The sequence below is a fragment of the Bacillus sp. AFS037270 genome, from assembly GCF_002585305.1.
This window is the reverse complement of the sequence record NZ_NUNF01000081.1, coordinates 1-57,671: the sequence shown is the minus strand read 5'-3', so window position 1 is coordinate 57,671 and position 57,671 is coordinate 1. Positions and strand designations below refer to the sequence as shown.

60 protein-coding genes and 1 other annotated feature are annotated in these 57,671 nt (G+C 37.8%); of the genes, 20 read left to right on the top strand and 40 right to left on the bottom strand.

Going from position 1 to position 57,671, the window contains the following annotated elements; all coding sequences use genetic code 11:
* Window positions 1–25: 25 nt before the first annotated feature.
* Window positions 26–379 carry a DUF1360 domain-containing protein gene (locus COD92_RS28115; RefSeq protein WP_098528379.1) on the bottom strand — a complete coding sequence of 118 codons (354 nt, stop codon included), beginning with the start codon at window positions 377–379 and terminating at the stop codon, window positions 26–28.
* A 143-nt stretch (window positions 380–522) separates the two neighbouring features.
* Here COD92_RS28115 and COD92_RS28110 point away from each other — a divergent pair, with 143 nt between their 5' ends.
* Complete coding sequence (locus COD92_RS28110) at window positions 523–1,038, top strand: CotY/CotZ family spore coat protein (protein ID WP_098528378.1); 516 nt, start codon at window positions 523–525, stop codon at window positions 1,036–1,038.
* A 128-nt stretch (window positions 1,039–1,166) separates the two neighbouring features.
* Here COD92_RS28110 and COD92_RS28105 read toward each other — a convergent pair whose 3' ends face one another.
* From COD92_RS28105 to COD92_RS28095, 3 genes are all read right to left on the bottom strand, one after another.
* Window positions 1,167–1,736, bottom strand: coding sequence for a CotO family spore coat protein (locus tag COD92_RS28105; protein WP_098996712.1), 570 nt, complete (start codon window positions 1,734–1,736; stop codon window positions 1,167–1,169).
* Window positions 1,737–2,084: 348 nt separating this feature from the next.
* Window positions 2,085–2,849 (bottom strand): enoyl-ACP reductase FabI, encoded by a 765-nt coding sequence (gene fabI, locus COD92_RS28100; RefSeq protein WP_098528376.1) that lies wholly within the window; start codon window positions 2,847–2,849, stop codon window positions 2,085–2,087.
* A gap of 108 nt (window positions 2,850–2,957) precedes the next feature.
* Window positions 2,958–4,817: a monovalent cation:proton antiporter family protein gene (locus COD92_RS28095; RefSeq protein WP_098528375.1), complete on the bottom strand. Its 1,860-nt coding sequence runs from the start codon at window positions 4,815–4,817 to the stop codon at window positions 2,958–2,960.
* 91 nt (window positions 4,818–4,908) lie between these two features.
* On the opposite strand from COD92_RS28095, the gene prpE reads away from it, so the two are divergent.
* Window positions 4,909–5,649, top strand: coding sequence for a bis(5'-nucleosyl)-tetraphosphatase PrpE (gene prpE, locus COD92_RS28090; RefSeq protein WP_098996711.1), 741 nt, complete (start codon window positions 4,909–4,911; stop codon window positions 5,647–5,649).
* 151 nt (window positions 5,650–5,800) lie between these two features.
* Here prpE and COD92_RS28085 read toward each other — a convergent pair whose 3' ends face one another.
* The 4 genes from COD92_RS28085 to COD92_RS28070 all read right to left on the bottom strand — a co-directional run bounded on the left by COD92_RS28085 (window position 5,801) and on the right by COD92_RS28070 (window position 8,632).
* Window positions 5,801–6,706 carry an RluA family pseudouridine synthase gene (locus COD92_RS28085; protein WP_098996710.1) on the bottom strand — a complete coding sequence of 302 codons (906 nt, stop codon included), beginning with the start codon at window positions 6,704–6,706 and terminating at the stop codon, window positions 5,801–5,803.
* Between the two features lie 17 nt (window positions 6,707–6,723).
* Window positions 6,724–7,518 carry an NAD kinase gene (locus COD92_RS28080; RefSeq protein ID WP_098528372.1) on the bottom strand — a complete coding sequence of 265 codons (795 nt, stop codon included), beginning with the start codon at window positions 7,516–7,518 and terminating at the stop codon, window positions 6,724–6,726.
* A gap of 39 nt (window positions 7,519–7,557) precedes the next feature.
* Window positions 7,558–8,196 carry a GTP diphosphokinase gene (gene yjbM, locus COD92_RS28075; protein ID WP_098528371.1) on the bottom strand — a complete coding sequence of 213 codons (639 nt, stop codon included), beginning with the start codon at window positions 8,194–8,196 and terminating at the stop codon, window positions 7,558–7,560.
* A 67-nt stretch (window positions 8,197–8,263) separates the two neighbouring features.
* Window positions 8,264–8,632: a UPF0738 family protein gene (locus tag COD92_RS28070; protein ID WP_098996709.1), complete on the bottom strand. Its 369-nt coding sequence runs from the start codon at window positions 8,630–8,632 to the stop codon at window positions 8,264–8,266.
* 157 nt (window positions 8,633–8,789) lie between these two features.
* Here COD92_RS28070 and COD92_RS28065 point away from each other — a divergent pair, with 157 nt between their 5' ends.
* The 3 genes from COD92_RS28065 to COD92_RS28055 all read left to right on the top strand — a co-directional run bounded on the left by COD92_RS28065 (window position 8,790) and on the right by COD92_RS28055 (window position 10,783).
* The gene (locus tag COD92_RS28065; protein ID WP_098528369.1) at window positions 8,790–9,380 is read left to right on the top strand and encodes a CYTH domain-containing protein; all 591 of its coding nucleotides are present in this window, start codon (window positions 8,790–8,792) and stop codon (window positions 9,378–9,380) included.
* 130 nt (window positions 9,381–9,510) lie between these two features.
* Window positions 9,511–9,921, top strand: a complete 411-nt coding sequence (locus COD92_RS28060) for a globin domain-containing protein (RefSeq protein WP_098528368.1) — start codon at window positions 9,511–9,513, stop codon at window positions 9,919–9,921.
* A complete protein-coding gene (locus COD92_RS28055) occupies window positions 9,905–10,783 on the top strand; it encodes a ClpXP adapter SpxH family protein (protein ID WP_255286575.1) in 879 nt (292 codons plus the stop codon). Before COD92_RS28060 ends, COD92_RS28055 begins: the two co-directional genes overlap by 17 nt.
* 605 nt (window positions 10,784–11,388) lie before the next feature.
* Here COD92_RS28055 and pepF read toward each other — a convergent pair.
* The 5 genes from pepF to spxA all read right to left on the bottom strand — a co-directional run bounded on the left by pepF (window position 11,389) and on the right by spxA (window position 17,586).
* On the bottom strand, window positions 11,389–13,209 hold the full coding sequence (gene pepF / locus COD92_RS28050; RefSeq protein ID WP_098996708.1) for an oligoendopeptidase F: 1,821 nt from the start codon (window positions 13,207–13,209) through the stop codon (window positions 11,389–11,391).
* A 146-nt stretch (window positions 13,210–13,355) separates the two neighbouring features.
* Window positions 13,356–14,549: a competence protein CoiA gene (locus COD92_RS28045; protein ID WP_176550484.1), complete on the bottom strand. Its 1,194-nt coding sequence runs from the start codon at window positions 14,547–14,549 to the stop codon at window positions 13,356–13,358.
* A 107-nt stretch (window positions 14,550–14,656) separates the two neighbouring features.
* A complete protein-coding gene (gene cls / locus COD92_RS28040; RefSeq protein WP_098528569.1) occupies window positions 14,657–16,168 on the bottom strand; it encodes a cardiolipin synthase in 1,512 nt (503 codons plus the stop codon).
* Between the two features lie 76 nt (window positions 16,169–16,244).
* The gene (gene mecA, locus COD92_RS28035) at window positions 16,245–16,916 is read right to left on the bottom strand and encodes an adaptor protein MecA (RefSeq protein ID WP_098528364.1); all 672 of its coding nucleotides are present in this window, start codon (window positions 16,914–16,916) and stop codon (window positions 16,245–16,247) included.
* A 274-nt stretch (window positions 16,917–17,190) separates the two neighbouring features.
* Complete coding sequence (spxA, locus tag COD92_RS28030) at window positions 17,191–17,586, bottom strand: transcriptional regulator SpxA (RefSeq protein ID WP_098528363.1); 396 nt, start codon at window positions 17,584–17,586, stop codon at window positions 17,191–17,193.
* A 562-nt stretch (window positions 17,587–18,148) separates the two neighbouring features.
* Between spxA and COD92_RS28025 the strand changes: the two genes are divergently transcribed.
* The gene (locus tag COD92_RS28025; protein WP_098528362.1) at window positions 18,149–18,334 is read left to right on the top strand and encodes a hypothetical protein; all 186 of its coding nucleotides are present in this window, start codon (window positions 18,149–18,151) and stop codon (window positions 18,332–18,334) included.
* Between the two features lie 227 nt (window positions 18,335–18,561).
* Here COD92_RS28025 and COD92_RS28020 read toward each other — a convergent pair whose 3' ends face one another.
* The 5 genes from COD92_RS28020 to COD92_RS28000 form a co-directional block, all read right to left on the bottom strand.
* Complete coding sequence (locus tag COD92_RS28020) at window positions 18,562–19,503, bottom strand: ABC transporter ATP-binding protein (protein ID WP_098528361.1); 942 nt, start codon at window positions 19,501–19,503, stop codon at window positions 18,562–18,564.
* Window positions 19,504–20,574, bottom strand: coding sequence for an ABC transporter ATP-binding protein (locus tag COD92_RS28015; RefSeq protein ID WP_098996706.1), 1,071 nt, complete (start codon window positions 20,572–20,574; stop codon window positions 19,504–19,506).
* A 17-nt stretch (window positions 20,575–20,591) separates the two neighbouring features.
* Window positions 20,592–21,620: an oligopeptide ABC transporter permease gene (opp3C, locus tag COD92_RS28010; RefSeq protein WP_098528359.1), complete on the bottom strand. Its 1,029-nt coding sequence runs from the start codon at window positions 21,618–21,620 to the stop codon at window positions 20,592–20,594.
* Entirely contained in the window at window positions 21,617–22,549 is a 933-nt protein-coding gene (opp3b, locus tag COD92_RS28005) for an oligopeptide ABC transporter permease (protein ID WP_098528358.1), read from the bottom strand. The genes opp3C and opp3b overlap by 4 nt, the downstream gene beginning before the upstream one ends.
* Window positions 22,550–22,664: 115 nt before the next feature.
* Window positions 22,665–24,350 carry a peptide ABC transporter substrate-binding protein gene (locus COD92_RS28000; RefSeq protein WP_098996705.1) on the bottom strand — a complete coding sequence of 562 codons (1,686 nt, stop codon included), beginning with the start codon at window positions 24,348–24,350 and terminating at the stop codon, window positions 22,665–22,667.
* A gap of 223 nt (window positions 24,351–24,573) precedes the next feature.
* On the opposite strand from COD92_RS28000, the gene COD92_RS27995 reads away from it, so the two are divergent.
* Window positions 24,574–24,930: a hypothetical protein gene (locus COD92_RS27995; RefSeq protein ID WP_098528356.1), complete on the top strand. Its 357-nt coding sequence runs from the start codon at window positions 24,574–24,576 to the stop codon at window positions 24,928–24,930.
* Window positions 24,931–24,985: 55 nt separating this feature from the next.
* Window positions 24,986–25,238, top strand: a binding site (T-box leader).
* A gap of 53 nt (window positions 25,239–25,291) precedes the next feature.
* Window positions 25,292–26,281: a tryptophan--tRNA ligase gene (gene trpS / locus COD92_RS27990; protein ID WP_098528355.1), complete on the top strand. Its 990-nt coding sequence runs from the start codon at window positions 25,292–25,294 to the stop codon at window positions 26,279–26,281.
* Between the two features lie 66 nt (window positions 26,282–26,347).
* On the opposite strand, the gene COD92_RS27985 is transcribed toward trpS, so the two are convergent.
* The 4 genes from COD92_RS27985 to COD92_RS27970 all read right to left on the bottom strand — a co-directional run bounded on the left by COD92_RS27985 (window position 26,348) and on the right by COD92_RS27970 (window position 30,446).
* Window positions 26,348–27,094: a YjbA family protein gene (locus COD92_RS27985; RefSeq protein WP_098528354.1), complete on the bottom strand. Its 747-nt coding sequence runs from the start codon at window positions 27,092–27,094 to the stop codon at window positions 26,348–26,350.
* Window positions 27,095–27,303: 209 nt separating this feature from the next.
* Window positions 27,304–28,089, bottom strand: coding sequence for a DUF2268 domain-containing putative Zn-dependent protease (locus tag COD92_RS27980; protein WP_098996704.1), 786 nt, complete (start codon window positions 28,087–28,089; stop codon window positions 27,304–27,306).
* A 132-nt stretch (window positions 28,090–28,221) separates the two neighbouring features.
* Window positions 28,222–29,460, bottom strand: coding sequence for a beta-ketoacyl-ACP synthase II (gene fabF / locus COD92_RS27975; protein ID WP_098996703.1), 1,239 nt, complete (start codon window positions 29,458–29,460; stop codon window positions 28,222–28,224).
* Window positions 29,461–29,513: 53 nt separating this feature from the next.
* Entirely contained in the window at window positions 29,514–30,446 is a 933-nt protein-coding gene (locus COD92_RS27970) for a beta-ketoacyl-ACP synthase III (RefSeq protein WP_098996702.1), read from the bottom strand.
* 202 nt (window positions 30,447–30,648) lie between these two features.
* On the opposite strand from COD92_RS27970, the gene COD92_RS27965 reads away from it, so the two are divergent.
* Window positions 30,649–30,921, top strand: a complete 273-nt coding sequence (locus COD92_RS27965) for a hypothetical protein (protein WP_098996701.1) — start codon at window positions 30,649–30,651, stop codon at window positions 30,919–30,921.
* A 19-nt stretch (window positions 30,922–30,940) separates the two neighbouring features.
* Here the strand turns inward: COD92_RS27965 and COD92_RS27960 are convergent, their stop codons facing one another.
* From COD92_RS27960 to COD92_RS27945, 4 genes are all read right to left on the bottom strand, one after another.
* Entirely contained in the window at window positions 30,941–31,141 is a 201-nt protein-coding gene (locus tag COD92_RS27960; RefSeq protein ID WP_255286574.1) for a ComZ family protein, read from the bottom strand.
* A gap of 22 nt (window positions 31,142–31,163) precedes the next feature.
* A complete protein-coding gene (locus tag COD92_RS27955; protein WP_098528349.1) occupies window positions 31,164–32,111 on the bottom strand; it encodes a BMP family ABC transporter substrate-binding protein in 948 nt (315 codons plus the stop codon).
* A 169-nt stretch (window positions 32,112–32,280) separates the two neighbouring features.
* A complete protein-coding gene (locus tag COD92_RS27950; RefSeq protein ID WP_098528348.1) occupies window positions 32,281–33,102 on the bottom strand; it encodes a hypothetical protein in 822 nt (273 codons plus the stop codon).
* Between the two features lie 80 nt (window positions 33,103–33,182).
* Entirely contained in the window at window positions 33,183–33,905 is a 723-nt protein-coding gene (locus COD92_RS27945) for an alpha/beta fold hydrolase (protein ID WP_098528347.1), read from the bottom strand.
* Window positions 33,906–34,088: 183 nt separating this feature from the next.
* On the opposite strand from COD92_RS27945, the gene COD92_RS27940 reads away from it, so the two are divergent.
* Window positions 34,089–34,274: a YjzD family protein gene (locus tag COD92_RS27940; protein WP_098528346.1), complete on the top strand. Its 186-nt coding sequence runs from the start codon at window positions 34,089–34,091 to the stop codon at window positions 34,272–34,274.
* Window positions 34,275–34,322: 48 nt separating this feature from the next.
* On the opposite strand, the gene clpB is transcribed toward COD92_RS27940, so the two are convergent.
* Complete coding sequence (gene clpB / locus COD92_RS27935) at window positions 34,323–36,923, bottom strand: ATP-dependent chaperone ClpB (RefSeq protein WP_098996700.1); 2,601 nt, start codon at window positions 36,921–36,923, stop codon at window positions 34,323–34,325.
* A gap of 120 nt (window positions 36,924–37,043) precedes the next feature.
* On the bottom strand, window positions 37,044–37,223 hold the full coding sequence (locus tag COD92_RS27930) for a YjzC family protein (RefSeq protein WP_098528344.1): 180 nt from the start codon (window positions 37,221–37,223) through the stop codon (window positions 37,044–37,046).
* Window positions 37,224–37,494: 271 nt separating this feature from the next.
* On the opposite strand from COD92_RS27930, the gene COD92_RS27925 reads away from it, so the two are divergent.
* Window positions 37,495–38,187, top strand: a complete 693-nt coding sequence (locus COD92_RS27925; RefSeq protein WP_098528343.1) for a Crp/Fnr family transcriptional regulator — start codon at window positions 37,495–37,497, stop codon at window positions 38,185–38,187.
* Between the two features lie 42 nt (window positions 38,188–38,229).
* Here COD92_RS27925 and COD92_RS27920 read toward each other — a convergent pair whose 3' ends face one another.
* The 3 genes from COD92_RS27920 to COD92_RS27910 form a co-directional block, all read right to left on the bottom strand.
* Window positions 38,230–38,958, bottom strand: coding sequence for a YwiC-like family protein (locus tag COD92_RS27920; RefSeq protein ID WP_098996699.1), 729 nt, complete (start codon window positions 38,956–38,958; stop codon window positions 38,230–38,232).
* Window positions 38,959–39,276: 318 nt separating this feature from the next.
* Window positions 39,277–39,813 carry a molybdopterin-guanine dinucleotide biosynthesis protein B gene (gene mobB / locus COD92_RS27915; protein ID WP_098996698.1) on the bottom strand — a complete coding sequence of 179 codons (537 nt, stop codon included), beginning with the start codon at window positions 39,811–39,813 and terminating at the stop codon, window positions 39,277–39,279.
* Window positions 39,801–41,066 (bottom strand): molybdopterin molybdotransferase MoeA, encoded by a 1,266-nt coding sequence (locus COD92_RS27910; RefSeq protein WP_098528340.1) that lies wholly within the window; start codon window positions 41,064–41,066, stop codon window positions 39,801–39,803. The genes mobB and COD92_RS27910 overlap by 13 nt, the downstream gene beginning before the upstream one ends.
* 230 nt (window positions 41,067–41,296) lie before the next feature.
* Between COD92_RS27910 and ric the strand changes: the two genes are divergently transcribed.
* Entirely contained in the window at window positions 41,297–41,992 is a 696-nt protein-coding gene (gene ric, locus COD92_RS27905) for an iron-sulfur cluster repair di-iron protein (RefSeq protein WP_098996697.1), read from the top strand.
* Window positions 41,993–42,060: 68 nt separating this feature from the next.
* Here the strand turns inward: ric and moaA are convergent, their stop codons facing one another.
* Window positions 42,061–43,077, bottom strand: coding sequence for a GTP 3',8-cyclase MoaA (gene moaA / locus COD92_RS27900; RefSeq protein ID WP_098996696.1), 1,017 nt, complete (start codon window positions 43,075–43,077; stop codon window positions 42,061–42,063).
* Window positions 43,078–43,396: 319 nt separating this feature from the next.
* On the opposite strand from moaA, the gene COD92_RS27895 reads away from it, so the two are divergent.
* Window positions 43,397–44,095, top strand: a complete 699-nt coding sequence (locus COD92_RS27895) for a Crp/Fnr family transcriptional regulator (protein WP_098528337.1) — start codon at window positions 43,397–43,399, stop codon at window positions 44,093–44,095.
* Between the two features lie 49 nt (window positions 44,096–44,144).
* Here the strand turns inward: COD92_RS27895 and COD92_RS27890 are convergent, their stop codons facing one another.
* From COD92_RS27890 to COD92_RS27875, 3 genes are all read right to left on the bottom strand, one after another.
* Window positions 44,145–45,272, bottom strand: a complete 1,128-nt coding sequence (locus tag COD92_RS27890; protein ID WP_098996695.1) for a TIGR04053 family radical SAM/SPASM domain-containing protein — start codon at window positions 45,270–45,272, stop codon at window positions 44,145–44,147.
* A 648-nt stretch (window positions 45,273–45,920) separates the two neighbouring features.
* Window positions 45,921–46,259 carry a DsrE family protein gene (locus COD92_RS27880; protein WP_098528335.1) on the bottom strand — a complete coding sequence of 113 codons (339 nt, stop codon included), beginning with the start codon at window positions 46,257–46,259 and terminating at the stop codon, window positions 45,921–45,923.
* A gap of 10 nt (window positions 46,260–46,269) precedes the next feature.
* Entirely contained in the window at window positions 46,270–46,578 is a 309-nt protein-coding gene (locus tag COD92_RS27875; protein WP_098528334.1) for a metal-sulfur cluster assembly factor, read from the bottom strand.
* A gap of 307 nt (window positions 46,579–46,885) precedes the next feature.
* Here COD92_RS27875 and COD92_RS27870 point away from each other — a divergent pair, with 307 nt between their 5' ends.
* The 3 genes from COD92_RS27870 to COD92_RS27865 all read left to right on the top strand — a co-directional run bounded on the left by COD92_RS27870 (window position 46,886) and on the right by COD92_RS27865 (window position 48,163).
* Window positions 46,886–47,695 carry a Cof-type HAD-IIB family hydrolase gene (locus COD92_RS27870; protein ID WP_098528333.1) on the top strand — a complete coding sequence of 270 codons (810 nt, stop codon included), beginning with the start codon at window positions 46,886–46,888 and terminating at the stop codon, window positions 47,693–47,695.
* Between the two features lie 128 nt (window positions 47,696–47,823).
* Entirely contained in the window at window positions 47,824–47,976 is a 153-nt protein-coding gene (locus COD92_RS32345; RefSeq protein WP_176541100.1) for a hypothetical protein, read from the top strand.
* Between the two features lies 1 nt (window position 47,977).
* Window positions 47,978–48,163 (top strand): DUF3813 domain-containing protein, encoded by a 186-nt coding sequence (locus tag COD92_RS27865; protein ID WP_098528332.1) that lies wholly within the window; start codon window positions 47,978–47,980, stop codon window positions 48,161–48,163.
* 199 nt (window positions 48,164–48,362) lie between these two features.
* On the opposite strand, the gene COD92_RS27860 is transcribed toward COD92_RS27865, so the two are convergent.
* Window positions 48,363–49,205 carry a YitT family protein gene (locus COD92_RS27860; RefSeq protein WP_098528331.1) on the bottom strand — a complete coding sequence of 281 codons (843 nt, stop codon included), beginning with the start codon at window positions 49,203–49,205 and terminating at the stop codon, window positions 48,363–48,365.
* A 119-nt stretch (window positions 49,206–49,324) separates the two neighbouring features.
* On the opposite strand from COD92_RS27860, the gene COD92_RS27855 reads away from it, so the two are divergent.
* A complete protein-coding gene (locus COD92_RS27855; RefSeq protein WP_098996693.1) occupies window positions 49,325–50,173 on the top strand; it encodes a DegV family protein in 849 nt (282 codons plus the stop codon).
* Window positions 50,174–50,399: 226 nt separating this feature from the next.
* On the opposite strand, the gene COD92_RS27850 is transcribed toward COD92_RS27855, so the two are convergent.
* Together COD92_RS27850 and COD92_RS27845 are read right to left on the bottom strand one after the other, a co-directional pair.
* On the bottom strand, window positions 50,400–50,531 hold the full coding sequence (locus COD92_RS27850) for a DUF3941 domain-containing protein (RefSeq protein WP_081810752.1): 132 nt from the start codon (window positions 50,529–50,531) through the stop codon (window positions 50,400–50,402).
* Between the two features lie 72 nt (window positions 50,532–50,603).
* Window positions 50,604–51,467 (bottom strand): CvfB family protein, encoded by an 864-nt coding sequence (locus COD92_RS27845; RefSeq protein ID WP_098528329.1) that lies wholly within the window; start codon window positions 51,465–51,467, stop codon window positions 50,604–50,606.
* Window positions 51,468–51,625: 158 nt separating this feature from the next.
* Between COD92_RS27845 and COD92_RS27840 the strand changes: the two genes are divergently transcribed.
* Both COD92_RS27840 and COD92_RS27835 read left to right on the top strand, forming a co-directional pair.
* On the top strand, window positions 51,626–52,117 hold the full coding sequence (locus COD92_RS27840) for a YajQ family cyclic di-GMP-binding protein (RefSeq protein ID WP_098528328.1): 492 nt from the start codon (window positions 51,626–51,628) through the stop codon (window positions 52,115–52,117).
* Between the two features lie 150 nt (window positions 52,118–52,267).
* Window positions 52,268–53,140, top strand: a complete 873-nt coding sequence (locus COD92_RS27835; protein ID WP_098528327.1) for an SDR family oxidoreductase — start codon at window positions 52,268–52,270, stop codon at window positions 53,138–53,140.
* 197 nt (window positions 53,141–53,337) lie between these two features.
* Here COD92_RS27835 and COD92_RS27830 read toward each other — a convergent pair whose 3' ends face one another.
* Both COD92_RS27830 and asnB read right to left on the bottom strand, forming a co-directional pair.
* Window positions 53,338–54,843 (bottom strand): alpha-amylase family glycosyl hydrolase, encoded by a 1,506-nt coding sequence (locus tag COD92_RS27830; RefSeq protein ID WP_176550482.1) that lies wholly within the window; start codon window positions 54,841–54,843, stop codon window positions 53,338–53,340.
* A 127-nt stretch (window positions 54,844–54,970) separates the two neighbouring features.
* Window positions 54,971–56,818, bottom strand: a complete 1,848-nt coding sequence (asnB, locus tag COD92_RS27825) for an asparagine synthase (glutamine-hydrolyzing) (RefSeq protein ID WP_098996691.1) — start codon at window positions 56,816–56,818, stop codon at window positions 54,971–54,973.
* Between the two features lie 238 nt (window positions 56,819–57,056).
* On the opposite strand from asnB, the gene COD92_RS27820 reads away from it, so the two are divergent.
* Window positions 57,057–57,620, top strand: a complete 564-nt coding sequence (locus COD92_RS27820; RefSeq protein WP_098532453.1) for a DUF2777 domain-containing protein — start codon at window positions 57,057–57,059, stop codon at window positions 57,618–57,620.
* Window positions 57,621–57,671: the final 51 nt, after the last annotated feature.

Genomic DNA, 57,671 nt, shown 5'->3' with positions numbered 1-57,671 from the left:
AATGAATCTTGTCTCCACGAAAGCATTATTTTTCGATAAAAAGCTGGACACATAATTCCATCAGGGAAGCAAAACCGGCCACTGCTAAAACCAAGATTATTGGTCTAGAAAATTCTGGACAGATATAATGAAAACCGACTATAAAGGCAGCTGACCATACTCCTGTACACCAATAACAACTAAGCAGTTCCCCTATAAACTTCTTAATTCCTGCCTTTTTTGGAACATAATAAATTTCAACTTCCCCTTCATGTTCCTCCCTTACTTCGTCAAAAAAAGGTTCGCGAATAAACTCAAAGATTCGATCGAAAACAAGCAATCTCGTCAGCCGAAAGCTTGCCAGCGATAATAGAAGCAACGTTAAATAGGTTATATTCATACCGGCTACTATCCTTTCTGAGATTAAATAGATGATTGACCAGCCTAATTTTGACAAACAAGGCGTTTGTCCGTTTCCCAAAAGCGCTCACATAAATATGTTAGTACTGTAAGATATATCACGGAATAAGGAGGAAAAAATTAATGGGTTGTGGAAATAATAACAACTTTCACGGTGAAAACTGTGTTTGCGAAGTAGTTCGTGCGATTAAGGATATTCAAGATAATGCAGTTGAAGCAGTTGAACAAGAATGTACTGAGTGTACTAGCTGCTTTACCGAACCACTAGGATCGATGGTGTCACCTACAAGGAGAGACCCGGTTGATACGCGTGTATTTGTTCTAAGTACTGCTGATGGTACGCCATTTCATGCATTCTTAACAGAGGAATGTGATGCATGTGTATCTATCTTCTTCCGCGTTGAGGACGTATTTGATAACTGCTGTGCCACTCTTCGTGTGTTAGTACCAGGCCATCGGGATAGCAACGGACAGTTTGTTCCGGTTAATCTCGTTTCAGGAGAAAAATGCTGCATTGACCTTAAAAAGGTTTGTAAAGTTGACAGATTCCGCGCGAGCAGAGATTGCATCACCGTTGACTTAAGCTGCTTCTGTGCAGTGCAATGTATCGCTGATGTTAACCTTGGACTTTGCAATTAAGGAAGCGAACAGCAGTATTAAAGCTGACCAATTACTTGGAGCTGAGGCTACTATTAATCAGGTTTAAGATGATTAACAGAAATTGAACAAATGAGCCAGTCGTAAAACGGCTGGCTTTTTTATTTTCTTTATCTCTGTATTCCAATCATAATGACGTTAGTTAACTGTTCTAATGGAATGGTTTTCGAGGTTTGATTGTGGAAACGTATGGTTACATCTTGGTCTGTGTATTCTGTTAAATAACCTTGAAAGTTTCCTCGCGCAGTATAAAAGACGCATGGTACAGGGGGCAGAACTTTTGGAAAGTTAATTAGATAGTCTAAACGCTCAAGCAGTTCCATCTCTTTAAATGGTTTGACCCTTTTTAAGAAAGACCTTTGTTTCCCCTTTGGTTTTGCTGTGGATTGAACCTCAAGCTGCTTCGAGTTATCCTGATTTTCAAGAACCAGTTCCTCTTTTGCAAGGGGGATTGTTTTTTTAGTTTCTTGTAGCACTGACGGCTCATCCTCGTATGGTGCCAGGTCCTCTTTTGCTAAGGGGATTGTTTTCTTAGTTTCTTGCAGCACTGGCTGTTCATCCTCGAGCGGTGCCGGTTCCTGCCGATTCGTAAAAACATCTTGCATATTTAAATTTGAAGGCGGCCTTACAAACGCCTGGTGGATAAATAACATGGGTCCCTGGCTCTTCTTCGTTGACAAGCAATTCACCTCCTTGTTACGAAATCACACACATTATATATATGCAATATGCCTATCTTGGTTCACAAGAAAAGCGGAAGCGCCCTGTTCAGCGGCGTATGGCCTCCTCGAAAAAGCTATCGCTTTTCCTTCGTGCGATGCTTAAGCTGCCAAAGCCTTCCTTATGGAGCGCTCCAACTGAGATAAAGGAAACACGAAGAGCCTAAAGCGATTCGATGTTGACTTATCGTAGGGCGGAGTGCGAACGACCCTAGCTCTAGAGTGCTGGAGCTGGACAATTCTCTAAGATCTGATATAAATTTTGATGTCAAATAAAAAAGCCTGCTAAAGAGCTAGCAGGCTGGTTTTTTAAAGGATATGGTAGCCAGAATCTACATGGATGTTTTCACCAGTAATTCCCCGTGAAAGATCACTGAATAAGAAAAGGGCTGTGTCACCGACTTCTTCTGGAGTAGTCGTTCTCCGTAATGGAGCTTTTGCTTCGATTTCATTTAAAATCGAATTGAATTCCCCAATTGCCTTTGCTGATAATGTTCGGATCGGACCGGCAGAAATGGAATTAACACGAATGCCGTCTTTTCCTAAATCAGAAGCCAAGTAGCGGACACTTGCATCCAAAGAGGCTTTCGCAACACCCATAACATTATAGTTTGGTATAGCTCGCTCTCCGCCTAAGTATGTTAGAGTTACAATACTTCCTCCTTCAGTCATTAGTTCGCGTGCTACTTTCGCCACTGCTGTCAATGAATATGAACTGATATTTTGTGCAAGCAGGAATCCATCTCTTGATGTGCTTACAAACTCACCTTTTAAATCCTCAGTCTTTGCAAACGCAATACAGTGTGCCAAACCGTGAATGGTCCCCACAGCTTCCTTAATTTCAGCAAAACAGCTTGCAATTGCTTCATCACTTGTTACATCACATGGAAGCACAAGAGTTCCCTCTGCCTCTAGAGAGTTAGCTAAATCACGAACACTGCTCTCAATTCTTTCACCCGCATATGTAAAAATTAATCTTGCTCCTGCATTGTGAAGTGAACGGGCAATTCCCCAAGCAATACTGCGTTTATTAGCTACACCCATAACAACAAAAGTTTTTCCAGATAAATTCATATTGGAATAGTCCCCCTACTATAATTACATGATATTAGTACTTGGTACTAATTTTACACTACTTCCCCTTAAATGAAAAGGTTCGGATACTATTCTTTCCCAAACTCTTTAGCATGTCTCACAGAATTCCAATTCCCGCTTCAATTCAACAACATACTCCTTTGACCCGGTAACAATTAAACGATCATCGATTTGCAATTCCGTATCACCATGAGGGACAATCGAATCCTTTCCTCTAAAAATACGAACAAAGATCACATCGCCTGTAAAAGGAAATTTCCGCAAATGCATTCCATCAAAGTGTGTGTTTAACATCTTGATTTCATATAACCCTGTCTCTTGATTAGTCAAGATATTAATAACTGTTGGAGATTCAATTAATGCCCGAAGCAGTGTTTTGGTTGACATAAATGAAGAGAATACCTCAATATTTTGCTCCCGTAAATTTTGTTCTAGTTCTATGCTTTCAATCCGGGCTATGACCCTGGAAACACCTTTTTCCTTCGCTTCAATGGACAAACTTGCGTTTAAATTCTCATCACCAGTAGAAATGACTACAATTTCTGATTGAAAAACATTTGTTTTGGAAATAGAATCGATGGAGTAATCAGTGATTTCAACAATTTCAAAGAGTGAATTAGCAATTTGCTTATCTGATTTCTCCATTTTCGTATGATAAAGAACCGGATCATACAGGCCTGATTTTAATTCTTGCGATAAAGATAGGGTTACCTGGTTAGCACCTAAAAATGCCACACTAACCTTTTTGCTTATCGCAGCCTCCAACGGAAAGAGCTTTTTGAATACCATTGGTGTAAAAATCGATGTAATCACAGCCACCAATATCAAGGTACCACTCATTTGGGGAGTTATTACTTCCATCCTTTCACCAATGGTTGCAGCAGCAATCACAAGTGAAAGAGTGGAGGTAAGCAAAAAGCCTGAAGAAATAACGGTTTTCGTATCATACCAAATCTTTAATAGATAAACTGGCACCAGCTTTGATAACAGCAGTCCAATCAATAAAAGCGGTATAAGTAAAAGAAGCTTCTTTTCACTAAAGAGTGACCAAACATCAAGGTTAACCCCAACCATCACAAAAAAGATAGGGATTAAAAAGCCATAGCCAAAGGAATCCAGTTTATGGACGAGTTCCTGGTTGGGTGATAGTAATGAAACTAAAACACCGGCTAGGAAGGCGCCAAGGATATTCTCCGCACCGACCGTCTCCGATAACCCCACTAATACAATAATCAACGTAAATACCGCCCTTGTGCCAATTTGCACAGTTCCCGTTGATAATGTTTCAATAAAGGTACGAGTTTTAAATTTCTTACCAATAAAATAAAGAACAATACCTGCTCCAAATAATATCAAGAGCAGCCACGTATTCCCATGGCCAGCCTCATATATTGAAACAAATACAGCTAATAAAATCATGGTTACTAAATCGGCTATTACCGCAACAAGCAAGATGATTTGCCCGATGACCGTTTTCATCAAATGGGCCTCTTTCAAGGTAGGCACTACTACTCCTAGGGAAATGGTTGAGATAATTAACGTCATCAAAAAGGCATTATCAATAAATCCTGCTAGAACAAATAGATAGGATAGAATTAGAGAAAAAATAAAAATTCCAGCAAAAATCGCCGTTGCTGCAACAAAAGTATTGGGCTCCTTTTTTCCATTCGCAAGTGCATCCCGTTTTTTGCTGCCGCTAAAGGCGGTAAAATCAATTTCCAGCCCGCTTAAGAACATAAGGAAAATGAAGCCAAGTGTCGAAAGGGTGGACAGCCAGGCATCCTGATGGACAATATCAAAGCCGCTTTTCCCAATAATGAGACCCATAATAATTTCTGCAACCACAACCGGGATAAAATTCAATTTAAATCGATGCAGAATAATTGGCGTTAAAAACGCTGTCGTCACAACAACAAGCAGCGAAAGTACAGAAATGTGTTGTTCCATTATTTAAACCGCCTTTCAAAACTAGGTTTCTTTCTTATAAAAGCAACCGAATAAACTAAAGATAAATAAAACTAACAGGGGGTGCAATCCTATGAAAATTGATATTATCGGAGACATTCATGGTTGTTTTGGCGAATTGAAAGAATTAACTTTAAAGCTTGGCTACAGTTGGGAAACAGGGTTACCAGTCCATTCCTCAGGGAGGACTCTTGGATTTGTTGGTGACTTAACGGACAGAGGGCCTGCATCCATTAAGGTGATTGAAGTCGTTTGGCAGCTAGTAGTTCATCACCAAAAAGCACATTACACACCAGGCAATCATTGCAATAAGCTGTATCGCTTTTTTCTCGGAAATAAAGTTCAGGTGACACACGGGCTAGAAACGACGGTAGCTGAATATGAATCATTATATAAACAAGATCAACAATCCATTCGTAAAAAATTTATCGAGCTGTATGAAAAAGCCCCACTCTACTTAGTATTGGACAATGGAAAGCTAGTTATAGCACATGCCGGGATAAAACAGGAATATATCGGCCAAACACATGGAAAAGTAAAAGAATTTGTCCTTTATGGTGATATTACTGGTAAAAAAAATCCGGATGGAACACCAGTTAGGTTGGATTGGGCAAAAAACTATCATGGCGATGCCTGTATTGTTTATGGACATACTCCGGTCAATGAGCCGCGTATTATTAATAACACGTATAACATTGATACAGGAGCTGTGTTTGGCGGTAAATTGACGGCATTACGTTATCCCGAAATGGAATTGGTTTCTGTTCCCTCTACTATGCCACATGTTCAGGAAAAATTTAAACAATTTGATTAGAAAAGCGGAAGCGCCTTGAACAGGGGCGACAGGCATAAGACGAGCCGGCGAGAAGGATGTTTTTTAGCCTTCTTGACGGATTGGCTTATGACCCCGAGCCCCTAGGCGCTGGAGCTGGACAATTCTCAAAGCTTGTTTAAAAGGCTGACCACTATTCAAGCAGGTCAGCCTCTAAAATACTATTCATATCCTCTGGGGGTGAAGCCGAAAAGGACATCTCTTTTTTATAAAAGGGATGAAGGAACTGAATTTTTTTACAATGAAGGGCTTGCCGTTTGATTAAGGAAGTATCTCCTCCGTATAAATCATCTCCGAGCAGAGGATGTCCTAAGAACGACATATGAACCCTTATCTGATGTGTACGCCCTGTTTCAAGTCTAAGCTCAAGATGAGTAAATGTAGAGTAGCTCTTAATTACCTTATAATGGGTACAAGCATATTGACCATCAGCCCGTACTTCCCGTTCAATAATGCTATCCTGTTTGCGGCCAATCGGTTCAATTATAGTTCCATTATCAGCAGCGAGTAAACCACCCGCAAAAGCTTCATATGTCCTTTTCACCAATCCATTTTGCTGCATTTTACTAAATAAATGATGAACATGACGGTGCTTGGCGATTAATACTATTCCTGAAGTGTCACGGTCTAGCCTTGTGACAATATGGGAAGTAGCCTGAATCCCCACTCGCTTGTAATATCCTACAAGAGCATTAGCAAGGCTGCCATTCGGATGTTCGCGAGATGGGATCGTGTTCATCATCGCCGGTTTGTTTACCACAAGTAAAAATTCATCTTCATACAATATGGTTAACGGGATATTCTCCGCCATAACTCCCTCACTCGGAATTTCAGCAGGAAAAATCACAGACAACGAATCACCTTCGATTAGCTTATATCTTACATTCACTTCCTCATTATTAACAAGAATAAAGCCGCCCCTAAATTTAATATCCGTTAAAGCAATTCGGGAGATTTCTTCTTGTTTTAAGAACACTTTAATTGGTAAACCGGCACTGGACTCATCAATAATCCAGTTCAATTTAAATCGTGCTTCCATCAATAAGGTCCTCCGGCTTAATCAGATATAAATGAATCATGGACCCTTTTCCAAAATGGAAACGGTCTAAAGCGGGCAAAACGAATTTTTTCTTCCGGTACCCTATATTGGATCGATTTTACGTCCTTATGAAGTAATGTCAGGTGATCAATGGTTACCTGAAAATCAGATTTTTTTACTGGCTTAAGCATACAGGTATGGTGTGCTGGCAAAATTAGCGGAGAGCCAACCGTCCGAAACACCCTGTTATTAATGGAGGCCATTTCTGCAACTTGTAAGGCTGAAATCGACGGATGAATGATGGCCCCGCCAAGAGCTTTATTATACGCTGTACTGCCTGATGGAGTAGAAATGCAAAGGCCATCACCACGGAACCGTTCAAAATGCTGTCCTCGAATTTCTACATCCATCACAAGTGTACCCTCGACACTTTTCACCGTGGATTCATTAAGTGCTAAGTAACGGGATTCTTTTCCTGCATGTGTGTAGCGGATAATGACTTCAAGAAGCGGGTACTCTACGACTTGATATGGGGTTTTTGCGATGGCAATTACCAGTTTTTCAATTTCATCTGGTATCCAATCTGCGTAAAATCCAAGGTGCCCCGTATGTATTCCGACGAATGCTGTTTTACTTAGCCGGCTGCTATAGCGGTGGAACGCATAGAGAAGTGTCCCGTCACCGCCAATGGAAACAACAATATCAGGTTGGTCTTCATCGTAAACAAGATCAAAGTCAAGTAAATATGTCCTCATTTTACTCATTAAAATATTGGACTTTTGATCCCCTTTTGATGTAATCGCAAATTTCATCTTATTTTCTCCTTACAAATCGGCTTTCACAGGCGGATGTTAGTTTTTTTCTTCTTGTGTCAATTCCTTTTTTCGGGTAAAAAATGCTTGTGCTTCCTGTATTTCACCACGTATTAAAGACATTTCCTCGTCTAAACGAAATGCCGCTTCTGCAGCTCTTAGTAATCTCATTTTGATATCTGTAGGAAATACTCCTTTATATTTATAGTTAAGTGAATGTTCGATGGTCGCCCAGAAATTCATCGCTAACGTCCTAATTTGGATTTCAGCAAGAATTTTCTTTTCCCCATGAATAGTTTGGACGGGATATTGAATGACAACATGGTATGAGCGATATCCACTAGTTTTTTCGTGAGAAATATAATCTCTTTCTTCCACTATTTCAAAATCGTTGCGGATCCTTAATAAATTAACCACAGTATGAATATCATCGACAAACTGACACATAATCCGCATGCCGGCTATATCCTGCATCTCCTCTTCCAAGCTTTCAAGCGGAATCCCTTTTTGGTTCGCTTTATCAAGAATACTTGCAATTGGTTTGACTCTGCCTGTTACAAATTCAATCGGTGAATGAGAGGAATCTAACTCATATTGCCCTCTCATCCCTTTTAATTTTACTTTCAATTCAGAAACTGCCTGTTTATATGGTGCTAAAAATTGATCCCAATGCTTCATGAATTCACCTCAAAGAAAAACAAATTGTTTAGATGAGCGAAACTTTTTTGCTCTTCAGCGAAAAAGCTCAAACAGTTAGGAAAAATCCCTCCACTTTCGTTACAAACTCATCACCATAGTTACTATTGCCTTTAATATTGCTCAGGATATATTCTAATTCATCATGAAAGTTTATGAGTTCAATTTGTTCCTGATTAGATTTAACAAGTACAGGTAGTTTTAGTTCATTTGCTGTTTTTAAATAAGACCAGAGCTCTTCCTCTAAAACAATATATGTATAGTCTTCTTGATCATCCAAAAGGTAAATAAATGCACTATTATCTGAATCAACAAGTATTTGTTCACTAGGAATTAACCCGGTAATAGATTCATCAGTTTCTAAAATTAGTTTATGATCGGTTACTATTGCTGTTTGAATGATTATTTTCTTCTTCATGATTAAACCTCCATCTTTCACTTTCCTATTTTAGCATAATCGGACCATTTCTCCCAAGGATTGCTTTTTTTAAAATGCAACAAGAATCGGAAACTAGACAGCATCCAAAGTTCATCGGTATGATGAAATTATCTTAATGGCGAAAGGAAGACAAAAGATGTCACAAAATATTGAAATTGAGTTTAAAAACATGCTCACAAAAGCAGAATATGAAAGAATTTTACTTTCGTTTAACATTGGGGAAAAGCATATTTTTACTCAGGAGAACCTGTACTTTGATACGCCTGATTTTGCTTTAAAAAAAGCAGATAGCGCATTAAGGATTCGAAAAAAAGGCACGGACTATGTGATGACTCTCAAACAGCCAAGAGAGATTGGGCTGCTTGAAACCAATCAAAAATTAACTTATGAGGAAACAACTGCGGCTATTAATGATGGCAGACTACCTGGTGGACAAATAAAACAATTAATACAAGAAAATAACATCCCTTTTGCCAAAATTGAATATTTTGGTTCACTCATTACCAATCGAGCAGAGATTTCCTATGAAAATGGACTGCTCGTACTTGATCACAGTATCTATCTTGAACACGAAGATTATGAAATGGAATATGAAGTAGAAGATTATCAAGAAGGCCTTAAAAATTTTCATGCACTTCTAAACCGATTTAAGATCCCAGAACGACAAACCGAAAATAAAGTCCGCCGTTTTTATCATCAAAAATATAAACAAACTAAAACTAATTAGCAGCAGCCACTTTTATTACATAAAAAAAGTTTCTATCTTAAAAATCAGTCCTTTTCAAGGCAATTCATTTGAGATATGAAATGGGCATTGTTAAAATATGAATACAATATCGATGAAAGGAGTTGTCAACATGATTGATAAAAAGCTTACACCATTCGAAGTAATTGGTGAAAATACACTACACCGTCTTGTCGACACTTTCTATAGCCTTGTTGCACAACATCCTGACCTTGCGCCCATATTTCCGAATCAATTCTCTGAGATTGCCCGGAAACAAAAGCAATTTTTAACTCAATATTTAGGAGGTCCTCCTCTCTATACAGAAGAACATGGTCACCCGATGATGCGTGCACGTCATTTGCCATTTCCCGTTACACCAACCCGTGCAAGGGCTTGGTTATCATGTATGAAGAAAGCGATGGATATAATCGGATTAGAAGGGCCGGTAAGAGAGGAATTTTACGCGCGGCTGCATCTTACTGCCCAACATATGATTAACACGCCAGATGAAGGCGAGATTACGGGTGAAAATTGTGAATAATTCTTCGTCACCTGTTCCCAAGAACCCTTTCAATGGGAATGAGAAAAAACCAATCGAAATATATATGTTTATTGACCCGTTATGTCCCGAGTGCTGGGCATTAGAGCCGATTATCAAAAAACTTCGAATTGAATATGGCCGGTACTTTTCCATTAAACATGTATTAAGTGGACGATTAGCTAATTTAAATTTGAGTAAAAAGAAGAACTATGAGAATATTGCTCAAGTTTGGGAAAAAACAGCCAGCAGGTCGGGAATGTCTTGCGATGGCAGTCTTTGGTTAGAGAATCCGATTGATAATCCTTATATAGTCTCCATAGCGATTAAAGCGGCTGAATTACAAGGAAGACGCGCGGGCTTACGTTTCTTTCGCAGAATTCAGGAAATGTTATTTTTAGAAAAACAAAACCCTTCAAACTTAGAAGTATTAAAGGAATGTGCGGATAGTTCTGGCTTAGATGTCGAGGAATTCATGAAAGATATTCATTCCGACAGCGCGGCCAAAGCATTTCAATGTGATTTGAAAATTACTTCAGAGATGGATGTAACTGAAATTCCAACCCTCGTATTTTTTAATGAAAATATTGAGGATGAAGGGATTAAAATTGCCGGTTCTTACCCCTATGAGGTTTATGTACAAATATTAGAAGAGATGCTTTCTGAAAGACCGGAGAAATCACCACCGCCGCCACTAGAATCTTTTCTTAAGTTTTTTAAGTTTGTTGCTTCTAAGGAAATTGCCGTTGTTTATAATATGTCGATTTCGCAAATTGAACGGGAAATGAAGAAGCTTTTGTTAAAGCAGGTAGTCGAGCAAATACCAGCTAAATATGGTACATTTTGGCGATATATTGATGAATAAACAAGTGTCAATCACGAGACGATTGACACTTGTCTTTTTTTATAATTAGATTTTTTGACAGAAACGAAAATGCCTTACAGCATTTCCGACTGTAAGGCATTTTTCTATTAATACGAACAAAGGGGATGGGAGAAATTTTTCACGGTCAAACAAAAGGGGTATATGTTTGTTGTGATCAACTTCACGTATAAAATATACCATGCGGCATAATCCTATGACAATAAGTTTGTGCCTTGTTTCACAATATTGTCATAAAGTAATAAATTCATGATTTGGACAATAGAAATAGAATAAGTAAACAAAAAGGTAGGTGGCATTTTAATGGGCAAATTACCTTTTATCATTATGATTCTTTTTATTACAATTGCCTTTTTTCTTAATCTCCTTGCATTGATTCACATCTTCCCTATGCTGCTGAGTGCGCCCATCATGTTTATATCTATACTTATTTTTATTGTTTATCTAAATGATCGGAGACGTTTTAGAGGTTTTTAAAGGGATGGAGCCCAAACGGCCCCATCCCGATAGAAAAGTACATAATCTATGATAATTGTCCAGCGCTAAAGCGACAAGTGTACTTCGCTAAACGGGCGCCTCCGATGTTCTTATGATAACAGTTTTTCTAATTCATTTAATTTTTCTTCAAATACCTTACAAGCATCCGCAATTGGAGCAGCACTGGTCATATCTACTCCTGCTTTTTTAAGAACTTCAATCGGATAATCAGAACTTCCTGCACTGAGGAATTCCTCAATATAACGCTTCACAGCAGGCTCGCCTTCTTCGAGAATTTGTTTGCTTAATGCTGTAGCAGCACTAAATCCTGTGGCATATTGGTATACATAATAGTTGTAATAAAAATGCGGAATTCTTGCCCATTCCAGACCGATTTCCTCATCAATAACAATATCCTCTTCACCGAAATACTTCTTATTTAACGCATAATAAGCTTCAGTTAAGGAATCCGCCGTCAATGCCTCATTATTTTGTGCCTTCTGATGAATTAAGTGTTCAAATTCAGCAAACATGGTCTGACGGAACACAGTCCCCCTAAAGCCCTCCAAATAATGATTCAATAGGTAAATTCTTTTTTGTTCATCATCAATCGTTTTTAATAAATAGTCATTGAGCAGTGCCTCATTACAAGTGGAAGCTACTTCCGCCACAAAAATTGAGTAATTACCATATGCATACGGCTGGTTTTTGCGAGTATAGTAACTATGCACGGAGTGGCCAAATTCATGAGCAAGCGTAAATAAATTATTTACATTATCCTGCCAGTTCATTAAGATGAACGGATGCGTGCCATAGGCACCGGATGAATAGGCACCACTGCGTTTGCCTTTGTTCTCATGAACATCCACCCAGCGGTTTTCGAATCCTTCTGTTAGAATATTTGAATATTCATCTCCTAATGGTGCTAGACCCTTTACCACTAAATCTTTTGCATCCTCATACTTGATTTCCATTTTTACATCTTTCACTAACGGTGTATACAAATCATACATATGAAGCTCCTCAAGTCCAAGTACCTTCTTACGGAGCTTTATATAGCGATGTAACAAGTGTAGATTTTCCGTCACCGTATTCACTAGGTTATCATAAACACTCTCAGGAATGTTATTAGCTGATAATGCAGCATGTCTTGCGGAATCATATTTCCGAATTCTTGCATTGAAATTATCCTTTTTTACATTCCCGCTTAGCGTACTAGCAAAAGTATTTTTAAAAGCTCCGTAAGTCTTATAAACGGCTGCAAAAGCGTCACGTCTTACACGCTGATCTGCGCTTTCCAAGAAGCGGCTGTAACGTCCATGAGTTACTTCGACCTCTTCGCCGTTTTCATCTTGAATGGTTGGAAATTCTAAGTCCGCATTGTTCAACATACCAAATGTATTACTAGAGGCATCCATTACTTCACTAGCCTCAGCGAGTAACGCCTCCTGTTCTGCACTTAGTACATGTGGTCTTTGTAAATTGATTTCTGCGATTGCATGTTCATATAATTTTAATTCTGCCTTTTCATTTAAGAAACTATTTACTTTCTCTTCATCAATTGATAGAATTTCCGGAACAATAAATGCTAGCTGGCTTGCTGCTTGGGAATAGAGATTCTTCATCCTGTCATCTAACCCCTGGTAAAAGGAGTTTGTTGTATCTTGGTCATAGCGCATATGGGAATATGTATAGAGCTTACCGATTCGTTCTAACAATTTGTCTTGAAACTGTAAAGCTTGATAGAGCGTTTCAGCACTTTCTCCTAATTTTCCTTCGTATTGCTTTATCTCAGGTATCTCACTCTTAATTTCTTGAAACTCTTTTTCCCAATCCTGATCACTTGCAAAGATATCTTCTAATTTCCACGTGTCCTCAACAAGAATTTCACTTCTTGCTGGCAGCTGCTTTACTTTTGTTTCATTCGCCATTATTTATCCTCCATTCATTTTACTTGGAAATACTTACTATTAACTTATTCTCCTTATTTTGCTTTTATCCTTTAAAAACAAATCGAAATACCCTCCTACTATATTATGCCCATATGGGGATTATTAGTATTAATTTCCCACTTCTATCATCTTGATAGCACATTTTCATATTGGGCTAAGAAATCTTGTTTTGCTTCTTCTCTTTCACGGTTCGAATGAGGGATTAGGATTTTCTTTTGCACTTCAAATATCGTGTCACCCTTCTGCTTTAGGAAATTTAATTTCTCAAGAAGTTGTAGATATTCAATTATTGCAGTAAACGGAGTTACATTTTTCACTTGTGGCAGATGACGAACTATTATCTGCTTTTTTTGGATTCTCTTTTGATAGGAAGTGTTAATTTCTTTCAGCGTGATTAGATCTAGGGGATTCTTGTGGGCTAAAACATCGACAAACAAATAGGTTTGCCAAATAAACGGAGGTGTTTGAATAAGGACAGAATGGGCAACTGGCAGACCAATTTCAGGAGGAATCAGGAAGATATTTAATCCTTGGTTATAAATCTCCTGCAAAAATGGCTTATGCTCGGTCCTTGGATGAAGGGCCCAGTTAAACATATATCTTTCCACTTCCCTATTCCAACTTGCCTGGGAAATGGGATGGTCATTCTGTGGTTCTAGTATAGAATCTAGCTCAATGGTTTGAATTGGTAGTGATGAAAGATGTGCGAAAGAATTTTTTATGGAGAAGGGAGTAATGGATTCCACTAATTGAAAGAGTTGTTTATCGGGGCAATAAGCAGGGATATAAAGTCTCCCGGATGATGCAGTTCTTAAAAATGAATATTGGAAGTTTGACAATGTAATAAGATCTTTTCGTTTCTGATGAAGTTGGCTGCTAGATATGACCCATAACGGGGTGTAACCATTTTCTAAATAAGTATTAGTTCTTTTCATGAAAACTTTATCAGTTAATGTAGAACATTGATACTCTAACGCATACCTTTGGCCATTATATTTAAACATAATATCTGGCCGCTGCTGGATGTTTCGATCATAATACTCAAGAACTGATGCTATATTTTGTTTGATAAGCCACTGAAAAAGCTGCCTCTTCCCCTCAAGATGCTCATAAGTTTCATTTTCGTAAAGTTCACGGCATCGACTACTTTGTTTATGTGCAAAGTGAAAGATTCTTTGATCCCCCAGTCTCAACAAAACTGTTTCCCTACAGACTGGACAAACAAATTCCTCCTTATCGCGCAGCGACATAAGTGTTTCCTTCTTGTAATCAAACCCTAGGCAAATCTTTTTCCCAGTTTTGGTTAATGCAGTTAACAAATCGTTCCCCTCCTTTATATCTATCAATTCGACTATCCCCTATCATAATCCTTTTAATTATTAAAAAACTCGCCGTTTTTCCGACGAGTTTCTACATGTTCATATAATTAAAGTAGTGGTGATAATAACCTAGCGGTTGATTCTAAAATTCTAAAACCAATATGCCTTTGTTGAAAGGTTTCCAACTCGAGCTGTCTAGCATACTTTAAATCATTGGTGTATTCTTCCACAAGCTCTTCCGTACTATTAGTTCGGAATAAAAACGCATTCACTTCAAAATTCAAGTGAAAGCTTCTCATATCCATATTAGAGGTTCCAATCGAAGCGAGTTCGTTATCGACAATTATAATTTTACTATGCATAAATCCGCGTTGGTATTCATACACCTTTACCCCAGCTTCAAGCAGTTCCGGAAAATAGGACCTTGATGCATGAAAGACGATTCGTTTATCTGGCCGATTTGGCACGAGGAGTCTCACATCGACACCGCTCAGGGCTGCCACTTTAATCGCTGAGAATATATCTTCATCTGGGATAAAATAAGGGGATGCAATCCAAACAGATTTTTCAGCTGATGCAATCATGGAGAAAAAGATATTTTTAATGACGCTCCATTCATTATCAGGCCCACCTGCAATAAGCTGTACACCACCATGACGTTTATTATCTAATTGAGGTGAAAGGTATTCCGCAGTTAGAAAGCTATGATTGGTCATATAATACCAGTCTTGTAAAAAAATTAATTGGAGCGTACGGACTGCTTCACCCTTCAGCATTAAATGGGTATCACGCCAAAAACCAATTTCTTCGTTTCTCCCTAAATATTCATCCCCTATGTTCAACCCGCCGACAAACCCAATGGTCCCATCAATGACAATAATCTTTCGGTGATTACGGAAGTTAAATTTATTATTTAAAAAAGGCAATTTTACAGGCCCAAACGAAACGGCCTCAATACCCGCATTTCTCAAATCATTAATGTAGTTTTTAGAAAGCTGCCAGGATCCGACCGCATCAAAAAGAAAACGAATTTTAACCCCTTCACTTGCCTTTTGAATTAATATTTCTTTAATTTCCTGACCGATCAGATCGTGACGAACAATATAATATTCAAGGTGAATATGATGTCTTGCCCTTTTTAGTTGTTCGGTAATATGGCTAAAGGTTTCCTCTCCATTTGTTAAAACTTTTGTAGAAGTATCAAAGGAAATGGGACTATTCCCCAGTTTCTGAGCCAACTTAAATAATTTCCCCTGATGCTCTCCCATTAAACTGAGTTTCTCCTGACTTCTTAGATCGTCCTCTCCCTCCACTGTTAGAAAAGCTTGCTTATCAAGGAAATATTTCTTCCTGAACATCCTTTCCTTTCGATAATTGCGCCCGAACAATAAATAAAAAATAAAGCCGATTAACGGAAAACTCCCTAAAACCACTAGCCAGGTAAGGGTTTGTGTAGGATGACGATTCTCAAAGAAAATGACAAAGCCTATAAAAATAACAGACAGTGTAATTAAAACACTCAAAAATCCGAAGATACCGCTTTCCAGTTGGTCTTTAAAATAAAATAATAGTCCGGATAAAACTGCTAAAAATAAGACCACCCTAACCGTGTTTTTCAGTGCACTCACCTGCCAAAATTTTCAAGTATATCTAATGATAAAAAGACCGATTTCAAATGTGAAATCGGTATAATTATTAACTAAAATATTTTCGTATTTCCGCGAAAACGTCTTTCGGCATAATCTCTTTACCGTATTCTTGAATCCGATGAATGGTAAGCTGTGTTTCATAACCATATTCCAGTAAAATACTGAGAATATCATCTATTTCATCTTCTTCATATACATCTTCAGGAAATTCAGTATATAAATAATATTTTCCTTCAAAGTGATAAAGCTTTGTATCTAAATTATCTAAACCTTCTCGATTTGATAAGCTAATAATATCCTCAAAATCCTTAAAGGCAAGTAGGAATTCCAAAGTTTCTTCCTCTAGCATTAATTCATCTTCATCTGAATGATGATGACTAAAATGCTGATCTAAGATCTCTTCAATTTTGTCATCCACAGGAATGTCCTTTATTTTGTCATTAGGGATAGGGAGCTCAAACTTTTGTCCGTCTTTTGAAAGTTGGGCCTTGGTAACAAGAACCTCTAACCCTTTATCAAGTGCTTGGACTTGGATCCATAGTGGGCCTTCAACAACAAAATCTTCCTCACCATGAACTTCATCCATCATTTCCCAAAAGAGTTCCTCACTGCGCTCTCGATTGTACCAGATTTCTTCGCGATCAAAGCCTCTCTCCTCAATATCACCGTAGGAAATGTAGAATTTCACAGTATATTCATCAATTCGCTCAATCTCCATCATAACCTCTCCCTTCCGTTTCCGTATTGAAGGGACAAATACCCCCAAGCAGATAATACTATTATGATTGACATCTAAAAAAGGAAATACTCTTGTACTTTCATTTTATGACAAAAGTACTTATATGGGAAATAAAAAAAAAATAAAATCTTAAAAACCGTTAGTTAGCCTAATGATTAATATAAGATATTCCCTTAATCATAGCAAAATGAATGATAATATTCAAATTAAATGCGTATAGACAAAAAAGACCTTCTGAAGAAGGTCTTTTTATTTAATTAACCATTTTTTGCGCTTCACGCAACTGAAAAGTTCTAACCCTTCTAGGCAAAAAGCGTCTGATTTCGTCCTCATTATAACCAACTTGTAGACGCTTTTCATCAATAATGATTGGGCGGCGTAACAAACCAGGATTTTCTTTTATTAATTTAAATAAATCCTGTAATGGCATTGCATCTAAGTTTACATCTAACTTTTGAAATGTTTTTGATCTTGTAGAGATGATTTCATCAGTACCATCTTCAGTCATTCGTAAAATTTCCTTAATCTCCTCCATGGATAACGGCTCAGAGAAGATATTTCTTTCAGTGTATGGAATTTCATGTTCTTCTAACCATGATTTTGCTTTCCTGCATGATGTACAACTTGGTGAAGTGTATAGTGTAACCATCCGTTCTTCACACTCCTCTTTAATTTACATACTTGTAATCTTATATAGTCATGTACCCATTTTTATTGTGAAAGAAACCCTTTTTCGTAATTAAAATAATTATAAATAAGTAATTTCTATCATAAATTATACACCACTGTCTCAAAAAAAGGTATCCCTTTTTAAAAAAATAATATCGACAGAAGCTTATTTCAATCTATTTGGTTACATGATATTAGACGAATAATGTTCTAAAAGGTTTCATATTTTTTTCATTATAAAGCTTGTACATTAAAATAAAAATTACTTCCAACATTAAAATCTTCTTATTCAGCTCCTTTCTATATGGGTAATTTCCATACGGAATGGAGCATGCTTTTTACTGTCTTAATTTTATAAGTCTAATCTTAATTTACTCTTAACTTCAATTCTCAATTAAATGACACTAAATGAAAACGCATTCATTCATAGATGAATTTCTATAATTTTTACTTTCAATAAATTACGAGTTCTTTTACAATAAAATAAGGGAAGGTATATAATCAGATCGTTTTCTCTAATTAGCTTAATGGAGGGATTCATGATGGGTGCTTACATAACAGATTTGATGATCGTTGCTTTATTAATTATTGGCATTACTGCTTTAATGGGTGTTATAACCAATGGTATTGGGGAAAAAATATTCGGTGGTAAGCGTAGAACTGAATTTACTGATGAAAGCGCGAAATACCGGACCGGATGGAAAATGGTTGGCGGTAAAAAAAACTAAATTAGAAAAGTGCAAGCCCCGTTTAGCACACGACAGGACTGGAGCCCTTCGACTGAAATAAAGTCAACACGAAGAGCTACAGCTTTTTCGTGTTGACTTATCGTAGGGAGATGGGTAAAGTACACTTGTCGCTGGACGCTGAAGTTGGACAATTTTCAAAGCAAATTTTATTCTTTCTTACCTTCAGATAAAAAAACGATCTCAATTAAAATTGAGATCGTTTTTTCTTATTTCTTAGAATTTGCTTGGTTTCGTTTGAATTCCTTTTCAGAACAAAGGACAAAGTGTCCAGGAGTTACTTCCCTAAATTCAATTGATTCATTGTCAGCATAATTATGGCTTGCTGGATCATAGGTTTTCCGCTTTCTTGTCCGCTCGCTGATTGGATCTGGAGCGGGAATAGCAGATAGTAATGACTGCGTATATGGGTGAAGTGGATTCTTATAGAGCTCATCTGCAGGTGCAAGCTCTACCATCTTACCGAAATACATTACACCAATCCTGTCACTGATATATTTAACCATTGACAAATCATGCGCAATAAACAAATAGGTTAACCCTTTTTCTTTTTGAAGCTTTTTCATTAAGTTAACTACCTGTGCTTGAATTGAAACGTCTAATGCAGAAATTGGTTCATCCGCAATAATAAATTCAGGCTCAACAGCTAGCGCCCTGGCAATTCCAATCCGTTGTCGCTGCCCTCCGCTAAATTCATGTGGATAGCGATTGGCGTGTTCTCTATTTAAACCAACTGTTTCCAGCAGCTCATATACACGGTTCATCCGCTCTTCTCGTGTTTTTGCTAAACCATGAATATCGATTCCCTCTGCAATTACATCTGCAATTTTTAGCCTTGGATTTAGTGATGCATATGGATCCTGAAAAATCATTTGCATTTTACGGTTAAACTCTTTTAATTGCTTCTTTGATTTTTTCCCATGGACATTAACACCATCATATAAAACGTCTCCACCTGTGGCATCATATAAACGAATAATCGTTCTGCCGGTAGTGGATTTACCGCAGCCCGACTCCCCTACAAGACCCAATACTTCGCCTTTGTAAATATCAAAGCTGACATTATCAACTGCCCTTACTTCATTTGGTTTACCTGGATTAAAATATTGCTGTAAGTTTTTAATCTCAAGTAACTTCTCTGTTTGTGCCATTTACTTTCCCTCCTTTGAACCAGGGAATTTAGCTGCCCCAACTGTGCCTTTATATTGATTTTGACGTCGCTTAACAGCTTCAGGCGGCTCGACCTTAGGTGCATCCGGGTGCAATAACCATGTTGCTGCATAGTGTGTATCCGATACTTTGAAGAATGGAGGCTCCTGCTCCAAATCAATTTTCATTACATATGGGTTACGAGGTGCAAATGCATCACCTTTTGGTGGATCCAATAGATCTGGTGGTGTGCCTGGGATTGAAAATAATTCCTCATCGTCTGTATCCATATCCGGCATTGAACTAATTAGTCCCCATGTGTAAGGATGCTGCGGGTTATAGAAAATTTCGTCCGCTGTACCAATTTCCACAATTTTTCCACCATACATTACTGCTACACGGTCGGCAACATTCGCAACAACGCCAAGGTCATGAGTAATAAAAATGATGGATGTATCAATTTTCTTTTGAAGATCTTTCATTAACTCTAAAATCTGTGCTTGAATCGTAACATCAAGTGCTGTTGTAGGTTCGTCCGCAATAAGAACCTTAGGATTACATGCCAAAGCAATCGCAATAACAACCCTTTGTCTCATCCCACCTGAGAATTGATGCGGGTATTGATCTACACGAATTTCCGGTTTTGGGATACCAACTAACTTTAATAAATCCACAGCTCTTTCTCTTGCAGCTTGTCTGCTCATGTTTTGATGCTTAATAAGCGGCTCCATGATTTGGTTGCCAATTTTCATTGTTGGATTTAGAGAAGTCATTGGATCCTGGAAAATCATTGAAATATCTTTCCCACGGATTTTTTGCATATCTTTATCTTTTAATTTGGTTAAATCCTTGCCATCAAAAAGAATCTGACCGCCTTTAATTTCTGAATTATGTTCAGGAAGTAAACGCATGATTGATTTGGTTGTGACTGATTTTCCAGAACCAGATTCACCTACAATAGCTAAGGTTTCACCATTATATAAATCAAAACTTACGCCACGGATTGCCTTAACTTCACCCGAAAACGTATGAAACGATATATTTAAATCCTTTACTTCTAAAATTTTATCCATTTACATCCACCTGCCTTCTAATCACGCATTTTTGGATCCAACGCATCACGTAATCCGTCCGCTACAAGGTTGAAGCATACCATGATTAACGCAATCATAATGGAAGGAATAATCATTTGATACGGAAAAGCAATCATTGATTTAAATCCTGCATTGACCAATGTTCCTAAAGATGCATGAGGTTCTTGTAATCCCAGCCCAATAAAACTTAAAAATGCTTCAAAGAAAATAGCATTTGGGATAGAAAACATCGTATTAATAATAATGACACCAAACATATTCGGAATCATGTGTTTAAAAATAATAGACGAATTTGAAGCACCTAAAGTTTTGGCAGCCAGTACAAATTCTTGTCCTTTGAATTTTAATACTTGTGCACGTACCACACGAGCCATACTAGTCCATCCAGTAATGGTTAAAGCGATAATAATTGGGATAATACCCGGTTTTAACACGAGAATCATCAAAACAACGATAATCAGGTTCGGAATACCAACAATAACCTCAATAATCCTCTGCATTACACTATCTGTACGACCACCCAAATATCCCGAAATAGCTCCGTATGCAACCCCAATTGCCATATCAATTAACGCAGCCATAAAGGCGATAAATAATGATACTTGGGTACCCTTCCAAACACGAGCAAATTGATCACGGCCTAGATTATCAGTTCCAAACCAATAATAGGCATCGACTTTACGGATTTCATATGCGTTATATTCGGTACCATCTCTTCTAGTTAAAGTACCGTCAAACGGAAGCCAGTGAACATTTTCTAAGCCTTGAATACGCGGTGGTAAATTATTATGTTTAGTATTTTGCGTATCATAGTCATATGGCGTAATCATTGGACCGACGAAGGCCATGATAATCATAATAAGCAGGATTATCATGCTGACAACAGCACCTTTATTTTTCCGGACCCTTAGCCATGAATCCTGCCAGAAATTCAAACTTGGTTTTGCAATTTTTTCACTTTTTGATGGATCAATATGGGCAGGAGCAAACATATCCTTTGAAATTGCTATATCTTTGTTGCTCATTTAGTTTTCCCCCCCGAAACACGAATACGTGGGTCGATGATTCCATAAAGAATATCAACTATCAAAATAACTACGATAAATAAAACAGCAAATAAAATGTTAGTTCCCATAATAACCGGATAATCATTCATATTAATTGATTTAACGAACTGCTCCCCAATTCCTGGTATACCAAAAATTTGCTCAATAACTAGTGATCCAGTCATTAAGCTAACCGCTAGTGGTCCCAAGACAGTTACAACAGGTATTAAAGCATTTCTCATAGCATGCTTAAAGCTAATTTGCCAGCGGCTTGCACCTTTAGCTCTTGCCAATGTGATATAATCAGACCCTAAAACCTCAACCATTTCAGTACGCATAAAACGGGCTGCAATTGAAATCGGGAACATGGCAAGTGCAATAGTAGGAAGGATCGTATATTCCGGTCCTTTCCATAACATTACAGGGAGCCATCCTAATTTAACTGAAATATAATATTGCATTAAACCAGCAAAAATAAATGATGGTATCGATTTACCAACAACAGCGATAAAAGTAGAACCGTAGTCAATCCATGTGTTTTGTTTTAGAGCCGCTATTACTCCTAATAAGATACCTAAAATTGAACCTACAATCATAGCTTGCAAACCTAATTGAGCTGAAGGTCCTAGACGATTTGCAATAAGTTCCGTGACAGGGGTATTATCAAATTGGAAGGAAACTCCCAAATCCCCTTTTACCAGGTTCACCATGTAGTTAAAATATTGAACAGGCACAGGGTCGTTCAAGCCATATTTATCCAGCAAAATATTACGCTGAACTTCAGTAAGCTTTTCGAAGTTATTAAATGGGCTACCAGGAATCAGCTTCATGAGGAAAAAGGTAAGCGATGTTACGATAAAAAGTGTAATAATCATATAGCCAACACGTTTAAGTATATATTTGACCATGCCTACACCTCCTAATTATTTAAATTTTCGACGTTTTACGACAATTCTTACACAGGTAAAAAGAGAGTATATTCTTAAAATATACTCTCTTTTCTATTTGATTAGTTATAGTTACTTATTTTGTGATTTTAATCCACTGGTAACTATAGTCAGGACCAAATGCATGGTGTGCAAAGCCTTTAACTTTTGGATTGATCAAGATATTAACAGAACGTTGGTAAAGTGGTGCAATTGCTGCATCGTCCTCTAACAAGATTTTCTCAGCATCTTGAAGTGCCTTCCAGCGGTCTTGTGGCTTAGAAACTAGATCTTCGTTAGCTGCTTTGATTAATTTATCAAATTCAGGGTTGCTATAGCTCATGTGGTTTTGGCCGCCGCCAGTAACCCATAGATCCATGTATGTCATTGGGTCAGCATAGTCTGGTCCCCAACCACCCATTAATAAATCATAATCTTCAGCATCTTCACGAGCAATACGGATTTTGAAAGGTACAGCTTCGATTGTAATCTTTAATCCTGGTAAGTTCTTTTCTAATTGGTCTTTGATAAAGGCATCAGTAACTTTTGAAGTTTCTGTGTCTTGACCAACATAAGTAAAGTTTACTTCTTTCAGACCAGTTTCAGCAAGTCCCTTTTTCCAAAGTTCTGCAGCTTTTTCTTTATCAGACTTTAGGTAAGTACCAGCAGTTTCACGGAAATCTTTACCATCTAAGAAAGAGAAACCTTTTGGAACTAGGAAGTCAGCAGCGATTGAACCGTTTGCTAATACATCATCAACTAAAGCCTTTTTATCAACAGAAAGGGCAATAGCTTTACGGATGTTAACATTTTTCAACGCTGGATTCTTTTCGTTCATTTTTAACCACCAAATAGATGGCTCTTGGTAACGAAGCAAATCATCTGCTCCTTCAAATTGTGAAAGGATAGCAGCTTGTGCAAGCTTTGGTGTAATATCAGCTTCGCCAGCAGTATATGCGTTTGCAGAAGCTTGTGGATCTTTAGAAACGTTGAAGTTGATCTTTTCTAGAGTAACTTCTTTTGCATCCCAATAATCTGCGTTCTTTTCTAATACCCACTCAGTACCTGTTGGGCCATCCCACTTAGTCATTTTAAATGGACCATTGTAAAGTAGGTGAGCAGCATCTTTAGCATAATCAGCGCCTTGTGCTGTAACATACTTTTCATTTTGTGGATAGAATAATGGGAATGTTAAGTATGATTCGATGTATGGAAGAGCTCTTACTAGTGTGATTTCTAAAGTATTATCGTCTAATGCTTTAATACCTAGGTCTTCAGTCTTAGCTTTTCCTGCAACGATTTCAGATGCATTTTTGATTTTACCTTCCATGAAGTAGGCACCATATGGAGCAGCTACTTTAGGATCGATTGCACGTCTCCATGCAAATACGAAGTCATTTGCGGTAACTGGGTCACCGTTTGACCATTTTACATCTTTTTTCAATTTGATAGTGATAACCGTTTTATCATCATTATATGTTGGCATGCCATCAGCAACACCAGGAATAACTTTTTGATCTGGATCTAAACGATATAGACCTTCGTTTGTAGCATTAAGCGTTGTAAAGCTTAATGTGTCTTGAGACATTACACTGTCCATAGAAGGAATTTCAGCGGATTCCAAAACATTAAGTTCTTGTTTATCTGCTAATTGCTCTGTGCCACCAGTGCTTTTGCCATCTGACGAACTTGTGTCTTTTTTATCACCGCCAGAACATGCTGCTAAGAACATGCTAAGTACTAGTGATAGTACTAAAAGTAGTGAAAGTTTTGATTTCTTCACTAGTAGACCTCCCTTTTCTATTATTCTGAAAAATTACTACATTCTCTATTATACATATTTTCAACAAATTGTACATTACTTTTTGAAAATTAAATTACATTTTCCAAACTTTCATTACGTAATGATTACAATTGTCTATGAAATAATTTAGACTTATATAGTAATTTTTTGTATACTTTGCATTAGTTATACCTGTTAAATCAATCTTTTTGGAGGTAATCTCTTGAAATTTAACCTTAAAAAAAATCTTATAATTTTTTCATTTACGCAGTTAGCGATTGTCATGATCTCATTTATTCACCACCGTAATATTACCTTAAATAGCTATATCGATATATCTTTTTTCATTACTGCAGGGTACATTTTGTTATCTTTACTGCTCTTCACCATCCATAGCGGATTTTATGATGTCATGTCAAAATCCTTTAATCATGTGTTATCACGAGGCAAAGTAAAAAGGAGATTCGAGGACATTCCAGGTCTATCGGAATTAATCACAATAAATGAAAAGCCCCTCTTTCTTCATGGACTGATTACTGGTCTGTTGATGGCAGCCGCTCTAATTGCCTATTATGCTTAACTAACTTGAAATCAATGTTTGCTTTCAGCTATAATGTGACTAACCGAATAAAATTTCAAAAGCATTGATAAAGAGTAGTACGTATTTCCCTTCGATTCAGAGAGTTTGTGGCCGGTGAAAACAAACGCGAAAAATACGGAATGGACTTTTGAGCCTCTGCCTGAACCTTTTCCCTTTGTGATAAAATCAGTAGGAGCAGACGTTAACCTTGCGTTAAGAGGAATTCAAAATATCGATATAGATGTTTTGAAACTGAGTGACTCATTTTGAGTAATTTAGGGTGGTACCGCGAACCATTCGTCCCTATAGTTTTTTGGGGATGAATGGTTTTTTTTATATATTTTTAGGAGGAAGAAACACAATGAAAACAATCTTTTCAGGTATTCAACCAAGTGGAACCATAACACTTGGGAACTATATTGGAGCTATGAAACAATTCGTAGAATTACAACACGAATACAATTGTTTCTTTTGTATTGTGGACCAGCACGCCATTACAGTACCCCAGGATCCACAAACACTTAGGAAAAATATCCGTAGTTTAGCTGCCTTATATCTTGCTGTTGGAATTGATCCGGAAAAGGCAACTTTATTTGTTCAATCTGAGGTCCCTGCTCACGCACAAGCTGGATGGATCATGCAATGTATTTCCTATATTGGAGAACTTGAGCGGATGACGCAATTCAAGGATAAATCATCAGGTAAAGAAGCCGTTTCTGCAAGTTTGTTAACTTATCCGCCGTTGATGGCAGCTGATATCCTCTTATATAACACAGATCTTGTTCCTGTTGGCGAGGACCAAAAACAGCATATGGAGTTAACAAGAGATTTGGCTGAGAGATTTAATAAAAAATATAATGATATTCTAACCATTCCTGAAATCAGCTTACCTAAGGTCGGTGCCCGTATTATGTCACTTCAAGAACCGACTAAAAAGATGAGTAAGTCCGACCCTAATAAAAAGGCGTTTATTACTCCTTTAGATGAGCCAAATCAAATTGTGAAGAAAATTAAGAGTGCTGTTACGGACTCGGAAGGAATTGTTAAGTTTGACGTGGTGAATAAACCTGGCGTTTCTAACCTGTTATCGATTTATTCCATCCTTGGCGGAAAAACAATTGGTGAGCTTGAGGACATGTACACTGGAAAAGGCTACGGAGATTTCAAAGGTGATTTGGCAGAGGTAGTGGTTGATTTTCTAAAACCTATCCAAGAGAGATACTACAATTTGTTAGAATCAAGTGAGCTAGATGATATTTTAGATCGCGGAGCTGAAAAAGCCAACCAGGTTGCCAGCAGAACATTAAAGAAGATGGAAAATGCAATGGGGCTTGGCAGGAAGAAAAGATAAATATTAAAAAACTAAAAGCCTGACGGGCAAAAGGTATGCAGGACATACCTTTTGCAGTCAGGCTATTTAATTTACCTTTGGACCATGTTCCATCTCCCAAAGTTTTTCAAAGAAGGGCTGCCCTTTTATTAAATTTTCACAGAATGTTTCATGGCGTTTTGACCAGCCATACTTTGTTTCTTCAAATAACTGTTCCCAAGCTTCTTCAAAATTCATTTCTTGAATGGTAGAATATTGCTCCGGACACCACTCAGTGTACCAATACCTTACTTCTGCTTGATTGTTAGAAGTTAAAAGTTGATCAAGCGCCATAAATAATAGTTGTTTTAACTGTCGTTCTTTTCTTGTTAACCCTCTCATCAAATCCGGTTCTGGTGATAGTATATGAAAGTCCTTTGTTTTAGGCTGGGCGTAAAAATGATATGTTTTCGCTTCATGCTGGCTTATCATTTCGTAAACGAGCTGTTCCTGTCTAGGTATTAATCTGCTTTTTCTAATTGGAATATTGTAGCCAATTGTATCAACTGCTAATATTCCCGTCCCGTCCGTAACTACAAAGCAATAGTCCATTTGAATTCTTTCGTGGTTTTTTCTTAAGTATGCTTTTTGATAAATATCATCGAGAAGTTGTTGAGGTAACTCAGATAGATCATTCTCAATATAATCAAATAGAAGCGGCTCAACTTTAAGTAGCGGCACTTGATCTAACAGCTCTACTCCGTCATCCTTCCGCCATTCATGAAAGTGGCAAACATTATATCCGTTTTCTTCACCTTCAAACCAATTTACCCAAACATCATGAAGATACAACATGTACATCCCCTCACTTCAAGAAACTATTTGTCAATCAGTATGGTCAGACCTCAGTTAAATTATTCCTATATATATATTTTGATCCAATTCCTTTTTAAAAAAAGTCATATCCATAAAAAACTACCACTTGTCATGGTAGATTTTATCTTTTAGATTTTGGATTGGGTTGAGGGAATTCATCGATCTCAAGGAAATCATTGAAATATTAACTAAAATAGATCCATACCTTTTAGATAACTTTCTGCAGGTGTAGTGAAAGATAACTTTGTGGAATAATGGTTCTTTTTGTAATAATTTTCAATAAGATAAAATCCTACTGCATAGCCTAATAGTTTGGGGACCCTTCCACCACCATATAGCAGTTCATCGTGTTCTCTCTCCTTTTTCTTTATTCCTAGCTGAATTTTAAGATATCGATTCCAAAATTTTTTTATCTCTTTTTCTGAATACATACCGCACCAGGCGGCTAAATATTCACTCCCGCAATTTTTTAATACAGTATATTCTGCTAACCCTTCAATTATTAGAGAATCTAGTAACGTGTAGTCCCCTATATTCTTATCTAACAAGCGCATCCTGCAAACATGATGATATTCATGAACAAAGAGTGCTTCTACGTCTTTCGGATTATCAAAATTCGATAGAAATAGAAACATCTTATCAGGGAAGGACACGCCCGCTTTCCCTTTTTCTTCCTTTCTAAAAAAACCGCCCGCCTGTGCAATCGGAAAGAGGAAGATAGGGATATCCGGACCATTCCATCTTTTTTTATATTTAGCGGAAATTTTTTCTACTTTATCCCATGACTGCTGTTTGAGCATCTCAAGTTGATTATTTTTAGTGGATCGAGACGGCTGGTACATTCCAAAATGCATTAATTCGCGATATATTTCTCTTTCTGTTTGTCCTTTGAAATAAGGAAGAAGCCTTTCACAAATTTTTAATGGATTATCAAAATTCTCCTCAAGCCATTGATCAGTCCTAATGGTTCCCATTCCGTCACCCCATTAACGTATTTACGTCTTCTGGTCATTTTATGAAAATTTTTTTAATACGTTCGACGAATTATAGGGAGTATCATCTAAAACAAAAAACAGGCCAAACTTAGCGTCTGGCCTGTTTTTTTCTTATTCGTATTTTTTAAAGACTATTGTAGCATTGTGACCACCGAAGCCAAGTGAATTGCTCATCGCTGCTTTGATTTCTTTCGAGCGTGCTGTATTTACTACATAATCCAAATCACATTCTGGGTCAGGTGTCTCATAGTTGATTGTTGGTGGAAGGATACTATCTCTCATCGCCAATACAGTAAAAATTGCTTCTACTCCACCTGCAGCACCAAGAAGGTGGCCTGTCATGGACTTTGTCGAACTGATTGCAAATTTATAGGCGTGATCACCGAATACTTCTTTTACTGCAAGTGTTTCATACTTATCATTATAATCCGTACTTGTTCCATGAGCATTAACATAATCAATATGCTCTGGTGCTAAACCAGCGTCATTTATCGCCATTTTCATTGCCCGGGCACCACCTTCACCGCCTGGTGCTGGAGCAGTAATATGATAGGCATCTCCAGTTGCTCCGTATCCGACAATTTCCGCATAAATTTTTGCTCCGCGTGCTAGGGCATGCTCTAATTCTTCTAATACCACGATGCCCGCACCTTCACCGATGACAAATCCATCGCGATTTTTATCAAATGGTCTGCTGGCGGTTTTAGGATCTGGATTGGTTGATAGCGCAGTATTCGCACAAAATCCTGCAACTGACATTTTCGTAATCGGCGCCTCTGCTCCGCCTGTTACCATCGCATCAGCATCTCCGCGCTGAATTACCTTAAAGGCGTCACCAATGGAGTTAGTTCCTGTTGCACAAGCTGTTACTGTACATGAATTGAAGCCTCTGGCACCAAGTATAATAGAAACTTGACCTGTTGCCATATCCGGAATCAGCATTGGAACAAAGAATGGACTGACTCGTTTATAACCTCTTTTTTGGAATATCTCGAATTGGTTTTCGAATGTTTCCATCCCGCCGATACCTGAACCAATCCATACCCCCACTCTATGTGAGTTTTCTTCATTTATCGTTAAATTGGCATCCTGAACCGCCATTAATGCCGCGGCAACAGCAAACTGTGTAAACCGGTCCATTTTACGTGCGTCTTTTTTATCCATAAAAGCTTCCGGATTAAAGTCTTTTACTTCGGCAGCGACCTTTGCCGGATATTCATCAGCATTTACTCTTGTCATCGGTCCGACACCGGACTTTCCTTCTAGAATCCCTTTCCATGTGGTCCCAACATCGTTTCCAAGCGGTGTGACTGCACCAATTCCTGTAACAACGACCCTTCTCTTTTCCATTTAGACATCTCCTTTTTCAATCTATTTATCCATAAATACTAATCTTACGTCCGTTATTTTCCCCAGCGCATCGCAATGGCGCCCCAAGTTAAGCCACCACCAAAGCCAACCATAACAATTAGGTCATCATCTTTGACTCTACCTGCTTCAATATCCTCTATCAATGAAATAGGAATGGATGCGGCTGAAGTATTTCCATATTTATTTACCGTCTTTGACATCTTTTCGATTGGTAATTCCAATCGTTGTCTTGATGCCTCCATAATCCGAATGTTGGCTTGATGCGGGATTAAGAAATCGACATCTTCTTTTGTTAACCCCGCTTTTTCAAGTACATTTACACAACTTTCTCCCATTTGTCTAACAGCAAATTTAAAGACCTCTCGGCCATTCATGATAATGTATTCGTCTTGATATAGGTGTTTTGACCCAGTTCCGTCAGCACCTAATTCAAAAGATAAAATCCCACGATTTTCAGAAACAGGTCCAATAATGGCTGCTCCGGCACCATCGCCAAATAATACAGCAGTATTCCGATCATTCCAGTCAGTTATCTTTGAAAGCTTTTCAACACCTACAACTAATACATATTTGTAAGCCTGGGACTCAATAAATTGTTTACCTGTTATAATACCGTACATAAATCCAGCACATGCAGCACTAATATCCATTGCTGCAGCTTTTGTTGCGCCTAATCTTTCTTGGATTCGACAAGCAACAGATGGAAATGGAGAATCAGGTGTTACAGTCGCTACTAATATTAAATCAATATCCTTCGGAGTTATACCGGCATCTTGGATTGCTTTTTGAGCAGCAGCAAATGCCATATCAGATGTGGTTTCATCATCGGCAGCTATTCTTCTTTCTTCAATCCCTGTCATGGTTCTTATCCATTGATCAGAGGTATCCATCATCTTTTCTAAATCATGATTGGTGAGAATTTTTTCAGGTAAATATCTGCCCATTCCAACAATACCAGCTCTCATTATTCCATCTCCTTTAATTTTTGATCAGACCCTATCTATTTTTAGGATTAATATCAATTATTATGACTTGGTACTAATTTTATCAAACTCCTCCACTTTTAAGCAACTGTTTCTTCCTAATTATAATCCGCTAATGTGCATACCTTTTATTTGTTGACACATATTCTACATTAAAAGGTATTTTTAGGGAGGAAGGAAAGGTATGGCAGATTTTGAGGATGGGCAGGACTTTAAAAATCAAGAAGAAAGGGAAGAACAGATAAAGGCAGACCGATTTACTAGTTTAATGTTTGGCCCAAGGAGTGATAACAATGGGCAAAGATCTCAGCACCATTCAGAACCTAAACAAGACTCTAGCATTGATTATGAGGCACTAATGACGAATATCGATACTTTAGTTGATTCAGTTCGCGGGTTAAAGCCATTGTTTAATAAAGTATACCCATTCATTGAACAATTATGGAAAAAAAAATAAGCTGCCAACAACTGGCAGCTTATTTACTTAGACTCTTCTTAAGAGCATCTTCCTTACCAAGCTCGTAGGCTTCCTGCATTACTTTAGAAAATAAATTCATAAAGGGTTGAATGAGCTCCATGGACAGTTCAACACCTGCTTGATCTAATTGCTCTTTTGCTTCTGGTAAATATTTCATTGCGATTTGCATAAATTGTAATGTATTGTCTTGATTGTTCACTTTATGTACTCCTTTGATTAAATTATTTAGGTAATTCTCCTGTTTTCTTATAGTGGTCAATTTGCCGATTTAATTGGCCAATAAATTCCTTCGAGACCAATGGGCTAAACTTCCCAAGGGAAATAACGTTATCTTGAAAATCATATGAAAGATTACCGGAATGTAAATTGCCATTATTATATTGCTCTGCAACCTTTACATACAATTTGTCAACCTGTTGAATGGTACTTGTTAAAACAGTTGATTCACCTAAATCAGACTGTTCAGAAACATAGCCAATCACATATAACCCGTGTTCTTTGACCTGCTCGATAACAGGTACATTAAATCCATCCCCTGCTGGGTACACCACATCGACACCATTTTTCAGCATTTGTTCGGCCAACTGAATTGCTTTTTGCTTGTCATCCCAATTTCCAACATATTCAATGCTAACCTTGGTATCTTTATTTTCTGCCAATGCCCCTTGATAAAACCCTTCAATTTCTGGCTGCCATTCATATGCAGCCAAAACACCGACTCTTTTAGTATGAGACATATGGGCTGCAACCATTCCACCGAAAAAACCCATTGCATGGGATTTAAAGGTTAAACTTGTGGTGTTTTTGTTCTTTGCATCACCGTTAAAGCTGACAAAGTGTATGTTAGGATACTGTTTTGAAATATTATTAAAGAATTCGGCGTACTCAGATCCATGACCAAAAATAAGATTTACACCTTTTTGGTCAAATTCTTTCACCGCTTGTTCGACAATTGCCTGAGAATTCATTCCTTCTTTATAAAATACTTCCACATGAAATTTCGATTGGATTTTTAGCATCCCATTAAAACCCTTTGTTCCCCACACCTGGTCATTGATCGTTTCAGGGACTAACAAGCCAACCTTTTGTAACTTTCCCGAAGCTTTTGGTTCTCCGCATGCCGCCAGTAGGAGAAGACATAAGAGAATGATACCGAAACGGTTTACCATTTGCTGCAACTCCTTTGTACGACACCCTTTCCATTATATACCCAAATTGTAAAAAACGTCTTTTTTTCTTTCTATTTTAACCCTAGAACAATTAATTGAAAAGTACCGAATACCAACTTTTTCAGTGTATTTAATAGGAATTATTCCTCATTAAGCACATTAGAAAAATTTAAATAAGACGCTTCACTATTTCTATTTGTTCTTCAATTGAATTACTGAATGGGGTTACCCTTTTTACTGATACTCGTTTGATCGTTTTATCTATTTCCAATTGTTCAGATTGTACACCTTCTATAATCACTTTATCTAATTTCAACTGCTCCGCACACTGAAGCCAATAATTCTCTTTACCACTTTCTATCAAAAAGTTCATATTGTCCACAGCATCTGAATTTTCGATCGATGCCAGTATAGCTTCGACAGCATCATCCACAAATAGGATATCGCCAGTCCATTCCCGTTTACTTGCCCTGATTACACTATCGTCCCTTTTTGCCATCAGTGCTTGTTGGAAAGTAAACACGGACGGCTGCCAAGGACCATAAATAGCTGGTAAATAATAAAAACGATTTTTCTTCGGCCAGGCAATCACATGCTCAATAAATGTCCGCAAAGCCAGTGCCTCATTAGAAATTAGTAATTGGATTGGTAGAATGAATATAATATCAGTCAAATTTTTATTTTTTTCAATATATTGTTCTAAGCTTGTAACGGTTTGTTTTTGTAAAATGGTTTCAGTATTCAACATATATACATCGTAAAGTGAAATGATCAACGTTGTTTTAGCGGTGTCATCTTCTCTGTAAGCATCTAATTGTGATAAGGAGATTTCCTTAAAGTTTGCATTCCTGCCTACCTCCAGCCTTTTCTCCTCAAGAGATGGAGCTTCACCAATATGAAGGCCAATAACCTCTAAACCCTTATTTAAGAGCGTTCTTCCCATATGAAAACTAACAAAATTATAAATACCAAAAATGATAGCCTTGTCCATTACATCTTCCTCCCCAAAATAACCTTAATGAATCCTATGCTCTATTAATAGGAATTATTTCATTTTGGGGAGGCTTACCATTATAGCACTGATTCATGACTGTTAAAAAATTTGATAACCATATTTCCGAGCTGAGGTTTTTTTTCGGGTAGAATGAAGGTTGGATCTATCTTTGGGGAATTAAGAATTTTTTGATAAAGTTTTGATTGAGTGTACGATCTCCCGCCAGCTAAAACTTGGATAATCCTTATCGGACAGTCAAAATCAAGATGAACCATTTCTTCCATGTTGAATATTTCGTTTTCGAGGGTAGACTGGTCGAGTTGATGTGCAGCAATTAATTCCCTCATTAATTTTTTATAAAAGAACTTATGCTCTTTTTCTTGTTCTAAATGATGTTTTAGGGAAAGAATGGGATTAAGCAGGACTACCGAACGAATTGACCCCTTCATCTTTTCTAATAGCTTTACAGCCACTAATGCCCCCATTCCTTCTGCTAAAACATGAATTTTATTATTAAGAATTTCACTTCTAATTACATGCTGATATAACCTTTGAGCAAGCTCGACAGAATTTTCGCTCCCCCAGTTTCGTCCATAAAGATTTGAGGAAAAAATGGTGTACCCGGCATCTTTTAATTCATTGATAATAGACAGCTTTCCTTCGTTTTGCGTCCAAAAGCATTTGCTTTCATCGACAAAGTGCCTTTCATCTCCAATTATTAAGATCCCAAATCCTTTAGGCTTTTCGGGGTAATGAATGATATTCCATTGGGTATCCATCTGAAAATTACGATTCTCCATCGCTAAATCTCCTTTTACATAATTCCTCAAGATATTGTATGCCGTTTCACATGAGATGAAAGGGAGTTTGCCCATTTTTCTCAAGACTTGAAAACATAAATCAGAAAATTGTTTTTTATATATTTTTTCTGTATTGTATGGTAGTATTTAAATTAATGTATAATAAGTAAGAGGTGAAAATGAGTGCGTATATTTTGGACTTTTTTCTGGTCTTTCCTTTTAGTGCAAATGCTTACATATGTTGTTAGTTCAATGACAGCCGGTGCGGAATATAATTTTGCTCAAGGTTCTATTGCTGCTGTTGGGGTAACCATATTAATTCTCATTGCTACAGCAGTAATTCCAAATGAACCTGTAGAAAATCATTAATAAAAAAGGTCTTCCAAGCAAACTGGAGGACCTTTTTTTCTGTTTTAACTACTTTTCTTGTACTTTTATAGATACTTCACCTTCAGCAATTGATATTTCAACCGTTGATTGATCATGGATCTTTCCTGCAATGATTTCACGTGCAAGTTTCGTTTCGATATTCCTTTGAATATACCGTTTCAAGGGCCGTGCCCCATAAATAGGATCAAATCCATTTACAGCAATAAATTCCTTCGCATCCTCACTTATCATGATATTAATTTGCTGCTGTTTTAACCTATTTTGCAAATCGATCAGCATCTTTACAACAATATTCTTTATCTCCCCTAATGATAAAGGCTTAAAGAGGATCGTCTCATCAATTCGATTTAAGAATTCCGGTCGGAAATGAGACCTTAATTGACTCATAACCTTCTCCCTTGTTTCATCCGAAATTTCAATCTCATTTTCACTTCTATCGAGCAGGAAGTGGGAACCGATATTGGAAGTCATAATAATAACGGTGTTTTTAAAATCTACCACTCGACCTTGCGAATCCGTAATTCGGCCATCATCAAGGGCCTGCAAGAGAATATTAAATACTTCCGGATGCGCCTTTTCTATTTCATCCATCAAAATAACAGAATAGGGTCTTCTTCTTACAGCTTCTGTCAACTGGCCGCCTTCTTCATATCCTACATATCCCGGAGGTGCACCAATTAATCGAGAAACAGCATGTTTCTCCATATATTCCGACATATCTATTCTTATAATATGTTCTTCACTGTCAAATAAGGACTCAGCGAGCGCCTTCGCAAGTTCTGTTTTCCCTACGCCGGTCGGACCTAAAAATAAAAATGATCCAATTGGACGGTTCGGGTCTTTAATACCAGCTCTCGCTCTTAGAACCGCATCCGATACCAAGCTAACTGCCTCATTTTGGCCTATCACCCGTTGATGTAGAATGGATTCTAATTTAAGTAATTTTTCTCTTTCCCCTTCGACTAGCTTGGAAAGTGGTATTCCTGTCCATCTTGAGACGATATTTGAAATTTCCTCCCCTGTTACTTCTTCTCGGAGCAGCCGCTCATCCTCTTCTGCTTTTTCCTCCAATTCTTTAAGTTCTTTTTCCATTAAAGGGATTTGTCCATGCCTTAATTCAGCTGCCCGATTTAAATCATATCGGTCTTCTGATGCTTGAAGCTCGCGGCGGAGTTTTTCAAGCTGCTCCCTTTTCTCCTGCAATTTTTGAATCGTTTGTTTCTCCTGCATCCATTTTGCCTTCATCGTATCTGCTTGTTCTTTCAAATCAGCCAGTTCTTTTAATAAGGATTCAAGTCTTAATTTACTTCCTTCATCAATTTCTTTCCGAAGTGCTGCCTCTTCAATTTCTAGCTGCATGACCCTGCGTGTCACTTCATCAAGTTCGGTAGGCATGGAGTCAATTTCCGTACGAATCATGGCACAGGCTTCATCGACAAGGTCAATTGCCTTATCAGGTAAAAACCGGTCTGTAATATAGCGGTCTGACAATGTGGCCGCTGCCACTAAGGCATGATCGTGAATCTTTACCCCATGATGGACCTCAAAGCGTTCCTTTAGTCCCCTTAATATGGAGATTGTATCTTCTACATTTGGTTCTTGAACCAGTACTTGTTGAAAACGCCGTTCAAGCGCTGGATCTTTTTCTATATATTTCCGATGCTCATCAAGTGTGGTTGCCCCAATACAATGGAGTTCCCCTCTAGCAAGCATGGGCTTTAACATATTTCCGGCATCCATCGCCCCTTCAGTTTTACCTGCACCAACAATGGTATGAATTTCATCGATAAATAATAAAATACGGCCTTCACTTTTCTTAATTTCATTTAAGACCGCTTTAAGCCGTTCCTCAAATTCACCGCGGAATTTTGCTCCGGCAATTAATGCACTCATATCTAATGAAAAAATGGTTTTATCCTTAAGTCCTTCTGGAACATCTTTTCTTACAATTCTTTGGGCTAATCCCTCGACAATTGCTGTTTTCCCCACCCCTGGTTCACCGATTAAGACAGGATTATTCTTTGTTTTACGTGATAAAATTCGAATCACATTACGAATTTCAGCGTCTCTGCCGATGACCGGATCGATTTTGCCGCTTGTTGCTTCGGCTACAAGGTCTCGGCCATACTTTTTAAGAGCATCATATCCTGCTTCTGGATTTTGTGATGTCACTCTTTGGTTCCCCCTTATTTCCTTTATTGCTTTTAAAATCATTTCAGGTGTTAGACCGTATGTTTGAATGATTTTTTTCATATGTGAATCATTTGCATAAACGGCAGCTAACAGTATGTGTTCAACAGAAATGTATTCATCCGAAAATTTAGATGCAAACTCCTCGGCACTTACTAGTAACTTTTGCAGTTTAGCTGTAATATAAAGTTTTCCCTGTTCGACACCGCTTCCTGTTACCTGTGGTTTTTTGGTCAATTCTCCCAATAAAGACTTCTTTACCCTATCCGCCGGTAAGCCTGCTTTTTCTAATATGGCAGCGATTAAACTATCTTCCTGATTTAAAAGCGATAATAACAAATGAAGTTCATCAATTTCTTGATGATTTTCCTTTATCGCTAAAACCTGTGCATCCATAATGCCTTTTTGCATACGCTCTGTCATTCGGTTTAGGTCCATTTCCCTCACTCCTTTTTGACCTTTTTTGACCTATTAATTTTATTATAAAAAATTTATTAGAATAAGTAAAATAATGACAGAAGAAAAGCCATCTAAATAGATGACTTTTTTTAAAACTTATTAAGGTTTTCGAACGTAGCTCCAAACGCGATCATCATTTGATGTCTCAGGAAATGAGTCTCCTGCTTTAAGTTTTATCTTTTTCGGGTTAGTTACATTGCTTCCAGAGTCACCAACCTCAATATAAAAGCCATTATTTGGTGCCTTTTTACCTGGCTTAAATTGATGATTTTGTCCCATTCTTATCCCCCCTTTTCCAATACATTTTTATTATCTCCGTTTGCCTGCAACAGCATTAAAGGGAAATTCTTTCAAATTCAACATATGTCGACAATATTTCCTAGGTAATATGCCATTAGACTTAAGTTTTGACGATTATATGAACTTATTCTACAGATATTGATAATTATTCTTCGTTAACAATATAATTATAGTATTATCTAGGGAATCTCATTAACCATGACTTGAATTTTTTGGGAATTGAATTTGTACCTTTAAAGGTGGTTATAGTATGCAGTCAGTAAAAGAAATGCCTGTAACATTATCACATCTCTTTGAAACGGTCCACCATATAAAAAAGATTGAAAAAGGGACGTTTCTTTTTCAGGAGGGTTCTCAAGCTGATGAAATGTATATTGTTCAAAGCGGGATCCTTCAAGTCAGCAAAATTATTCCTGACGGAAGAGAATTAACAATTAGAATGTGCTCCAAAGGAGATTTTGTTGGAGAGTTAAATTTATTTTCTCCTTCATCTCGATATTTACTAAGTGCACGGGTTGTAGAGAGCGGTGAAGTTGCTGTCATTTTGAAGGACGTCTTAGAAGAGAAGCTATCCCAAAATCTAGCTCTTTCATTTGAATTTATCCAATGGATGAGCCTGCAATTTCGGAAGACACAAACTAAATTTCGTGATTTAGTCCTCCATGGTAAAAAAGGGGCGTTGTATTCGACTCTTATTCGTATTAGCAATAGTTATGGGATGAAGACGGATCAAGGTATTCTAGTGGAATTACCTTTTACAAATCAAGAGCTGGCAAATTTCTGTGGTACCTCCCGAGAGGTTGTCAATCGGCTGCTTAGTGATTTAAGAAAGTCAGATATTATCTCAATTGATAAAGGTTCCATCACCATTCATGATATTGATTATTTAAAAAGGGAAATCGATTGTGAGGATTGCCCGGTTGAAATATGTAAGGTTGATTAAAATAGGCAAAAAAAATCGGTCAAGCTGACCGATTTTTTTAATTTAATTTAAGGTAACAATCTGAATGGAAAGGATTATAAAGATGAGGGCCGAATTAATGATCTCATATACGCCAATTTGCAGTGGCGATAATTTTTTTCCATAAAAGAAATAAGCTCGTAGTAAACTCGGAATATAAGCAATCGCCACTATCCAAAGGCCACTAAAGAACCACGCAGCTACTACAAGAAGATGATATGTCCATGAAATCCATTTGAACATATCACTTTTCTTTTCTCTTATCATGGTTTTCACATAAAAGGTACAGCCCATAAAAAATAAGACAGATGTTAAAAAGGGAAAAATCATTGTATTAAGGTTTAGCGAGCCTTGCCCTAAGTAGCTGCTAGCCAAACCAGCGATAGAAAATGCAAAGATTGCACTCATATCATTCATAAACGCACGATCTTTATTTTTAGATGTATAGTAAGCATTTATTGCAAAAAATGGCAGCATCAAAAGTCCAAAGATGATGATACCAGGCCTTTGGAGAAGCGGAAACACCAGCAGAATTAAAGCAGGTAACATATAAATAATGGTCCATTTGGCATAAAATTGAACTTTTTTCTTTTTAAATAAAAGGAGCATTGGATAGGTCGCTAAATATAAAAAAATCCAGCCAATAAAAAACGGTATGTCCTGCCATACATATCCACCATTAATAACACCTAGCCAAAAGGGAATGATCAGCATTGCCCATGCGCCATGTTGTTTGGGTAAAAATAATTTCATCTTTTATCACTCCTTTTCCTGATAGCCTTACTATAAAAGAGCTGTCCTGAAAAAAAAGTGAAGAGTATCACAATAAATGTGAAAAAAAGAAGGCAATTTACCTTCTTTACATGAACTTAGATAGAAATGGAAATGCATCGGAACCAATCAGGCTATGATAACATTGATCTTCTCTAGAGTAGCTATCCACTGATTGGAACTTGCATTTCCAGTACATAATCGAACTACCTATATTAACAAACCATATTACCCCTACAAGTATTATAATTTGTACCAGTTTGTATTACTGTGATAAAAGTAACATATTTGACAATTTTATTAACTTTTTTCATCATTTTTATGAACATGCCCCAAAATTAATTCAGTTGTCCAATTAATCAGTACTTCATCTTTAATCGAGAAGGAAGGTTGCATATATTCATTGATCAGCTCGTCAGACCAATACCCAACTGTGCAAATATTGGTTATAGAGTTTAATAAATGCAAGTCCTCTTTCTTTTTTAATAAGAGGAGTTTAGGATAATTTTTCTGTTTATAGCCTTCCACTAAGACGACGTCGGGTTGATAGAATTTTAATAGCTCTATTTCGTCTTCCAGGCTTAGGTTCAGCTTGTCAGCCTGTAGAATCATTCTTCCACCGCCTTCGACAATAGCAGCAATCGCCCCTGAACTTAGATGCCTTGAAGAATCTTTTTCTTCCATTACGTCAGGTTTACCGCCATGTCCATGATGTTTGATTGTGACGGTTTTTATTCCTTGGTCTGTCAGTGATTTTATCAGTTTAGTTATAATTGTTGTCTTACCACTATTTTGATATCCAACCACCTGAAAAATAAAAGGTTCTACCAAGGCCATACACTTCCAACCTGATCTTCAAGCAGCAATACCTCGACTTCATTTCCTGCCATAAATCCCCTTGTTCCTCCAGGAAGGATCATTAATGAGTTTGCACCGGCCAAGCTCATAATAATATTCGACTTGTCCAAACCACTCGGTGTTGATTTTAACCTTCCTTCATCAATAAAGGTGGCACTTCTGACAAATCTAGTAAACGGATTAGCCTTAGGAAAATCAACTTCAAGCAAAGCCTTTTCTTTTCGCAAATGGGGTTTGTTTGAAAAAAGCTGTGTCCGGATTATCGGACGGGTAAATAGTTCAAATCCCACATAACAAGCTGAGGGGTTACCAGATAGTCCAAATAGGATTTTTCCATTATAAATCGCAACCGTAGTTACACTGCCAGGGCGCATAGCTACCTTATTGAATAATACCTCTGCTTCAAGTTTTTTATAAATCCCAGGCAGGTAATCAAAATCACCCACCGATACTCCCCCAGTTGTAATGAGTATATCCACTTCACTTAAAGCATCTTTAACTGCTTTAAAACACGTATCAAATTCATCAGGCAGCTTCCCGTAATAATGAACTGTTCCCCCTGCCCGTTCAATTTGAGCTGCAATCATATAGGAATTACTGTTGCGAATTTTGCCGGGGACTAATTCCTCATCTACTTCTAACAATTCGGTACCCGTAGCAAATAGACCGATAAGCGGTTTTTTTGCTACAGGAACTTCTTTATAGCCAAAGGTAGCCAGCATCGCTTGTATTCCCGGGTTAATTAAGGTACCTTTTTCAACGAGAACTTCGCCTTGTTTAGCATCTTCTCCTATAAAAGAAACATTCGTACCCTTATTAATTTGTCTTTTAATGGACATATATGGAATACCATTTTTTTCATAGTCTTTTGCAACTTCAAACATGACGACCGCATCTGTTCCATTTGGCATCATCGCACCGGTCATAATCCGAACAGCTTGGTTTTCACCAACTAATTTAGCCGAGACCATTCCGGCACCAATGTGGTCGATTACTTCAAATTCGACCGGATTTGATTGGGATGCTTCAAGGGTATCGATAGAACGAACTGCAAAGCCATCATATGGTGCTCTATCAAAGTGCGGAACATTACTCGTAGCTATTAAATCTTCTGATAAATAACGCCCATAGCTTTCACTTATAGAAACGTATTCCGTCACGCCACTTATTTGATGTTTCATAATTTGTTTTACTGCTTCTCCAATCGAAATTGGGTTTCTTCTTTCTAGCAAATAAATCAGCTCCTGCCTCAAAACAGATAATTTTAGTTAGATATGTAATGGATTATAACAGCTAATATTCATTATAAGTCTATAGAAGACTTACAAACGTATCAAATGTCACAAATTAGACGAAAAAGAAAAAAACATAGCCAATGTGTGATACAGGTCACCTTTAATATTCAATATTTCTATTATGCTTAAGTCATAAATAACTTACCTTATCTTTAGGAGGAATTATCATGACTTTCACCATAACAGCCAATTCATTAGTTAGAGATATTGTTAACGAACTTCCAAAAGCAAGTGATATATTTAAGAAGAACCGAATTGATTTTTGCTGTGGGGGAAATATCCCACTATCACAAGCTGCAGAACAAAACGGGCTAAAAGTTAACAATATCATAGAAGAATTAAAAGATGTCTTTGAAAAGTATGAAAACACTGAGAAAAATGTAGATGTGTGGACAGACTCAGACTCCCATACCATTATTAATCATGTTATTAATAATTACCATCGTGTTTCTGAAGAAGAATTAGCAATGCTGAGCCCATATGTTACTAAGGTTTCACGCGTTCACGGTGAACATCATCCGGAACTTATTAAAATGAATGAGCTTTTTTATGAGTTTAAAAAGGAATTGCTTGAGCATATGGCAAAAGAAGAAGAAATTGTGTTCCCGCTTATTAAGCAGCTTGCGGATGGTACTCCAAATCCTGAGGAAGCCATCAAGATGATTGTCGAGCTTGAAAAAGAACATGACCATGCCGGAGAAATTTTACGACAAATCCGGGCAGTTACCTCTGACTTTGCCCTTCCTGCAGATGCCTGTGGTACTTACCGTTTAGTTTATGCCCGTTTAGAAGCATTGGAAGGCTTAACCTTTATGCATGTGCATCTTGAAAACAACATTTTATTCCCAAGATATTTAAGCTAATTGAAGTCAACCCGCTTACACAGCGGGTTGTTTTTTTGTAAAAAAATAACCCTCTTTTTAAAAGAGAGTTATCCGCCAATATAGGACATTTCAATTTTTTTACGATTTTTATTGGTTTCCGCTGTTCTTTCATCTGAATATCTGTCATCTCGGCCATTCCATATCGCCGTAATCCGCTCGGTTATTTGCTCATCCGTTGCTCCATTTCTCATGAAATTTCGAATATCATGACCATTGCCATTAAACAAGCAGGTGAAAATTTGTCCATTTGCAGATAGTCTTGACCGAGTACAGCTGGAGCAGAATGACTCAGAAACAGACGTAATAAAACCGACATTAACATCCTTATCTGTATATTTATAGAGCTTGGCTACCTCACCAAAGTATGCAGGACCAACTGGTTCGAGCTCGAAATGTTCCTTGAGCAAATGATAAATCTGCTTTTTTGTCACTACATCATCCATTTTCCAGCCATTTGTTGATCCCACATCCATAAATTCAATATAACGCAATTCCAGGCTATGTTTTTTACAATATTCCGCCATTGGGATAATTTCTGTATCATTTAAGCCCTTTTTAACAACCATATTGATTTTGACCCCGAGACCAGCCTGTTTAGCTGCCTCTATGCCTTCCAACACGGGGGTGGTCCCAACTCCACGTCCATTAATCTGACCGAACAATTTATCGTTTAACGTATCAAGGCTGACATTTACTCGTTTAAGACCAGCTGCCTTTAAGTCCTTTGCCAATTTCGGCAGCAACACTCCATTTGTTGTTAACCCGATATCACTAAGCCCTTCGATTGCTGAAAGCTTTTCTACAAGAAGAGGCAAATCCTTACGAAGGAGTGGTTCACCACCAGTCAGACGTATTTTCTCAACACCTAAATGGACGAATATTTTTCCCAGCCGTTCTATTTCCTCATAGGTTAATAATGCACTTCTAGGAAGAAATTCAAAATCAGGTCCAAATTTCTCTGCAGGCATACAGTACTGACAACGAAAGTTGCATCGGTCAATGACTGAAATTCGTAAGTCATGTAAAGGTCTGTTTAATTTATCTTTAATAATGGTTTTTTCCATTTATATCAACTCCATTATATTAAAGGAAGCTTATTTGATAAGTGTAACAGGATGACAAGGAAAAGGCTGTTACTTTATTCACTATTAAAATACATTTTATTTATTCTAATCTTAACAGATGTTTCTAATTGAATAAACGGTTGTTTTGGAAAAGATGTTCTACACTTTCATACAAGCTCAAATATTTTATAAATCACTTAGGTTTTCACTATATTGTCATTGTTTACTCCGTTTTATGAACCAGTCATCAGTTAAAATAAGATTACAAATTAAAAATTCGGAATTAGACTCGTTTATAAATAACTAAGAGGTGAAAGAAATGTCTTTGCCAATGAAACCAACTCATTCAATTGAAATAAAAGAATTACTTACTTTTGCTGATCGGAAATTTAAAAGTGAAAGAGGAACTTTTCTTTTTCAAGAAGGAATGGTGGCAGAAGAGCTTTACATTATTCTCTCCGGTAAAATTCAAATCAGTAAAATTACATCCGACGGCCGTGAACTTTCCTTAAGAATTTGCGGAGCAAACGATATTTGCGGAGAATTAACCTTATTCACAGATAATCCTAGATATTTACTAAGTGCAAAAGTACTTGAAGAAGGCGAAATTATCGCCATTAATAAAGATATTATTGAAAGTGAAATTTTTCAAAACAGTAAGCTTGCGTTTGAATTTATGAAATGGATGAGTGACCATTTCCGTAAAACTCAAACCAAATTCCGTGATCTCGTTTTGAACGGCAAACGCGGTGCCTTATTCTCAACCTTAATCAGGATGTCCAATAGTTATGGCATACAAAGGGATCAGGAAATTTTAATTGATCTACCTCTAACCAATCAAGAGCTTGCTAATTTTTGCGGTACATCCCGCGAAAGTACAAATCGAATTTTAAGTGAATTAAAACGAGATAAAAAAATCTCTATTAAAAAAGGCAAAATCTCCATCTTAGATTTGCAATATTTAAAGGATGAAATTGGCTGTGAAAACTGTTCTGCAGTATATTGCAATATTGAATAGACTAATTTCAAGGCTGTCTCTGTTATGAGGCAGCCTCTTGTTTTATAGTTTATCTTTGTTCCTTTTTTTCTCTTAATGCTTTAGGAATATAAACACAGAATGGTTCACTCTCAAGGTAATCTCCTGTCATTGCATAGGCTCTTGACCTTGAACCGCCGCAAACATAACGGAATTCACACACGCCGCACTTTCCTTTAAATCCATCTGGATTTCTTAAAGCCTTGAAGATAGGGGATTCCCGATAAATTTCTGCTAATGGCGTTTCCCTGACATTCCCTGCTTTTACTGGTAAAAGTCCACTTGGATAGACATCGCCAATATGTGATATAAACACAAAGCCGTTCCCGTCATTTACACCTTTAGGGGCACGTCCAAGTCCATCAATCGAACCTGTTAGGCCTTTTTCAGTCAGAGCACTTAAATAATCAATTTCATCCGTCTGTGTATGCGCTTCACGCATTTTTTGCTGTATGACGACCCGGCGGTAGTGCATAGCCTCAGTGGTTTTGATATCGAAAGTCACACGCTTGCTTAGGTCATACAGCCACCTCAATACCTTTTCATGCTCTACAGGTGATATCATATCAGTTACTTGGCCTCGGCCTGTTGGTACGAGGAAAAAGACGCTCCAAAGTACACAATTCAAATCCTCGACCATTTTAGCCATTTCTTCCAAGTATTCAACAATATATCTTGAAATGACAGTATTAATCTGAATAGGAATTTCGAGCTCATGCAGGTACTTAATTCGTTCCATTGTTAAATCAAATGAACCTGCCGTTCCGCGAAAATGATCATGTATCTCTGCAGTAGGTCCATCAATGCTAAAGGCCCAGCGTGACAGTCCCACCTCTTTTGCTTTTTCGATTGCTTCTTTTGTTACATTTGGAGTGGCACTTGGAGTCATGGATACACGGACTCCCTTTTCGACTGCATATTTAGCAATATCAAAGATATCCTCTCTCATTAAAGGGTCTCCGCCTGTAAAGACCAAGATAGGGTTATTCATATTATATATTTGATCGATTAAATTTTTACCTTCTTCAAAAGTTAGTTCACGTGGATCGCGTGTATACTGGGCATCCGCACGGCAATGCAAACATTTTAGCTGACAGGCACGAGTTAATTCCCATATTACAATAAACGGATCTTTATTAAAATCACGATTAAAAGTCACTTAAAACTCCCCCTCAATCTGCTATTTTAAATTCAAACAGCATTGATTAACTGTATTATAATGTTGTTTATATTATAAAAAAGTGAACTATCTCACATGAGGGAACTAATATGTGTATCTTTTGTGACGAAAATAAAGTGAATTAACTTGCGGATTTGAGGCCGCTACTTGCGGATAACCTACCCCTTTTTGTGGATAAGCAACTCCAACTTGCGAATTGCGAATTTACTTGCGGATTTGAGGCTGCAACTTGCTGATAGACTACCTCTTTTTGCGAATAAGCAACTCCAATTTGCAAAATGCGAATTTACTTGCGGATATGAAGCTGCAACTTGCGGATAGCCTACCCCTTTTTGCGGATAAGCAACTCCAATTTGCAAAATGCAATTTACTTGCGGATTTGAGGCCGCTACTTGCGGATAGCCTACCCCTTTTTGCGGATAAGCAACTCCAACTTGCGAATAACAGTATCATCCATTCGGACTCCCTTAGCAAATTTCCAGCTGCGCCTGTCTAAATGAGCCTAACTTTAGGACTTGTGCCAGTTAATCCAATCTATATGAACCCGCAGTTATGATAACAAAAAAACACACGACATATTCCAATAGAATACCGTGTGTTTCTCCTACCCACTATATTGTCTGCTGTTTAAGATATAGTTAGGACATCATACTTGGATGCTAAATCTACAAAGTCTGCCATACCACTAATTTTTCCGACAACTAAACGATCCGCTGCCTCATAGTGGTCCGCACAAGTTTTACATGCTAAAATATCGACACCTTTTTCCTCTAGTTCCTTCAAATGGACGGAAACAAATGATTCCTCTGTCATCGTTAGCACACCGCTGTTCATACAAAAAACAGCCACAGGAAGTTCTTCCTTTTGCTTAAGGAGCGTGAAAAAAGTTTCCAGAATATTTTCACCAAGTGATTTGTCGCCCCTACCAAGTTGATTGGAGCTTACCAAAATAACTTTATTTTTCATATCTATACCTTTACCGGATTCCTAAGGCAATTTTTGCGTAGCGTGACATCATATCTTTGTTCCATGGTGGATTCCAAACAATATTAACATCCGTATCTTTAATTTCAGGAATATCTGCCAATGATCGCTTTACTTGGTCAACAATGGTACCAGCCAGCGGACAACCCATTGCAGTTAAAGTCATGGTTACAGTAACCAATCCCTCTTCGTTCATATCAACATCATATACTAAGCCTAAATTCACGATATCTACTCCCAACTCGGGGTCGATAACAAGCTCTAATGCGCCCATTATATTATCTTTTAATTCTTCATTCATATGGTAACACTCCTTAATTTCACCTTTTTTAGATAAACTCTTAAAACTACCTTGCACTGCTTTTGGCTCACCTATTCACTTATGGTAAACTTTAACCTAAAGCAATTAAGTAAAACAAGTATATCTTTTTTAACAACAAGTTGGTGTGAATTTTTTTACAGTTTGGCTATTAAATTGTTAACATAGTAATTATAGGAATATTTATCCTCATTTTTCAAATGAAACACATACGTAGTGTATCATGTTGAAAAAATTTTTTCTAAACCAACGCATTATCGATTAAATTTTAAAAAAAGAAGGTGTCCACGTGGCAGAGAAACATTTAATTGCATTAGACTTAGATGGGACATTATTAAAAGATGATAAAACCATTTCCTTTAGAAATAAGGAAGTGATTGAAAAAGCAAAAGCAGAAGGTCATATCGTAATGATAGCAACAGGTAGGCCATACCGTTCTAGTGAAATGTATTACCACGAATTAAAATTGGATACCCCAATCGTTAATTTTAATGGAGCATTTACACATCATCCGCTTGACCAAAATTGGGGTTTCTATCATGAGCCGCTCGATGTTAAGGTAGCAAAAGACATTGTAGAGGCATGTAGAAGCTTTCAATTTCACAATATTATTGCCGAGGTAATGGATGATGTTTATTTCCATTATCATGATGAAAAGCTTTTGGAGATTTTTAACTACGGTAACCCAAGGATTACTACAGGAGATTTAGCGAACTATTTAACTGATTCACCAACAAGTTTGCTTATTCATACAGAAGAAGATCAGCTGCAGAAAATTCGCGATCACTTATCTGCTATTCATGCCGAAGTCATTGAACAGCGCAGTTGGGCAGCACCATGGCATGTAATTGAAATTATTAGAAGTGGTTTGAATAAGGCCGTTGGTCTGAAAAAAGCAGCTGACTATTACGGAATTCCTGCTGAAAGAGTTGTGGCATTTGGTGACGAGGACAATGATTTAGAGATGCTTGAGTTTGCGGGTCACGGAATTGCGATGGGAAATGCGATTGACCAAGTAAAAAATATCGCAAAGGATGTCACCCATAGCAATGAGGAAGACGGTGTTGGAGAATATATAGCAGATTTGTTAAATTTATAAAAGGACAAACTTAAAATTCAGATTTTCGCCATTGTTTACCTAAATGAACCGGGGAATAGATGTGCATACTAGTTTTGAGGCAGCAAAGCTGTTTCAATCTTAGCTTTGAGCATATTGGAGGGATTCGAATGGGTAAACGAAACAAATCAAAACGCTTTGTCCAACAAGGAGTGGATACTGTCAGCCAGCATGCTGCACGTATTCCTTATCACATGACCTATGCTGAAGCGGAAGCTCAGAAAATGGCCAATGTGCATGAATCCTCGCTTGGAGGAATATAACATGGGAAACCAATTGTTCCAGGAAGCCAGAAGATTTGTGGAGATGGCGAAATCTGCCAACCCTGCTGACCTTGATTCTGCGGTCGCGAAAGCAAAGAATGCACTTAGTTCTGCTTATGCCAATTCGACTGTAGCAGAGCAAGCCCAGCTCCAACAAATGCAACAAGAGCTAGATCAGATTAGATAGTAGCAAAAGCGCCCGTTTTAGTGCCGACACTAGTCGCTAAAACGGGCGCTTGCTCATTGATAGGTTTGTTTAGTTTCAATTTCAAGAGCACAACCTATGAAGGACTAAATTTAAATTGCTCAGTACCAAAGTGTCCTTCATTCCTATTTATGAAAGACATCAACGGTATTAAGAACGAACCTTGTGTACCCGCCCGTCATTATTCTCTTCGAAAAAACCCATAAACTGCTGTTGTTTGAACAATGTTCGTAAAGGCATTAGGATCGACCTCCTGAATGATCCGTTCTAAATCAAACAGTTCATATCGAGTTATGACAATCATCAGCATTTCTCTTGTTTCATTTGAAAAGGCACCTTTAGCCGGAATCATCGTAATTCCCCTTACAAGAGAAGCATGAATGGCCTTTTTCATTTCATCGGCCTTTTTTGTAATAATCATTGCTGTTAATTTAGCGTGTCTGGTATGAATGGCATCAATTACCCTAGTAGAAGTATATAAGGTAACTAAGGTATAGAGCGCTTTTTCCCAGCCATAAAGGAAACCGGCCGTAATAATGATTACCCCATTTAAGACAAACATATATGGACCAACAGGCTTGTCCTTCATCCGCGATAGAACCATTGCTATTATGTCGACCCCACCTGTTGAGGCACCCCATTTTAATGTGATCCCTACCCCGATTGCCAGAATAACTCCTCCAAAAACAGCATTGAGTAAAATATCATGTGAAACTTGCTTGATAGGAATCAGAGAAAGAAATAAGGAAGTAAGCAAAACACTAATAAAACTGTAAACTGTAAATGACTTTCCGACCTTTTTCCAACCGAGAATGGCAACCGGAATATTTAATAAAAGCAATAAAAAACCCATCGAAACATTTATTGGTGTATAATCGCTTAGTACCTTTGAGAGTAATTGAGCAACACCAGTAAAACCGCTTGAATAAACATTTGCCGGTATAAGAAATAAATTCATGGCGAGCGCATTTATTAATGCACCAGCAATCACAATCACGATTTTTTTAGTTTGGAGCCAAAGCAATGGAACTCCCCCTCACTCATTGAATTTACGAACTGAATACTTCTTCATTTAGAAATTGTAATTTAAAGATGAAACCGATAAACTGTAATTAAATATATGATTGGAAAGCAGGTGAGCTTATGACAGTAAAAATACTTGCTGACAGTGCATGTGATTTGCCATTAAGTTTTTATAAGGAAAATAATGTTATATTATTCCCACTTAAGGTTCAAATTAATGACCAAGACTATGAAGATGTAAAAACAATTGATCCTAAAACTGTTTATAATGCGATTAGAGGTGGAGTTATCCCTAAGACCTCTCAGGTTTCTCCCCTTTTATTTGAGGAAGTTTTCACCGAAATGGCTAAAAAAAATGAAGAAGGAATTTATTTGGCCTTTTCCTCTGAGTTATCTGGTACATATTCAACTGCTGTTATGATTCTTGACCAAGTTAAGGAAAAATATCCAAACTTTCATTTAACCATTGTCGATACAAAGTGTGCCTCGCTTGGAGTGGGTCTCATTGTCATAGAGGCTGCTAAACTTGCTCTTCATGGTGCAAACAAAGAGGAAATTTTAGCGGATGTTAGATTTAGATGTGAACATATGGAGCATATTTTTACGGTTGAAGATTTAGATTATTTGGCAAAAGGCGGCAGGGTTTCTAAGGCCTCTGCATTCTTAGGCGGATTGCTAAATATTAAGCCGATTTTAAATATGGAGGATGGAAAACTTGTTCCGATTGAAAAAATAAGAGGGCAAAAGAAAGTCTTCCGCCGGATTATTGAAATTATGAAAGAACGGGGCTCAAGTTTGAATGAACAAGTCATCGGTATTAGTCATGCAGATACTGAAGCAACTGCCCTACAAGTAAAAGAGATGATTATCAATGAGTTCCACCCTAAGGAAGTATATATCTCTTCCATCGCCTCAGCAATTGGATCACATACAGGCCCGGGAACGATTTCTATTTTCTTTTTAAATTAAATCTGAATTTAAAAAAAGAGAGGGGGTCCCCCGCTCTTTCTTTATTTGATAAGAAGTATAAAAATTGACTTTGAGAATTGTCTAGCTGCAGCGCCTAGGGGCTCGGGGTCATAAGCCAATCCGTCAAAAAGGCTAAAGAGCAGCCTTCTCGCCGGCTCGTCTTATGCTGTCGCCCCTAGGAAAAAATGAACTACTTTTTTCCCTGTTCAAGGCGCTTCCGCTTTTCTTATTTGTGATCTGTTTTCTTTGAGTATTGATTTTTTCCTGCTTGACGATTTTTTTCTCGCATCATATTTTTTTCATGTCGTAAGGCGTTATTGTCCTGTGCTTTTTTATCGTTATCAGAAGTGTGCGGCATATCCTTACTCCTTTCTAAATTTCTTGCAAGACTTATTGTCTGTCATTTAGAAAAAGAGTATGTAAGCAAACCTTAATCTTTTTTTGCGTAGGTCCAACTACCTTCCTGATAGACTTTTCCTTCTTTCAATAACTTTCCTAATGCCCGCTTAAAAGCCCCTTTACTAAGGCTAAAACGTTCTTGGATATCTTCAGGCGCACTTTTATCATTATATGGCATCGCACCATTACGGCTCATTAAATATTCGTATATCTTTTCTGCATCTAAATCTTGGGATTCTTCTTTTCTCCCCAGTAACGATACATTGATCGTTCCATCTTCCTTAACGTCAATAATCCGCCCCTCAACCTTTTGACCTAAACGAGGCTCGACCATGCGTTGCGATTCATGGATAAATCCCTTGAATCCCTCAATTGTGTAAACCCAGCTGCCGACCTTGGCGGTTCGATAAATATGCCCTTGTATATTCTTGTTAAAATCCTTTCTCGTTGCTTCAATCGAGATGGATTGGATTACCTGGTCACTCGCCAACCGTGCATAAAGCAAGTTACTGCGATTTACCCTTAAAGTAATATAAACCATATCCCCTACCTTCGGCCATACTGACTGGTGAGCAGGGAGATCGTCTGCACCTAACAAAATGTCCTTTGGGAGACCGATATTTAAAAATACACCAATTTTTGGATTTGTATCTGTCACTTTGACCCAGGCATAAGTACCAACAGAAAGCTCCGGTATTGTCATGGAAGCGGATATTCTTCCTTGAGAATCGGTAAATAAAAAGACCTCTACCTCATCCCCTTCCACCAATTCTTGCTGTGCTTGATTTTTATGCAATAAAACATCCTCATTACCATCAGATAAGAAATAACCAAAGTCCGTAATTCGGGCTACGTTTAATGTTGCAGTTTGACCAATAAGTTCAGTTAAAGACATCTATTCTAACTCCTTTTTTCTATTTAAGGCGCTTCCGCTTTTCTTTTCTAGCTATAGCGCCAAGGCTCTTGCTTGTTTGAACTGCTATATTTTACTATAATGTACCCGTAAAGGGAAACTTTAGCAGGGAATGTATCAATTAATTGGAGGTATGGCTAATGTCTAAAGACAGCTCATTTGATATTGTATCCAAAGTAGACTTTTCTGAAGTCACCAATGCAATCACTCAAACCATGAAAGAAATTGCGACCCGTTATGACTTTAAAGGCAGTAAAAGTGAAGTATCACTTGATAAAGAAGAACTTGTTCTTGTTTCAGATGACGAATATAAAATGGACCAATTAAAGGATGTCTTATTTAGTAAATTAATTAAGCGTGGCGTGCCAGTTAAAAACTTAGATTACGGTAAAATCGAAAAAGCATCAGGCGGTACTGTTCGCCAACGGGCGAAACTTGTCCAGGGAATCGATAAGGAAAACGCTAAAAAAATTAATACCATTATTAAAAATAGTGGTGTTAAAGTAAAGAGCCAGGTGCAAGACGATCAAGTTCGTATAAGCGGCAAAAGCCGAGACGACCTGCAAAAAATTATTTCTTTAGTCCGTGAAGCTGACCTTAGTATTGATGTTCAATTTATAAATTATCGATAATAAAATCTCAAGGTTGTGGGGTTTTACTACTCGTAGTGGCGGGTAATATTAAAGGCGTAAGGAAAATCTTCCTTTGCCTTTTTTATTTTGTCATGAATTGGGCTCTTTTTTCTCACACTAACAGTGAATAAACATTGGGAGGTTACGAGAATGAGTAATAATCAAAATCAACAAAAACAAACCTTTCCACCACAGCATCAGAATCACCAGCCTGGGGTAGAAAGTGAGATGAATCCTCGCCCGGTTTCAGTCGATCCTAATTATAAACCGGGTGGGAAATTAGCAGGTAAAACTGCGATTATTACGGGAGGTGACAGCGGCATTGGAAAATCTGTTGCGATTTATTTTGCAAAAGAAGGGGCTGATGTCGCGATTGTTTATCTAGAAGAACATCAAGATGCAGAGGAAACTAAGCAGCTTATTGAAGCAGAAGGCCGCCGTTGTCTCCTTTTCTCTGGTGATATTGGGTCCGAAGATACCTGTAAGGATATTGTAGACAAAACGATTAACGAGTTTCAAAAACTTGATATTCTCGTCAACAATGCAGCCGAGCAGCACCCACAAAAAAGCTTATTAGATATTACCTCAACACAGTTGGAGAAAACTTTCCGAACTAATATCTTTTCCTTCTTTTATATGACAAAAATGGCTCTGCCTCATTTAAAAAAAGGAGCATCCATCATTAATACGGCTTCCATCACAGCTTATCATGGAAACGAACAATTATTAGACTATTCCGCTACTAAAGGGGCGATTGTCTCCTTTACACGCTCATTGGCGATGTCCCTGGCAAAACAGGGAATCCGTGTGAACGGTGTCGCTCCGGGTCCGATTTGGACGCCCCTGATCCCTTCCACTTTTCCTGAGGATCAGGTTGCAGCCTTTGGAGGAAATACGCCGCTAGGCAGAGCGGGACAACCGCATGAACTCGCTCCAAGTTACGTATACCTAGCCTCAGATGACGCCTCCTATGTTAGTGGGCAGATGATCCACGTAAATGGGGGAACTATCGTAAATGGTTAAGAAAAGCGCAAGCGCCTTGGTCAGCCCCGACAAGCATAAGACGAGCCGGCCGAAAGGTTGCTTTTTAACCTTTTGGACGGATTGGCTGTAGACCATCGAGGGGCTAGGCGCTGGAGCTAGACAATTCTCAAAGTTAAAAACTTTTATACTTTCTTATCTCATAAAAAAATCGGCGGAATATCTTCCGCCGATTACAATTATTCTACTCTCATTTTTTTCCCACGTTTAATTATGAATAATAAGAAGATTAACGTTAAGATGACCACACCGACTAAAGCAGCAATAAAGGTAATGTTAATCCCGCTTTTATCAGCGAGGACATAGATTTCCGAATTGTCGCGGTCTATGATAAGGATGTAATCATTCTTGTGACTGCGGACTAAATCCCCGCCAAGTAAACCACGAAGTTCCTTATCAGCAGCTAATTGCTCGTCTGTTAAAACAACCTTTTGTGATTTTGTGGAATTATTGATCGCAATAATCGCTGTTTCTCCTTTATAGACACGCTTATATACAACCATACCGCCTTTGTCATAAAGCATTTTCATGTTCCCTCTTGTTAAGGACGGAAGCTTATTTCTTAATTCAGCCACCTTGGTAGTAAAGTCAATCAGGTCCTTCTCGGTTCGGAAGTTCATTTGCCTGCGGTTATCAGGAATTTTTCCGCCTATTAAGGCAATGTCCGTCCCATAGTAATAAATAGGAATTCCCGGGGTTGTGTAAAGGTATGTCAACGCTGTTTTCCACCGTGAACCTGGATATTGCCGTTTATCCACAATGTCAGACGTAAATCTTATCGTATACTCATTATCCAAAAAATTCGCCATTAATTCTGGTTTGCCATCTTGTCCTAAAGCAGAGTTCAAATCAGAAAATGATTGATTGGTAGTAGCAAACGCCTTTCTTAATTTCTTACTTTTGGTATAATCAAACACGCTATCAATCCCCGAGCTTTGATATCTCGCGGCATCTATTGAAGCATTTTCTGTCGGAACACCCATTAACAAAAAGTCCTTCTTCTCTTTCTTTACTGCTTTTGAAAAATCAGTCCAGAAACTTAATGGAACCTGATTGACCTCAGGCAGGCTATACCCGTCAATATTCGTTTTGTTAATCCACCATTTTGCGGCATCAATCAGATATTTATTAACTTCAGGATTGTCCTGATTTAGGTCAGGCAAGCCATCTACCCAGCTTTTAGTCCCATTGTCCATATTCTGTTTTGGATGATACCAGTTCTTTTTGGAAGGGTCACTTACCCATGGATGATCGGCAGCGGTATTATTGGCGACAAAATCGATAATAACCTTCATTTTCCGTTTATGTGCTTCTTTCACAAGCTTCTGAAAGGTCTTGATTGTGCCAAAATGCTCGTCGGTTTTATAAAAATCCTTTACCCAATAACCATGATAGCCATTTTTGGTATTATCAAAGATGGGAGTTAACCGTATCGCTGTAAATCCCATCTCATGTATGTAATCTAATTTGTCAATGATTCCCTGAAAATCACCGCCATTATACGCTAAGGGATCTTTTGCATTTACATCTAAATCATTTTTTATATCCCCATCATTAAAGCGGTCTATCATAAGCGAGTAAATGGATTCATCCTGCCATAAGCGGTTTTCTTTTTTTATCTCTGCATGGGCAGGAAGAGATGAGCACAGCAAAAAGGTTAATAATAAGAGCGTTATTTTTTTCACGGCTTTTTCCTCCTTAAAAAAGGAAGAGGTAAGGATTCCTCTTCCAATAAACATTTTAATCTAATACCGCTTTTATTCCAAATTTTAATAATTATTTTTAGATTAAGCGTACTTTAAAGATTAAAACCTAATTCACTATATTAATATCATAGTCCTTAAACCATGTATGGAACTGCACAAGATAGGCTAATAATTGCGGCCCTGTCATAAGCTGACCAAACCATGGCTCTTTGAATGAATTCCCACCGGTCTCTACAATACTTTGGAGCTGGTCCTTTTGGAAAAATTCATGTAATACTGAAGATTTATCCTGTAATATCGTCTCCATCCATTTTTGTATAGCAGCTGTATATTCCGGATTATGGGTTTTTGGATACGGGCTTTTCTTCCGATAAAGAACCTCCTCCGGCAGGATTCCTTCAAATGCTTTACGAAGAAGTCCTTTTTCTCTGCCGCGATACATTTTCATGTCCCAAGGGATATTCCACAAATATTCTACAAGACGATGATCAGCAAATGGAACTCGTACCTCAAGGCTGGCCCCCATACTCATTCTGTCTTTTCGATCAAGTAATGTGGTCATAAACCAAGTCATATTGATATAAAATAATTCTCTCCGCTTGGCTTCTTCAAAGCTTTCGCCTTCCAATTTTGGTGTTTCTGCTATGGCCTGTTGATACTGTTTCATACAAAATTCACTTAATTTTAGTTGATCACGCCAATACGGCTTCAGTAGATTTTGCCGCTCATTTACCGAACGCATCCAAGGAAATCCTGGCCGCTCTAAATCCTGTTTACGATGAAACCATGGATATCCACCGAAAATTTCATCTGCACATTCGCCAGACAAACTAACAACAAAATCCTTTTTAATTTCTTTACAAAACCAAAGCAAGGAGGAATCGACATCGGCCATTCCAGGAAAATCTCTAACAGCAGTGGCCTCTACTAGGTCATGAACTAATTGTGCTTGTGAGATGGTCTTGTTATGGTGCTGGGTAGCGAACTTTTCTGTCATCATTTGAATGAATTTTCCATCCGCATCCGGCTGGAATTCATTCGAGGTGAAAAACTGGTCGTTTCCTTCATAGTCAATCGAATAAGTATGAAGCTGTCCCTTTCCCTGTTCTTCAAATCCTTTTGCAGCAATTGCTGTAATGATACTGGAATCGAGACCGCCAGATAAAAAGGTACATAGTGGTACATCGGAAACTAGCTGTCTTGTGACAGCATCCGTCACTAAATAGCGGACCTTCTCTGCTGTTTCTTCCACATCTTCTTTATGTTCCTCACTTTTTACATTCCAATAACGCCAAATCTTTAAGCCGTTTCGTGAAAAAGTTAAAGCATGGGCAGGCCGTAGTTCTTTCATTCCCTTGAAAATACCTGATCCCGGTGTTCTTGATGGACCTACTCCAAGGACCTCCGCCAGTCCCTCATGAGTGATTTCGGTTTTGATATCCGGGTGAGCTAAAATCGCCTTAATTTCCGAGGCAAAGATTATCCCTTTTTGGTGTTCTGTGAAAAATAACGGTTTGACCCCAAGACGATCACGTCCGATAAAGAGTTGTTCCCTTTTTGGGTCCCAAATGGCGAAGGCATAGATACCATTTAAATGATTTATGCACTCTTCCGCCCATTCTATATAGGCTGTTAACAGAACTTCTGTATCAGAATGACCTTTAAAAGAATATCCTTTAGTAAGAAGGATTTTGCGAATATCTTCAGTGTTGTATAATTCCCCATTGTAGCAAATGGTGTAATCATAACCCTCTTTGTGTTTGGTCATTGGCTGTCTACCGCCTTCAGGATCAACCACAATTAGCCTTTTATGTCCAAAACCGGCGTGTGTATCATGCCATATATTTGTTTCATCCGGGCCTCTTTTTGCTAATGTATTCACCATTTTTACAAGGGTTTCTGTTTCGTTTTTTATCGCTTTATTAAAATCAACCCATCCTGAGATTCCGCACATTCGCATCTCACTCCCTTACAAATAGCTATGAATAACTGATCAGGTATTACATGCTCTATACTATTCAGCCCAGATTAAATGGTTAATTGTCCCAATTAGAATGGTATAAATTGCCGCATGGAACGCGGATTCTTCTGGATAAAATTTTTATACTTAGGTTTTAGAAATAACCATTGTTTAAAAAGACAGGAAGATGTCAAAAAAGAAAAAGGAAAGCAACTGTGTACGGAGGTTAGTGATGAATCGACAACAACGATTAAAACTATATGATTTTCAACAGCGAGCTTACAATGTAGGTACAGTCGAACAAATTAATGATCAATGGATTTTTTTCGATGAGGAAACGGAAGAAGCAACGATGTTAGATGATTTCGTTCATCAAGAAATTGAGGTCTTCCGGTTGAACCGATGGAAGAAAGGGATATTGGGTGAACCCGGAAAAATTCACTGTGGGAAGGAAGCGATTATGCTTCGTGATCACGATACTATTAGAATGAGAAAACACTTGATTTACTCTCTTGAGCGCCTTTTGGATGGGGTGAATGATGACGCATTTTTCCAATTTGTTACGACACTAAATTCCTTAAATTTTTCGATTTATGATTGCATCTATTGTTATAACCATTTGTCTTTTTTATCGGACGAAAATCGAAAAGATGGGGTGAATTTTATGGTTTTTGACAATCAGGAGCAAATTTGTAATGTTCAGCATCATTTTTGCTACTTTGAAAAAGTCAATGATCGGTTTGAATTCACATTAAACACCGGAAAACGGCTAGTGATTGAAAAAATGATATCTTAACTAAGAAAAGCGCAAGGCGCTTAGACTTCGGCGACAAGCACAAGACGAGCC

Bases quoted from the DNA above. Each gene is read 5' to 3' on its own strand.
- COD92_RS28115 (WP_098528379.1), bottom strand. From the start codon at position 379: ATGAATATAACCTATTTAACGTTGCTTCTATTATCGCTGGCAAGCTTT.
- COD92_RS28110 (WP_098528378.1), top strand. From the start codon at position 523: ATGGGTTGTGGAAATAATAACAACTTTCACGGTGAAAACTGTGTTTGC.
- fabI (WP_098528376.1), bottom strand. From the start codon at position 2,849: ATGAATTTATCTGGAAAAACTTTTGTTGTTATGGGTGTAGCTAATAAA.
- COD92_RS28095 (WP_098528375.1), bottom strand. From the start codon at position 4,817: ATGGAACAACACATTTCTGTACTTTCGCTGCTTGTTGTTGTGACGACA.
- prpE (WP_098996711.1), top strand. From the start codon at position 4,909: ATGAAAATTGATATTATCGGAGACATTCATGGTTGTTTTGGCGAATTG.
- COD92_RS28085 (WP_098996710.1), bottom strand. From the start codon at position 6,706: ATGGAAGCACGATTTAAATTGAACTGGATTATTGATGAGTCCAGTGCC.
- COD92_RS28080 (WP_098528372.1), bottom strand. From the start codon at position 7,518: ATGAAATTTGCGATTACATCAAAAGGGGATCAAAAGTCCAATATTTTA.
- yjbM (WP_098528371.1), bottom strand. From the start codon at position 8,196: ATGAAGCATTGGGATCAATTTTTAGCACCATATAAACAGGCAGTTTCT.
- COD92_RS28070 (WP_098996709.1), bottom strand. From the start codon at position 8,632: ATGAAGAAGAAAATAATCATTCAAACAGCAATAGTAACCGATCATAAA.
- COD92_RS28065 (WP_098528369.1), top strand. From the start codon at position 8,790: ATGTCACAAAATATTGAAATTGAGTTTAAAAACATGCTCACAAAAGCA.
- COD92_RS28060 (WP_098528368.1), top strand. From the start codon at position 9,511: ATGATTGATAAAAAGCTTACACCATTCGAAGTAATTGGTGAAAATACA.
- pepF (WP_098996708.1), bottom strand. From the start codon at position 13,209: ATGGCGAATGAAACAAAAGTAAAGCAGCTGCCAGCAAGAAGTGAAATT.
- mecA (WP_098528364.1), bottom strand. From the start codon at position 16,916: ATGGAGATTGAGCGAATTGATGAATATACTGTGAAATTCTACATTTCC.
- spxA (WP_098528363.1), bottom strand. From the start codon at position 17,586: ATGGTTACACTATACACTTCACCAAGTTGTACATCATGCAGGAAAGCA.
- COD92_RS28025 (WP_098528362.1), top strand. From the start codon at position 18,149: ATGGGTGCTTACATAACAGATTTGATGATCGTTGCTTTATTAATTATT.
- COD92_RS28020 (WP_098528361.1), bottom strand. From the start codon at position 19,503: ATGGCACAAACAGAGAAGTTACTTGAGATTAAAAACTTACAGCAATAT.
- COD92_RS28015 (WP_098996706.1), bottom strand. From the start codon at position 20,574: ATGGATAAAATTTTAGAAGTAAAGGATTTAAATATATCGTTTCATACG.
- opp3C (WP_098528359.1), bottom strand. From the start codon at position 21,620: ATGAGCAACAAAGATATAGCAATTTCAAAGGATATGTTTGCTCCTGCC.
- opp3b (WP_098528358.1), bottom strand. From the start codon at position 22,549: ATGGTCAAATATATACTTAAACGTGTTGGCTATATGATTATTACACTT.
- trpS (WP_098528355.1), top strand. From the start codon at position 25,292: ATGAAAACAATCTTTTCAGGTATTCAACCAAGTGGAACCATAACACTT.
- COD92_RS27985 (WP_098528354.1), bottom strand. From the start codon at position 27,094: ATGTTGTATCTTCATGATGTTTGGGTAAATTGGTTTGAAGGTGAAGAA.
- COD92_RS27980 (WP_098996704.1), bottom strand. From the start codon at position 28,089: ATGGGAACCATTAGGACTGATCAATGGCTTGAGGAGAATTTTGATAAT.
- fabF (WP_098996703.1), bottom strand. From the start codon at position 29,460: ATGGAAAAGAGAAGGGTCGTTGTTACAGGAATTGGTGCAGTCACACCG.
- COD92_RS27970 (WP_098996702.1), bottom strand. From the start codon at position 30,446: ATGAGAGCTGGTATTGTTGGAATGGGCAGATATTTACCTGAAAAAATT.
- COD92_RS27965 (WP_098996701.1), top strand. From the start codon at position 30,649: ATGGCAGATTTTGAGGATGGGCAGGACTTTAAAAATCAAGAAGAAAGG.
- COD92_RS27955 (WP_098528349.1), bottom strand. From the start codon at position 32,111: ATGGTAAACCGTTTCGGTATCATTCTCTTATGTCTTCTCCTACTGGCG.
- COD92_RS27950 (WP_098528348.1), bottom strand. From the start codon at position 33,102: ATGGACAAGGCTATCATTTTTGGTATTTATAATTTTGTTAGTTTTCAT.
- COD92_RS27945 (WP_098528347.1), bottom strand. From the start codon at position 33,905: ATGGAGAATCGTAATTTTCAGATGGATACCCAATGGAATATCATTCAT.
- clpB (WP_098996700.1), bottom strand. From the start codon at position 36,923: ATGGACCTAAACCGAATGACAGAGCGTATGCAAAAAGGCATTATGGAT.
- COD92_RS27930 (WP_098528344.1), bottom strand. From the start codon at position 37,223: ATGGGACAAAATCATCAATTTAAGCCAGGTAAAAAGGCACCAAATAAT.
- COD92_RS27925 (WP_098528343.1), top strand. From the start codon at position 37,495: ATGCAGTCAGTAAAAGAAATGCCTGTAACATTATCACATCTCTTTGAA.
- COD92_RS27920 (WP_098996699.1), bottom strand. From the start codon at position 38,958: ATGAAATTATTTTTACCCAAACAACATGGCGCATGGGCAATGCTGATC.
- mobB (WP_098996698.1), bottom strand. From the start codon at position 39,813: ATGGCCTTGGTAGAACCTTTTATTTTTCAGGTGGTTGGATATCAAAAT.
- ric (WP_098996697.1), top strand. From the start codon at position 41,297: ATGACTTTCACCATAACAGCCAATTCATTAGTTAGAGATATTGTTAAC.
- moaA (WP_098996696.1), bottom strand. From the start codon at position 43,077: ATGGAAAAAACCATTATTAAAGATAAATTAAACAGACCTTTACATGAC.
- COD92_RS27895 (WP_098528337.1), top strand. From the start codon at position 43,397: ATGTCTTTGCCAATGAAACCAACTCATTCAATTGAAATAAAAGAATTA.
- COD92_RS27880 (WP_098528335.1), bottom strand. From the start codon at position 46,259: ATGAAAAATAAAGTTATTTTGGTAAGCTCCAATCAACTTGGTAGGGGC.
- COD92_RS27875 (WP_098528334.1), bottom strand. From the start codon at position 46,578: ATGAATGAAGAATTAAAAGATAATATAATGGGCGCATTAGAGCTTGTT.
- COD92_RS32345 (WP_176541100.1), top strand. From the start codon at position 47,824: ATGGGTAAACGAAACAAATCAAAACGCTTTGTCCAACAAGGAGTGGAT.
- COD92_RS27865 (WP_098528332.1), top strand. From the start codon at position 47,978: ATGGGAAACCAATTGTTCCAGGAAGCCAGAAGATTTGTGGAGATGGCG.
- COD92_RS27855 (WP_098996693.1), top strand. From the start codon at position 49,325: ATGACAGTAAAAATACTTGCTGACAGTGCATGTGATTTGCCATTAAGT.
- COD92_RS27850 (WP_081810752.1), bottom strand. From the start codon at position 50,531: ATGCCGCACACTTCTGATAACGATAAAAAAGCACAGGACAATAACGCC.
- COD92_RS27845 (WP_098528329.1), bottom strand. From the start codon at position 51,467: ATGTCTTTAACTGAACTTATTGGTCAAACTGCAACATTAAACGTAGCC.
- COD92_RS27840 (WP_098528328.1), top strand. From the start codon at position 51,626: ATGTCTAAAGACAGCTCATTTGATATTGTATCCAAAGTAGACTTTTCT.
- COD92_RS27835 (WP_098528327.1), top strand. From the start codon at position 52,268: ATGAGTAATAATCAAAATCAACAAAAACAAACCTTTCCACCACAGCAT.
- asnB (WP_098996691.1), bottom strand. From the start codon at position 56,818: ATGTGCGGAATCTCAGGATGGGTTGATTTTAATAAAGCGATAAAAAAC.
- COD92_RS27820 (WP_098532453.1), top strand. From the start codon at position 57,057: ATGAATCGACAACAACGATTAAAACTATATGATTTTCAACAGCGAGCT.